The sequence below is a fragment of the Microlunatus speluncae genome, assembly GCF_009299835.1.
GTDB classification, from domain to species: domain Bacteria; phylum Actinomycetota; class Actinomycetes; order Propionibacteriales; family Propionibacteriaceae; genus Microlunatus; species Microlunatus speluncae.
Genome location: NZ_VKCZ01000001.1, coordinates 1 through 57,671 on the forward strand (window position 1 = coordinate 1; position 57,671 = coordinate 57,671).

General features: G+C 68.9%; 49 protein-coding genes and 1 tRNA gene (1 of these 50 running past the window's edge). 26 read left to right on the forward strand and 24 right to left on the reverse strand.

Annotated features, from left to right (window positions below; all coding sequences use genetic code 11):
* Nucleotides 1–192 precede the first annotated feature (192 nt).
* Nucleotides 193–645: an iron chaperone gene (locus tag FNH24_RS00005; RefSeq protein ID WP_152360090.1), complete on the reverse strand. Its 453-nt coding sequence runs from the start codon at nucleotides 643–645 to the stop codon at nucleotides 193–195.
* A 168-nt stretch (nucleotides 646–813) separates the two neighbouring features.
* Nucleotides 814–1,611: an SDR family NAD(P)-dependent oxidoreductase gene (locus FNH24_RS00010; RefSeq protein ID WP_217427967.1), complete on the reverse strand. Its 798-nt coding sequence runs from the start codon at nucleotides 1,609–1,611 to the stop codon at nucleotides 814–816.
* A 105-nt stretch (nucleotides 1,612–1,716) separates the two neighbouring features.
* On the opposite strand from FNH24_RS00010, the gene FNH24_RS00015 reads away from it, so the two are divergent.
* Complete coding sequence (locus tag FNH24_RS00015; RefSeq protein ID WP_161605935.1) at nucleotides 1,717–2,739, forward strand: LacI family DNA-binding transcriptional regulator; 1,023 nt, start codon at nucleotides 1,717–1,719, stop codon at nucleotides 2,737–2,739.
* Between the two features lie 329 nt (nucleotides 2,740–3,068).
* Here the strand turns inward: FNH24_RS00015 and FNH24_RS00020 are convergent, their stop codons facing one another.
* Nucleotides 3,069–4,034 (reverse strand): iron-siderophore ABC transporter substrate-binding protein, encoded by a 966-nt coding sequence (locus tag FNH24_RS00020; RefSeq protein WP_246186676.1) that lies wholly within the window; start codon nucleotides 4,032–4,034, stop codon nucleotides 3,069–3,071.
* Nucleotides 4,035–4,176: 142 nt separating this feature from the next.
* Nucleotides 4,177–5,112, reverse strand: coding sequence for a helix-turn-helix domain-containing protein (locus FNH24_RS00025; protein WP_152360092.1), 936 nt, complete (start codon nucleotides 5,110–5,112; stop codon nucleotides 4,177–4,179).
* A 70-nt stretch (nucleotides 5,113–5,182) separates the two neighbouring features.
* Here FNH24_RS00025 and FNH24_RS00030 point away from each other — a divergent pair, with 70 nt between their 5' ends.
* On the forward strand, nucleotides 5,183–6,088 hold the full coding sequence (locus FNH24_RS00030) for a phytanoyl-CoA dioxygenase family protein (protein WP_152360093.1): 906 nt from the start codon (nucleotides 5,183–5,185) through the stop codon (nucleotides 6,086–6,088).
* Nucleotides 6,089–6,135: 47 nt separating this feature from the next.
* Here FNH24_RS00030 and FNH24_RS00035 read toward each other — a convergent pair whose 3' ends face one another.
* From FNH24_RS00035 to FNH24_RS00090, 12 genes are all read right to left on the reverse strand, one after another.
* Nucleotides 6,136–6,684, reverse strand: a complete 549-nt coding sequence (locus tag FNH24_RS00035) for an MmyB family transcriptional regulator (RefSeq protein ID WP_152360094.1) — start codon at nucleotides 6,682–6,684, stop codon at nucleotides 6,136–6,138.
* A 140-nt stretch (nucleotides 6,685–6,824) separates the two neighbouring features.
* Nucleotides 6,825–9,065, reverse strand: coding sequence for a beta-glucosidase family protein (locus FNH24_RS00040; RefSeq protein WP_152360095.1), 2,241 nt, complete (start codon nucleotides 9,063–9,065; stop codon nucleotides 6,825–6,827).
* A gap of 74 nt (nucleotides 9,066–9,139) precedes the next feature.
* Nucleotides 9,140–9,643 carry a winged helix-turn-helix domain-containing protein gene (locus FNH24_RS00045; protein WP_217427968.1) on the reverse strand — a complete coding sequence of 168 codons (504 nt, stop codon included), beginning with the start codon at nucleotides 9,641–9,643 and terminating at the stop codon, nucleotides 9,140–9,142.
* Between the two features lie 56 nt (nucleotides 9,644–9,699).
* Nucleotides 9,700–11,418 carry an ABC transporter family substrate-binding protein gene (locus FNH24_RS00050; protein ID WP_161605936.1) on the reverse strand — a complete coding sequence of 573 codons (1,719 nt, stop codon included), beginning with the start codon at nucleotides 11,416–11,418 and terminating at the stop codon, nucleotides 9,700–9,702.
* 51 nt (nucleotides 11,419–11,469) lie between these two features.
* The gene (locus tag FNH24_RS00055) at nucleotides 11,470–13,593 is read right to left on the reverse strand and encodes an ABC transporter ATP-binding protein (RefSeq protein WP_152360097.1); all 2,124 of its coding nucleotides are present in this window, start codon (nucleotides 13,591–13,593) and stop codon (nucleotides 11,470–11,472) included.
* 151 nt (nucleotides 13,594–13,744) lie between these two features.
* Nucleotides 13,745–14,689 (reverse strand): ABC transporter permease, encoded by a 945-nt coding sequence (locus tag FNH24_RS00060; RefSeq protein WP_152360098.1) that lies wholly within the window; start codon nucleotides 14,687–14,689, stop codon nucleotides 13,745–13,747.
* A gap of 7 nt (nucleotides 14,690–14,696) precedes the next feature.
* A complete protein-coding gene (locus FNH24_RS00065; protein WP_152360099.1) occupies nucleotides 14,697–15,683 on the reverse strand; it encodes an ABC transporter permease in 987 nt (328 codons plus the stop codon).
* A 183-nt stretch (nucleotides 15,684–15,866) separates the two neighbouring features.
* A complete protein-coding gene (locus tag FNH24_RS00070; RefSeq protein ID WP_152360100.1) occupies nucleotides 15,867–17,549 on the reverse strand; it encodes an ABC transporter family substrate-binding protein in 1,683 nt (560 codons plus the stop codon).
* Between the two features lie 188 nt (nucleotides 17,550–17,737).
* Nucleotides 17,738–19,882, reverse strand: coding sequence for a dipeptide ABC transporter ATP-binding protein (locus tag FNH24_RS00075; RefSeq protein ID WP_152360101.1), 2,145 nt, complete (start codon nucleotides 19,880–19,882; stop codon nucleotides 17,738–17,740).
* Complete coding sequence (locus FNH24_RS00080) at nucleotides 19,879–20,826, reverse strand: ABC transporter permease (RefSeq protein ID WP_152360102.1); 948 nt, start codon at nucleotides 20,824–20,826, stop codon at nucleotides 19,879–19,881. Before FNH24_RS00080 ends, FNH24_RS00075 begins: the two co-directional genes overlap by 4 nt.
* Nucleotides 20,827–20,828: 2 nt before the next feature.
* Nucleotides 20,829–21,812, reverse strand: a complete 984-nt coding sequence (locus FNH24_RS00085) for an ABC transporter permease (RefSeq protein WP_152360103.1) — start codon at nucleotides 21,810–21,812, stop codon at nucleotides 20,829–20,831.
* 322 nt (nucleotides 21,813–22,134) lie between these two features.
* A complete protein-coding gene (locus tag FNH24_RS00090; protein WP_425486871.1) occupies nucleotides 22,135–23,805 on the reverse strand; it encodes a dolichyl-phosphate-mannose--protein mannosyltransferase in 1,671 nt (556 codons plus the stop codon).
* A gap of 136 nt (nucleotides 23,806–23,941) precedes the next feature.
* On the opposite strand from FNH24_RS00090, the gene rsmI reads away from it, so the two are divergent.
* The 6 genes from rsmI (at nucleotide 23,942) to FNH24_RS00120 (ending at nucleotide 28,157) form a co-directional block, all read left to right on the forward strand.
* The gene (gene rsmI, locus FNH24_RS00095) at nucleotides 23,942–24,814 is read left to right on the forward strand and encodes a 16S rRNA (cytidine(1402)-2'-O)-methyltransferase (RefSeq protein ID WP_152360524.1); all 873 of its coding nucleotides are present in this window, start codon (nucleotides 23,942–23,944) and stop codon (nucleotides 24,812–24,814) included.
* A complete protein-coding gene (locus FNH24_RS00100; RefSeq protein WP_152360105.1) occupies nucleotides 24,801–25,718 on the forward strand; it encodes a TatD family hydrolase in 918 nt (305 codons plus the stop codon). The genes rsmI and FNH24_RS00100 overlap by 14 nt, the downstream gene beginning before the upstream one ends.
* Nucleotides 25,718–26,323, forward strand: coding sequence for a nitroreductase family protein (locus FNH24_RS00105; RefSeq protein WP_152360106.1), 606 nt, complete (start codon nucleotides 25,718–25,720; stop codon nucleotides 26,321–26,323). Before FNH24_RS00100 ends, FNH24_RS00105 begins: the two co-directional genes overlap by 1 nt.
* 168 nt (nucleotides 26,324–26,491) lie before the next feature.
* Nucleotides 26,492–27,301, forward strand: coding sequence for an isocitrate lyase/PEP mutase family protein (locus tag FNH24_RS00110; protein ID WP_152360107.1), 810 nt, complete (start codon nucleotides 26,492–26,494; stop codon nucleotides 27,299–27,301).
* A gap of 248 nt (nucleotides 27,302–27,549) precedes the next feature.
* The gene (locus tag FNH24_RS00115) at nucleotides 27,550–27,792 is read left to right on the forward strand and encodes a DUF433 domain-containing protein (RefSeq protein WP_152360108.1); all 243 of its coding nucleotides are present in this window, start codon (nucleotides 27,550–27,552) and stop codon (nucleotides 27,790–27,792) included.
* Nucleotides 27,789–28,157 (forward strand): DUF5615 family PIN-like protein, encoded by a 369-nt coding sequence (locus FNH24_RS00120; RefSeq protein WP_152360109.1) that lies wholly within the window; start codon nucleotides 27,789–27,791, stop codon nucleotides 28,155–28,157. The genes FNH24_RS00115 and FNH24_RS00120 overlap by 4 nt, the downstream gene beginning before the upstream one ends.
* Before the next feature lie 79 nt (nucleotides 28,158–28,236).
* On the opposite strand, the gene FNH24_RS00125 is transcribed toward FNH24_RS00120, so the two are convergent.
* The gene (locus FNH24_RS00125; protein WP_152360110.1) at nucleotides 28,237–29,046 is read right to left on the reverse strand and encodes a Stf0 family sulfotransferase; all 810 of its coding nucleotides are present in this window, start codon (nucleotides 29,044–29,046) and stop codon (nucleotides 28,237–28,239) included.
* Nucleotides 29,047–29,133: 87 nt separating this feature from the next.
* Between FNH24_RS00125 and rsmA the strand changes: the two genes are divergently transcribed.
* The 4 genes from rsmA to FNH24_RS00145 all read left to right on the forward strand — a co-directional run bounded on the left by rsmA (nucleotide 29,134) and on the right by FNH24_RS00145 (nucleotide 34,631).
* A complete protein-coding gene (rsmA, locus tag FNH24_RS00130) occupies nucleotides 29,134–30,039 on the forward strand; it encodes a 16S rRNA (adenine(1518)-N(6)/adenine(1519)-N(6))-dimethyltransferase RsmA (RefSeq protein WP_152360111.1) in 906 nt (301 codons plus the stop codon).
* A 9-nt stretch (nucleotides 30,040–30,048) separates the two neighbouring features.
* Nucleotides 30,049–30,969, forward strand: a complete 921-nt coding sequence (locus FNH24_RS00135) for a 4-(cytidine 5'-diphospho)-2-C-methyl-D-erythritol kinase (protein ID WP_152360112.1) — start codon at nucleotides 30,049–30,051, stop codon at nucleotides 30,967–30,969.
* A gap of 99 nt (nucleotides 30,970–31,068) precedes the next feature.
* A complete protein-coding gene (locus FNH24_RS00140) occupies nucleotides 31,069–32,262 on the forward strand; it encodes a low temperature requirement protein A (RefSeq protein WP_246186677.1) in 1,194 nt (397 codons plus the stop codon).
* A gap of 89 nt (nucleotides 32,263–32,351) precedes the next feature.
* Complete coding sequence (locus tag FNH24_RS00145; RefSeq protein ID WP_152360113.1) at nucleotides 32,352–34,631, forward strand: NHL repeat-containing protein; 2,280 nt, start codon at nucleotides 32,352–32,354, stop codon at nucleotides 34,629–34,631.
* A gap of 257 nt (nucleotides 34,632–34,888) precedes the next feature.
* Here the strand turns inward: FNH24_RS00145 and FNH24_RS00150 are convergent, their stop codons facing one another.
* The 3 genes from FNH24_RS00150 to FNH24_RS00160 are packed head-to-tail and all read right to left on the reverse strand — an operon-like array spanning nucleotide 34,889 to nucleotide 37,211.
* Nucleotides 34,889–35,410, reverse strand: coding sequence for a MarR family winged helix-turn-helix transcriptional regulator (locus FNH24_RS00150; RefSeq protein WP_152360114.1), 522 nt, complete (start codon nucleotides 35,408–35,410; stop codon nucleotides 34,889–34,891).
* 17 nt (nucleotides 35,411–35,427) lie between these two features.
* Nucleotides 35,428–36,630: an MFS transporter gene (locus FNH24_RS00155; protein ID WP_152360115.1), complete on the reverse strand. Its 1,203-nt coding sequence runs from the start codon at nucleotides 36,628–36,630 to the stop codon at nucleotides 35,428–35,430.
* Nucleotides 36,627–37,211: a TetR family transcriptional regulator gene (locus FNH24_RS00160; RefSeq protein ID WP_217428003.1), complete on the reverse strand. Its 585-nt coding sequence runs from the start codon at nucleotides 37,209–37,211 to the stop codon at nucleotides 36,627–36,629. The genes FNH24_RS00155 and FNH24_RS00160 overlap by 4 nt, the downstream gene beginning before the upstream one ends.
* A gap of 290 nt (nucleotides 37,212–37,501) precedes the next feature.
* On the opposite strand from FNH24_RS00160, the gene FNH24_RS00165 reads away from it, so the two are divergent.
* The 4 genes from FNH24_RS00165 (at nucleotide 37,502) to FNH24_RS00180 (ending at nucleotide 41,933) form a co-directional block, all read left to right on the forward strand.
* Nucleotides 37,502–39,853, forward strand: a complete 2,352-nt coding sequence (locus FNH24_RS00165) for a M6 family metallopeptidase (RefSeq protein ID WP_161605938.1) — start codon at nucleotides 37,502–37,504, stop codon at nucleotides 39,851–39,853.
* 164 nt (nucleotides 39,854–40,017) lie between these two features.
* Nucleotides 40,018–40,096 (forward strand) — tRNA-Gln (locus FNH24_RS00170).
* 101 nt (nucleotides 40,097–40,197) lie between these two features.
* Nucleotides 40,198–41,181 (forward strand): phosphotransferase family protein, encoded by a 984-nt coding sequence (locus tag FNH24_RS00175; protein WP_161605939.1) that lies wholly within the window; start codon nucleotides 40,198–40,200, stop codon nucleotides 41,179–41,181.
* 56 nt (nucleotides 41,182–41,237) lie between these two features.
* Nucleotides 41,238–41,933, forward strand: coding sequence for an HAD family hydrolase (locus FNH24_RS00180; protein WP_152360119.1), 696 nt, complete (start codon nucleotides 41,238–41,240; stop codon nucleotides 41,931–41,933).
* On the opposite strand, the gene FNH24_RS00185 is transcribed toward FNH24_RS00180, so the two are convergent.
* The 3 genes from FNH24_RS00185 to FNH24_RS00195 form a co-directional block, all read right to left on the reverse strand.
* A complete protein-coding gene (locus FNH24_RS00185; protein WP_246186714.1) occupies nucleotides 41,911–42,960 on the reverse strand; it encodes a phosphotransferase family protein in 1,050 nt (349 codons plus the stop codon). The genes FNH24_RS00180 and FNH24_RS00185 overlap by 23 nt on opposite strands.
* A gap of 266 nt (nucleotides 42,961–43,226) precedes the next feature.
* Entirely contained in the window at nucleotides 43,227–43,811 is a 585-nt protein-coding gene (locus FNH24_RS00190; protein ID WP_152360121.1) for an SH3 domain-containing protein, read from the reverse strand.
* 687 nt (nucleotides 43,812–44,498) lie between these two features.
* Complete coding sequence (locus FNH24_RS00195) at nucleotides 44,499–44,843, reverse strand: hypothetical protein (protein WP_152360122.1); 345 nt, start codon at nucleotides 44,841–44,843, stop codon at nucleotides 44,499–44,501.
* A 246-nt stretch (nucleotides 44,844–45,089) separates the two neighbouring features.
* Here FNH24_RS00195 and FNH24_RS00200 point away from each other — a divergent pair, with 246 nt between their 5' ends.
* On the forward strand, nucleotides 45,090–45,884 hold the full coding sequence (locus FNH24_RS00200) for a hypothetical protein (RefSeq protein WP_152360123.1): 795 nt from the start codon (nucleotides 45,090–45,092) through the stop codon (nucleotides 45,882–45,884).
* 41 nt (nucleotides 45,885–45,925) lie between these two features.
* On the opposite strand, the gene dgoD is transcribed toward FNH24_RS00200, so the two are convergent.
* Nucleotides 45,926–47,089, reverse strand: coding sequence for a galactonate dehydratase (gene dgoD / locus FNH24_RS00205; protein ID WP_152360124.1), 1,164 nt, complete (start codon nucleotides 47,087–47,089; stop codon nucleotides 45,926–45,928).
* A gap of 102 nt (nucleotides 47,090–47,191) precedes the next feature.
* Between dgoD and FNH24_RS00210 the strand changes: the two genes are divergently transcribed.
* The 9 genes from FNH24_RS00210 to FNH24_RS00250 form a co-directional block, all read left to right on the forward strand.
* The gene (locus FNH24_RS00210) at nucleotides 47,192–47,950 is read left to right on the forward strand and encodes an IclR family transcriptional regulator (RefSeq protein ID WP_152360125.1); all 759 of its coding nucleotides are present in this window, start codon (nucleotides 47,192–47,194) and stop codon (nucleotides 47,948–47,950) included.
* Nucleotides 47,951–47,988: 38 nt separating this feature from the next.
* On the forward strand, nucleotides 47,989–49,341 hold the full coding sequence (locus FNH24_RS00215) for an aspartate aminotransferase family protein (protein ID WP_152360126.1): 1,353 nt from the start codon (nucleotides 47,989–47,991) through the stop codon (nucleotides 49,339–49,341).
* A complete protein-coding gene (locus FNH24_RS00220; protein WP_152360127.1) occupies nucleotides 49,338–50,873 on the forward strand; it encodes a hypothetical protein in 1,536 nt (511 codons plus the stop codon). Before FNH24_RS00215 ends, FNH24_RS00220 begins: the two co-directional genes overlap by 4 nt.
* Nucleotides 50,874–50,903: 30 nt before the next feature.
* Nucleotides 50,904–52,289: a hypothetical protein gene (locus FNH24_RS00225; RefSeq protein ID WP_152360128.1), complete on the forward strand. Its 1,386-nt coding sequence runs from the start codon at nucleotides 50,904–50,906 to the stop codon at nucleotides 52,287–52,289.
* 193 nt (nucleotides 52,290–52,482) lie between these two features.
* Entirely contained in the window at nucleotides 52,483–53,244 is a 762-nt protein-coding gene (locus FNH24_RS00230) for a VOC family protein (RefSeq protein WP_152360129.1), read from the forward strand.
* A 154-nt stretch (nucleotides 53,245–53,398) separates the two neighbouring features.
* Nucleotides 53,399–54,889, forward strand: coding sequence for a bifunctional UDP-N-acetylglucosamine diphosphorylase/glucosamine-1-phosphate N-acetyltransferase GlmU (gene glmU / locus FNH24_RS00235; protein ID WP_281350969.1), 1,491 nt, complete (start codon nucleotides 53,399–53,401; stop codon nucleotides 54,887–54,889).
* 32 nt (nucleotides 54,890–54,921) lie between these two features.
* A complete protein-coding gene (locus tag FNH24_RS00240) occupies nucleotides 54,922–55,863 on the forward strand; it encodes a ribose-phosphate diphosphokinase (RefSeq protein WP_246186716.1) in 942 nt (313 codons plus the stop codon).
* A 195-nt stretch (nucleotides 55,864–56,058) separates the two neighbouring features.
* Nucleotides 56,059–57,510: an L-fucose/L-arabinose isomerase family protein gene (locus FNH24_RS00245; RefSeq protein WP_175047851.1), complete on the forward strand. Its 1,452-nt coding sequence runs from the start codon at nucleotides 56,059–56,061 to the stop codon at nucleotides 57,508–57,510.
* A 31-nt stretch (nucleotides 57,511–57,541) separates the two neighbouring features.
* On the forward strand, nucleotides 57,542–57,671 hold the beginning of the coding sequence (locus tag FNH24_RS00250; protein ID WP_152360133.1) for a hypothetical protein. Its footprint extends 3,839 nt past the window's final position; 130 of the gene's 3,969 nt are visible here — the first part of the coding sequence; the start codon lies at nucleotides 57,542–57,544; its stop codon lies off the right edge, out of view.

The following is a 57,671-nucleotide window of genomic DNA, read 5'->3' on the forward strand; positions in this document are numbered from 1 at the left end:
GGGGGGTCGACGCCGACCCGGACACCGGGGCCCCGATGGACTGGGTGGCTGCGGTCCGGGCCGACAAGCCGAAGATGGTCGAGCGGATCACCGAATCCGTCCGCCAGGGCCGAGCCGTCTTCGTCGGGGCGGACAGCCTGATCGGGGAACTGCAGCAGGAAGCCGCGTGACGCGGCCGCCCGGCTGAAACCGTCAGCTCACCGCCTGCTTGATCAGCGCGCCCAGCTTCTTCTCATCGGCGGCGGTCAGCTTCGTCAGCGCGAAATGGGTCGGCCACATGGAGCCGTCGTCGAGATTGGCCGGGGCCTCGAAGCCGAAGGTCGAATAGCGGGTGCCGAACTTCGAGGCGGGCTGGAGGAAGCAGACGATCTTGCCGTCCCTGGCGTACGCCGGCATCCCGTAGTACGTCTTCGCCGTCAGCTCGGGAGCGGACGCCTTGACCAGCGCGTGCAGCCGTTCGGCGATGGCGCGCTCCGCCTCCGGGAGGCCGGCGATCTTTTCCAGCACTGCCGCCTCGCCGTCCTCCTTGGCCTTGGCCGCCTTGAGTTCCTTGGCCCGCTCCTTCATCGCCGAGCGTTCGTCGGCGCTGAACCCGTCATAGGACTCGGCGGTCTTCTTGCTGCTGGACTTCTTGGCTGCGGTCATCGGAGTTTCCTTCGGCTCGTAGGTGGAACGATCTTCATGCTAGGAGGACCTCAGCCGCCGAGACTTCTTGAAACCTGATCAATCGCCCCGTACCAAACCCCGACTTGTCAGAACTAGGGGACGCCAGGGCGTCCCCTAGTTCTGACAAGTCGGGGTGGTGGGGCAGGGTCAAGGCAGGATCGAGTCCACGTAGCCGCCGTCGACCCGGACCGCGCCGCCGGTGGTGGCCGAGGCGAGCGGTGAGGCGAGATAGACGACCAGGTTGGCGATCTCCTCGGGCTCGATCAGTCGCTGCAGCAGGGATTGCGGTCGGTGCGTGCGCATGAACTCCCGCTGCGCCTGTTCCCAGGGCAGCTCGGAGTCGACGAGCTCGTACACGAAATCCTCCACCCCGCCGGTGTGCGTCGGCCCGGCGATCACCGAGTTGACTGTGACTCCGGTGCCGGCAGCGGCCTTGGCGAAGCCGCGGGACACGGCGAGCAGCGACGTCTTGGTCATCCCGTAGTGGATCATCTCGGTCGGGATCACGACTGCGGAGTCGCTTGCGATGTTGATCATCCGGCCCCAGCCGCGATCGATCATGGTCGGCAGGTAGCCGCGGATCAGCCGGATCGCCGTGAGGACGTTGACCTCAAAGTAGCGGCGCCACTCCTCGTCGTCGATGTCCAACGCCGGCTGGGCGCCGAAGATGCCGAGATTGTTGACCAGCACGTCCGTCGTCGGCACCGACTCCAGCACGGCCCGTACGCCCTCGTCGGTGGACACGTCGCCGGCCGCGGCCACGAATCGCCCCTCCGGCACGTCGGCGGCGAGTTCTTGGATCGCCCGCTGGACGGAGTCCTCGCTGCGCCCGTTCACCGCGACGGCCGCCCCTGCCCGCGCCAATCCCGCGGCGATGGCGCGGCCGATGCCCTGGGTGGATCCGGTGACGAGCGCGGTCTTCCCGCTGAGGTCGATGCCGATCATGGCCCGACCCTATGCCTCCCAAAACCCCGAGTTGTCAGAACCAGGGGACGCTCTGGCAGCCCCTAGTTCTGACAAGTCGGGGTGGAAGGGCGACATGATGGGGCGGTGAGTGAAGAAGTCCGGCCGACACTGCGGGATGTCGCCGCCGAGTCCGACGTCACGTACTCGACGGTGTCGCGGATCCTGCGCGGGCGGACCGAGGGCTACCGGCCGGAGACTGTGCGTCGGGTCCAGGTCGCGGCGGCGGCGGTCGGTTATCGGCCCAACACGCAGGCGCGCGGGCTGCGGCTGCGGCGGCACCAGGCGATCGCGATGCTGGTGCCGGACCTGGACAACTTCGGCTTCACCGAGGTGCTGCGCGGGGTTCAGGAGACCTGCCTGCGGCACGGTTACACGGTGTTGATCGCGGAGGTACGGGCCGGGCGGGCGGATCCCGAGCCCGAGCTGCCCAACCTGGAGGGGGTGGTGGACGGGGTGCTCGCGGCGTTCGCGGTGGTCGAGGATCCGGTCGGTGAGTATCTGGAGCGACTCCGGCTGCCCACGGTCTTCGTCCAGCGCGGTGCCCCGGACGCGCCGGCGTCGGCGGTGCTGGACGAGCCGCACAACGTCGACCTGATGATCGATCACCTGGTCGGGCTGGGCCACCGGCGGATCGCGCACGTCAGCGGGTCGTTGCACAGCGACACCGGCGTCCGGCGGCACGCGGGCTTCGAGCAGTCGATGCGCCGGCACGGCCGGGTGGTCGTGCCGGAGTGGCGCCGGGACGGCGAATTCACCTTTGCCGGCGGCAAGCGTGCCGTGCTGGAGATCCTGGCCGCCGGGCAAGATCATCGACCGACGGCGATCGCGGTCGACGGCCTGGTCAGTGCCCTCGGCGTGCTCAGCGGCCTCCGCGAACGGGGCTTGCACGTCCCGGCCGACCTCAGCGTGATCACCATCGACGAGCACGTCGTCGCGGCGCAGACAACGCCGCCGCTGACCACGATCAAGGTGCCTCAACGCGCGCTCGGCCACGCCGCCGCCACGATGCTGCTCGACCTGATCTCCGGCGGCAGCGGCGAACAGATCATGATCAAGGACCGCTCCCAACTCGTCCTCCGCTCCTCCACCGCCCCACCCGCTCCCTAACCCGCCGACCCGTCACATCCGCGGCCGTTTCGGCGGCGTGTCGCAGCAGATGTGACGGGTCGACGGGGTGCGCGGCTGGTTCCTAGGGACAGGGCATCGTTCTTGAGGATTGGACGTGCCCGGACGTGATCATGATCAATGGTGAGAATGCCGATCCCGATGGCCGTGATCGCCCTGTCCGCCCCGATCCCGGTACGTGCCCACCGTGCCGCTCCGCGCGGTATCCGGGTTGGTGAAGACGACCGGGTCCGCCCTTCGTGCGGATCGAGCCGTCACCTCCGCTGCGACACGCCGTCGAAACGCCCGCGGATGTGACGGGTCGGCGGGGGTTAGAGGCGGGAGGCGAGGAGGGGGGTGACGGTGTCGAGGGCGTAGCGGATGGACAGGGGAGAGTTGAGGCTGAAGGCGAGGCGGACGGCGGAGTCGTCCAAGATCAGATAGCGGCCGTCGCGGACCGCGGGGATGGCCTGGAAGGTGCTGATCTTCATCACGTCGGCGGCGGTCTTGCCGATCGGCTGCACGATCAACAGGTCACCGTCCAGCAGGTCGAGGCGTTCGTTGGAGACCCGTACCGAGAAGCCGTCCGGCCGCTCCTTCTCGATCGCCGGATTGGGTACGAATCCCAACCGGTACAGGAACTTCGGCCGATCGGCGGCGGAGACGTAGGCACCCCAGCCCTCGGAGGTGAAGGCCGCGACGGTGATCGTCTTGTCCTTGAACTGAGGATGCGCCGCGGCGGTGTCGGCGAAGGCGCGGTCGATGTCTTGGAGCAACTGGTCGCCCTGCTCCGGTACGCCGAGCGCCGCCGCGATCATGGTCGTCTGCCGGTCGGCGCTGGTCAGGTAGTTGTCCCCACCCTCCGGTACGCCGACGGTCGGCGCGATCGCGCTCAACCGCTCGTGCCGGGCCGGGTCGCCGGAGCTCTTGACGTCCAAGATCAGATCCGGGGCCAGTTCGGCGATCTGCTCATACGACGGCTCCAGGGTGCCGATGATCACCGGCGGCGTGGTGTAGCGCCCCTTGGCCCAGGGCCCGACGCCCTCGCCGCCGAAGGCGAGCCAGTCGCTCGCGCCGACCGGCTGGACGCCCAGGGCCAGCGCGGTCTCGGCGTCGCCCCAGCCCAGGGCGACGACTCGCTGCGGCTTCGACTCGACGGTCACATCGCCGAACTTGGTCGCGATGGTGGCCGGGAAGCCGGCGGCCGCCTCGGCGTCCGGGGGAGCATCGGCCGTGCCCTGACAGGCCGCGGTCAGCAGCATGGCCAAGCCGGCGAAGATCGCGAACAGTCGGCGCACGGGATACCTTTCCGAATCGGCGAAGTCATCAGGCCTGACAACCTCGAGTTAGGCAATGCTAACTCCACACGTCGGAGGGTCGCCCCGGGATTCTCCGATCGAGACGTCACTTGTGCGCCGACACGCCGCAGAAACGCGTGCACTAGTGGCGGGTCGGGGGTGGGGTGGTGCGGCGGTAGCGGGCGGGGGTGGTGCGGGTGGCGGCCTTGAAGGCGGCGTGGAAGCGGCTGAGGGAGCCGAAGCCGGATTCCAGGGCGATCCGGGTGACGGGGGCGTCGGTGGTCACCAGCAGTCGTTGCGCCTCGGCGATCCGGCACTGCAGCAGGTAGCCGCCGATGGTGAGCCCGATCGTGCGATGGAACAGCTCCATCGCGTGCTGCGGGCTCAGATGGGCGGCCGCCGCCACGTCGGCGACCTGGATCGGCTCCCGGAACGAGCGGGACAGGAAGCCGGTCATCGCCGCGACCGGGGTGCCGGCGAACCGGGCCGGGCCGGGATGATCATGGTCGTCGCCGGCCGGGGCCAGGCGGAGAGCCAGCCGGTAGAGGGCGGCCCGGGCTTCGAGCTCGACGATCTCCGAATGGGCCGGTGAGCGGCCGATCTCCTCGGCCCAGCGCAGCATCACGGCCCGGTCGAGCTCCTCGTCCCGGACCGGACCGGGATCGGCGTCGGCCTCATGATCGGCAACGGGCCGGCCGGGCGGCCGGTGGTCATGATCATGATCATGATCTTGAGACCGAGGGCCGGCGGCGCTGACGATCTCGTTGCGGAACAGGGCCCCGAGCAGCGGGCCGGGGAGCTTCCAGGACAGGAAGGTGGTCAGCGGGATGGTCATCCAGATCAGGCTCGCGTCCGGATCGACCCCGATCAGCTGGTGCGGCGTGCTGGCCCAGAACAGCCCGAGTCGGCCGGCCGGCAGCGTTTGCACCCGGCCGCCGATCAGATAGTGCAGCGGCCCGGCCGCGGACAGGTTCAGCTCGACCTCGTCGTGGGCGTGCGCGCTCTCCATCGCCCGGGCGGAGCCGGTCCAGCAGGCGAGGCCGTACCGCTCGCGGAGCAGTGGCTGGCGCTGACTCATCCGAGAATCCAGGACTTTCTGGCGACGGACCAGGAAGACCTGGCATCGGCTCGGATCTTAGCGTGGGGTCATGAGTGCGACAACGACGCGAGAGCATCGGCTCGACGATGATCAGGTCGACTTCTACGACCGTAACGGCTACCTGATCCTGCGAAACCGGATCCCGGCCGGCCTGCTCGACGACCTGCGCCGGGCCACCGAACAGTGGATGGACCAGGGCCGGCTGCACGCCGGGCCGACGGGGCAGGAGGCGGACTTCAAGTTCGCGTCCCGGGACGGGGACGAGGTGATGTTCCGGGTCGACTACGTCCACGGCAAGGGCTCCGCGGTGTCCCTGCAGCTGCTCGGATCACCACACATCCTCGGTATCGCGGAGAGCCTGGCCGGGCCGAACTTCGTGCCCACCTACGAATCGCTGGTGTTCAAGGCCGAGGGCGACGGTGCGCCGATCGCATGGCACCAGGACGCGGTCCATCCGCGGAACCACCGGATCTTCAACATCGACATCTATCTGGACGACTCGCTCGCCGGGCAGGGCGCGCTGCGGGTGGTCCCGGGGTCGCAGCGCGGACCGGCCGACATCTGTGCCCTGACCGAGGAGTCCGACTGGGATCTCCCCGGCGCGATCGAGGTGGAGCTGCGGCCCGGCGACGTGCTGGTGCACGACACCATGATCGTCCACGGTTCGCCGGCGACCCGGGGCAACGCCTTGCGCCGCACGATCTACTACGAGTTCCGGCCGGCCGAGCAGATCCTCGCCGAGGGGCCGTGGGATGCGGCGTGGGTGGACACCCGGCTGCGTCTGTTGCCGCTCGGGCTGGCGGCCTACGCCGACCGACCCGACGCCGGCGATCTCTATCAGTGGCGGGTCGACGAGGCACTTCGGCCGGTGCCGGTGGGAGACGCCGAGGCCGAGCTCCGGGTGGTGCACACGGCGCACACGCCGGGCGCCTTCTGCAGTGCCGGCAGCGTGTGATCACCGGCTCGTGCTGATCCGCTCTTCGGTCAGTCGGGTCAGTCGGGTCAGTCGGGGCTGTCGGCCAGCCGGTCGAAGGCCTGCCGGGTGCGATCGTCGGCGGGCAGGCAGATGACCAGATATTGATCATCGACGATCGACAGATCGAGCGTCTCGTACGCGAGCCGCAGCGGCCCGGCCGTCGGATGCTGCACCGGCGCCTCACCAAAGGCGGCGCCGGTGCCGGCGATGGCCTGCAGCCGGTCGGTGAAGTCCGTGCCGCAGTCGCGGGACAGCTCCGCGATCAGGGCATTGGCCTCCGGGCTGTCACCGCTGCGCCGGAGCTGATGCAGGGTGGCGTCCGCGACCCGGCTCCAGTCCGTCATCACTCGCCGGGCCCGAGCGTCGGTGAACACGTAGCGGCTGACGTTGGGCGGGGAACCGTCCAGCAGGCCGATCGGGCCGAACAATCGTTCGCCGCCGAGGGTCCAGGCGATGATGTCGCCGACGCGGTTGATCACCAACGAGGGAGTCGGCTCGAGTCGATCGAGGACGGCTCGCACCGTCGGCCGGATCGTGCTCCCGAGTTGTGGGCGGGAGCGGGAATTGTCCGCCACGGCTCGATTCTAAGGCGCTGCCGCATGATTATGCAGCCTTGTGGCCGACTGATAACTCTGATATCAGAGGTAAACCGGTTCGGTTGCCGAATTCTGATCAAGAAACACCCGGAAACATGATCAGATCGGATCCGCGGCGGCTACGAGAGCTGGCTGAGCAGTGCCTGCAGTTGATCGTCGCTGATGGTGCTGCCGGGAAAGGCGGCGATCCGGCGGATCGGCATCGAGCCGATCATGGACACCAACGCCGGATCGTCCAGCATGGCTCCCATCGGATGGCCGTCCAACAGGTGCCGCAGCACCGCCTCGGCCTGCGGCACCGCAAGAAACTCGGCCAGGCTCGAGGTCGCGGTTAGCCGGACGCCCGGATCGTCGCCGGGCACCTCGACCATGATCATGCCGCGGAGATCGCGGCTGGAGCCGCCGACCTCGATCCGATACTGGCCGCCCTCCACCAGCCAGCGGGACAGCTGCGGCTGATAGTAGGCCAGCTCACTCCGGGGGATGATCAGCTCCACCTCGCGGGACTCGCCCGCGGCGAGGTCGACGGTGGTGAAGCCGATCAGCTGCCGCGGCGGCCGGGTGATCTGGGAGCCGGGCAGCCCGGCGTAGACCTGCACCACCTCACGGCCGGCCCGGTCGCCGCTGTTGATCACCCGGACCCGGATCCGGATCCCGTTCGGCACCGCCTCGGCCCGGGCGGCGGCGTACTCGAAGGTCGTGTACGACAGCCCGTGCCCGAACGGGAAGGCCACCGGCAGATCGCGGGCGTCGAAGTAGCGGTAGCCGACGAAGATCCCCTCGCCGTATCTGATCTTGCCGAACTCGCCGGGGAAGTCGAGGTAGGCCGGGGTGTCGGACAGCTTGACCGGGATCGTCTCGGCCAGCCGGCCGGACGGGTTCACCCGGCCGAACAGGACGTCGGCCAGCGCCCCGCCGCCGCCCTGGCCGAGCAGCCAGCCCTCGATCAGCCCGGGCACCAGGTGCTGCCAGCCGGAGACCCGGACCACACCGCCGTTGGACAGCACCACCACGACCCGCTGGTTGACCGCGAGGATCGCGTCCAGCAGCGTGGTCTGGGCCGCGGGCAGCTCGAGGTGCTGACGGTCGAATCCCTCCGACTCCTCGGCCGCCGCCAGCCCGAGGAACACCACCACGACGTCGGCGGCCGCGGCCACCGCGGTGGCCTGGGCCCGCAGCGACTCCACGTCGGACTGCTCGGCCGCGTCGAGGCGATAGCCGGGGGAGAACCGCACCCGGTCGTCGCCGGCGAAGCCGATGATCTCGTCCAACGGCAGATCCAGCCGGGTCGGATTGATCATGGAACTGCCGGCGCCCTGATAGCGCGGTGTCCGGGCCAGCTCGCCGATCACCGCGATCGACTCGTCGCTGCCGGGGTCGAGCGGCAGGATGCCGCCCTCGTTGCGCAGCAGCACCACACAGCGCCCGGCGGCCTCCCGGGCCAGGGCGTGGTGGGCGTCGCGATCGAAGGTCGGCACCGGCCGGGAGCCGGCCGTAGCCACCCGGTCCACCAGCTCCAGCACCTTGCCGGCGGCCCGGTCGACGGCGGCCTGGTCCAGCTCGCCGCGCTCGACGGCGGCGGTGATCAGGACGTCGGACCGGCCGCCGGTCGACGGCATGATCAGATCCAGCCCGGCGCCGATCGCCGCCACCGGGTCGTCGACCGCGCCCCAATCGGAGACGACCAGCCCGGTGTAACCCCATTCGTCGCGCAGCAGCTCGGTCAGCAACCACGGATCCTCGGTGGCGTAGACGCCGTTGATCTTGTTGTAGGCGGCCATCACCGTCCACGGCTGCTGCTCGGTGACGATCCGCTGGAAGGCGCGAAGATAGAGCTCCCGCAGCGGGCGGATGTCGACCTCAGAGCTGGCTCGGAAACGATCATGCTCGGCGTTGTTGGCGGCGAAATGCTTGACCGACGCGCCGACGCCCTGGCTCTGGATCCCGGCGACCAGGCCGGAGCCGAGGACGCCGGAGATCAGCGGATCCTCCGACAGATACTCGAAGTTCCGGCCGCACAGCGGTGATCGTTTGAGGTTGATGCCGGGGCCGAGCACGACGCCGACCCCCGCCGCGCGGGCCTCGAGACCGATCGCGGCACCGACCCGGCGGGCCAGCTCGGGATCCCAACTGGAGCCGAGGGCCACGGCCGGCGGAAAACAGGTGGCCGGAAGGCTGCCGCCCAGCTGCAGCGGGTCGACGTCCGGTCGGGGCCGTCGCAACCCGTGCGGACCGTCGGCGAGCACCACCGACTCCACCCCGGACCGCTCCAGATCCTGCGTGGTCCATGCGGTCGCGCCGCTGGTCAGGGCCGCCTTCTCCGCCAGCGTCAACGACGCCGGCCGATCATGATCCGCCATTGCTCCGCCTCCCTCTCCGTCCACCCGGGGCCGGACCGACCCCGATGTTGTCCGTTCCCCGATCCGGGGCCCGTTCAACCGGCCGCCGCCAAGATGATCAACAACGGGATCACCCGTTCGGCCGGGACCTCGTGCACACCGCGGGAGCCGGTCCGCAGCCAGCCGGCGGCGATCAACTGGCGCAGATGGTGATAGACCTGCCCGGTCGTCCCGAGGCCCTCGGTCCGGGACAGCTCGGCCGCGGTGGTCGCGGTGCGGCGGAGCACCAGTTGCAGGATCCGCAGCCGAACCGGGTGACCGAGCGCTGCGATCCGCGACGCCAGGTCCACCCAGTCGACATCGAGCAGCGCCACCGGGTCGTGGCCCACCTGCCAGGCGACCGGCCCGTTCGGCAGGTCGGCCAGCCCGGCGTAGATCATCGCCGAGTCACCGGCACGGCGGCGCAACTCGTCGAGCAGCCAGAACCGTTCCTGCCCGACCGACGGAGTCGCGGCGGGCGTCGCCGCGACCCCATCGTCGAGCCGCTGTTCCAACCGCTCGATCCGGGCAGCCAGTTCCGCCATGTCGTCGCGCGGCATCGCTCTCCGTTCTCCGTCCCGTCGGCTGCCCCTACCTTATTCGGGACGGGACGGCGTCACTTCAGGTAGCCGATGTTCTCCCAGGTCGTCGTACCCATGCCGAACGCGCCGTAGTTGGCCAGCGACTTCTTGGTCGCGACCAGCTCCGGCCGCTGATACAGCGGCAGCGTGCAGACGCTCTCCCACATCAGTTTGGACGCCTCGGCCGCCAACTCGATCCGCTTGGCCGGGTCGGTCTCGAACGCCGCCTCCTTGGCGATCTCGTCGACCCGCGGGATGGAAACCTTGCTGTAGTTGGAATCCGAGCCGGTGCCGAAGATCTGGCTGATCGAGCCGTACGGATACGGCGTGCCGATCCAGGAGAACGCGATGATCTCGAACTCGCCGCCGGACAGCACGCTGCCGTCCTGGAACTTCGCGATCGGGACCACCACGATCTGCACGTCGATGCCGATGTTCTTCAACTGCGACTGGGCCTGCTTGGCCTCGTTCTCCGAGACCGGGACGCCGGCCAGTTGGCTGAACTTCACGGTCAGCTTCTTGCCGTCCTTCTCCCGGATGCCGTCGCCGTCGGCGTCCTTCCAGCCGGCCGCCTCGAGGTCGGCCTTGGCCTTCTCCGGGTCGTAGTCCAGGCCGGTCTCCTGGGCGATGTCGCGGTAACCCTCCTGGTTGGCGTTGAACAGGTTGTGGTTCTTCGACTCCGCCGGCCAGTCGAGCCCGGCCAGGTCGGAGGCCGCGATCTCGGTCCGGTTCAGGCCGCGGACGATCGCCTGCCGGATCGCCTGGTCGGCCATCAGCCCGGCCTTCTGGTTGAAGGTGAAGTGCCGGTAGTCGGGTCCGCCGGCGCGCCGTACCTCGGCGTTCGGCGCGGTCTGCGCCCGCTGGTTGGCGTCCGGGTCGGGCCCGACGTCGAAGGCGTCGATCTCGTCGTTGACGAAGGCCGAGGCGGTGGCGTCGGAGGAGATCGCGCGGAAGGTGACCTCGTCCAGCATCGGCTTCTCGCCCCACCACTTCTCGTTCGGGACCTCGGTCATCACCTTCTGGGTCTTGTCATAGGACTTGATCTTGAACGGACCGGACAGCCACTCCGGCTTGGTGGAGATGTCGGCCCAGCCCTTGTTGAAGGCCGCCGGGGTGTTCATCGACTCGGCGCGATAGACCGTGCCGACCGTCTTCGCCCAGTCCGGATACGGCCCGGTGAAGCTGACGATCACCTCGTTCTGGTCGGCGCCGGCCTTGACGCTCTCCAGCAGCTCGAACCCGTCCCGGCTGGCGCAGTTGTTGCCGTTGTCCTTGTCCGGGCCGCAGGCCAGCAGGGTCGCGATCCAGTCGTCGGCGTCGATCGCCTCACCGTCGCCCCAGACCGCCTTCGGGTTCAGCTTCAACGTGACGACCGTCGGGTCCTCCTGGGTGACCTCGGCCGACTCCAGGTATTCCGGATTCGGCGTCGCCTTGCCGCTGGCGTCGTAGTCCATCGCCGAGGGGAAGATCGGGTCCCGGACGTCGGAGATGTCGGCGTTGTTGCCGTCGACGTGCTTCGGGTTCCAGTTGGTGCCGAAGTCGGAGATGGCCAGCCGGACCCGGCCGCCCTGCTGCAGAGCCGACCGGTCCTGCGGGTTGATGTTCTGGGCGTTGGCGGCGTCCTGACTCGGTCCACCGCCCGGGTCGGACGGGCCGCCCGCTCCGGGACCGCCGCAGGCCCCGACCACCAGCAACCCGGCGACCAGGGCCGCGGTGCCGGTGAGTCGGGCCAGAGAGAGCTTCCTTGTTCTCACGGTTCCTCCAATAGATCTGATCATGGTCGTTCGGATCGTGCGGGTGGGGAGTCACTGGGGGGCGCCGTCCCCCTCTCCCTCCTCCGTCGGCAGGATCGCCGACGATTCGTTGTAGTGGCAGGCCGAGCGATGATCACCGGGCAGCAGTTCCAGCACCGGATACTCGGCGTCGCAGCGGGCCCGGCGGGTCTCGTCCAGGGTGAGATAGCGCTGGCAGCGGGTCCGGAAGGTGCAGCCGGACGGGGGATTGGCCGGCGACGGAAGATCACCACGGAGCAGGATCCGCTGCCGCCGGCGCTCGACGTCCGGGTCCGGGATCGGCACCGCCGACAACAGGGCCTGGGTGTACGGATGCGCCGGCGCACCGTAGACCGAGGAGACCTCGCCGATCTCCACGATCCGGCCCAGATACATCACCGCGACCCGATCGGCGATGTGCCGGATCACCGCCAGGTCGTGCGCGACGAACAGATAGGACAGGTCGAGCCGGCTCTTCAGCTCGTCCAGCAGGTTGATCACGCCGGCCTGGATCGACACGTCGAGGGCGGACACCGGCTCGTCCAGGACCAGCAGCTTGGGTTCCAGCGCCAGCGCGCGGGCGATGCCGATCCGTTGCCGCTGGCCGCCGGAGAAGTGTTGCGGGAAGCGGTCGGCATGGGCCTGCTCCAGGCCGACCAGGTCGAGCAGTTCGTTGACCCGCGACTCGATCCGCGCCTTGGGCACGCCCTGGGCGCCGAGCGGTTCGGCGATGATGTCGAACACCGGCATGCGCGGATCGAGCGACGACATCGGGTCCTGGAACACCACCTGCAGGTCGCGGCGCAGGTGCTTGCGCCGGGCCCGGTTGAGCTCCTCGACCGGCTGGCCGAGGACCACGACGTTGCCCTCGGTCGGGGCCTTGAGGTTCAGGATTTCCAACAGGGTGGTGGTTTTGCCGCAGCCGGACTCGCCGACCAGGCCCAGGGTCTCGCCGGCCTTGATCTCCAGGTCGATCCCGTCGACGGCGTACACGGTGCCGACCCGGCGGCGGAAGATCGCGCCCTTGAGCAGCGGATAGTGCCGCTTGAACCCGGTCAGTTGCAGCACCGTGTCCCGGTCCTCCCGCCGGCTGCGTTCCAGCGTGGACGGCTCGCCGGTGCCGGTCGGGAAGATGTTCGCGTACGCCCCGCCGCGTTCCATCACCTCGGGCACGAAGTGGCAGGCGGCGACATGATCTTGGTGCTCAGTGCGTTCCAGGCCGGGCTCGGTCTCGGTGCAGAGGTCCTGCGCCATCGGGCAACGCGGTGCGAACGGGCAGCCCGGGGCCAGGCTGACCAGCGACGGCGGGTTGCCCTGGACCGTGGCCAGAGCTTCCTTGTGGGTGGCGTCCAGCCGCGGCACCGAGCCCAACAACCCGATGGTGTACGGCATCCGCGGCCGATAGAAGATCTCGTCACAGGAGCCCTGCTCGACCGGCCGGCCGGCGTACATCACGGTCACCCGGTCCGCGATCCCGGCCACGACGCCCAGGTCGTGGGTGATCATGATCAACGCGGCGCCGGTCTCGGCCTGCGCGGTCTTCAGCACCTCCAGCACCTGGGCCTGGATCGTCACGTCCAGCGCCGTGGTCGGCTCGTCGGCGATCAACAGATCGGGATCGTTCGCGATCGCCATCGCGATCATGGCCCGCTGCCGCATGCCGCCGGAGAACTCGTGCGGGAAGGCGCGGACCCGGACGTCGGGGTTGGGGATGCCGACCAGGTCGAGCAGCTCGACCGCCCGGCGCCCGGCCGCGGCCCGGCTGACCGTGGTGTGGATCCGCAGCGCCTCGATGATCTGGTCGCCGATCGAATAGACCGGGGTCAGCGCCGACAGCGGATCCTGGAAGATCATCGAGATCTTGTCGCCGCGCAGCCTGGACAGGTGCGCGTCGCTTCGGCCGAGCAGTTCCTGGCCGTGCAGCCGGACCGAGCCGGAGATCCGGGTGTGCTCCGGGTGCAGGCCCATGATCGCCATCGAGCTGGCCGACTTGCCGGAGCCGGACTCGCCGACGATGGCCAACGTCTCGCCGGCGTTGAGCTCGAAGCTCAGCCCGCGCACCGCCCGCACCGGTCCGGCCTCGCTGGGGAACGTCACCTCGAGATCGCGGACCGACAGCACCGTGCCGACCGCCGGATCGGCCTGCAGCGCGCTCATCACGACTCCCTCCGGTTCGGGCGATGTGGAGGCTTGGGTGTTCGTTCCCTGAGCTTGTCGAAGGGCCAAGGAGATCGGGCCTGCCCTTCGACAGGCTCAGGGAACGACGTCCGCAGCCCTTCGACAGGCTCAGGGAACGAACCGGCGGCGATCATGCTCGGCCGCCGGAGGTGGAGTTGGGGTCGAGGGCGTCGCGCAGGCCGTCGCCGATGGCGTTGATGCTCATCACCATCACCACCAGGATCACGGCCGGGAAGGCGAAGATCCACGGGAAGGTGGTGGCCATCCGCTGGCCCTGGCCGATCAGGGTGCCGAGCGAGGTGTCCGGCGGCTGCACCCCGAAGCCGAAGAAGGAGAGGCCGGTCTCGGCCAGGATCGCCGACCCGACCCCGAGGGTGGCGTTGATGATCAGCAGCGAGGAGATGTTGGGGATGATGTGCCGGATGATCACCCGCGGCGCGGGCAGGCCGGCGAATTTGGCGGCAAGCACGTACTCCCGTTCCTTGACCGTGAGACACAGGCTGCGGACGACGCGGGCGTCGAGGATCCAGGCGAAGGCGGCGAGCAGCACGACCAGCAGCAGCCAGGCCTGCGGGCCCTGCGGACCGCCGCGGGTGATGATCGCGATGATCAGGAACGACGGGATCACCAGCAACAGGTCGATCACCCACAGCGCGCCGCGCTCGAACCAGCCGCCGAAGTAGGCGGCGAAGGAGCCGACCGTGGCCGCGACCGCGGTCGAGATCAACGCCACCAGCAGGCCGATCATGATCGACTTCTGCAGGCCGCGCATGGTCAGTGCGAAGACGTCGTTGCCGCTCTGGGTGGTGCCGAACCAGTGGTTCGAGCTCGGCGCCTTCAGGAAGCTCAGCCGGTCGACGTCGGTGTAGTCCCAGTAGTAGAGGTGCGGGCCGATCACCGCGAAGCCGACGATGATCAGATAGACCAGCACACCGACCATCGCGGTCCGGTTGCGCAGGAACCGGCGCAGGATCAGCTGACCGCGGGTCATCCGGCGACCGGTCCGGACCGGCACCGGCTCGATGATGTCGTCGCTGACCGGCTCGATGATCGACTTCGGCGTCAGTTCCGACATGGCGGCCTCAGCCGACCCGGACGCGCGGGTCGAGGGCGGCGACCAGGATGTCGGAGAGCATGGCGCCGGTGAGCACGCAGATGCCGCTGAACGCGACCACGGCGACCGTGCCGTGCACGTCGTTGCCGAGGATCGTCTGCACCGCGTAGATCCCCATCCCGTTGAAGGTGAAGATCAACTCGAGGAACGCCGCGCCGGTGAACAGGGTCGCGACGTTGAACGCGAAGAAGGTCGCGGTCGGGATCATCGCGGTGCGCAGCGCATGGCGCATGATCGCCTTCTGCTTCGGCAGTCCCTTGGCCCGGGCGGTGCGGACGAAGTCGGCGCTGAGGGCGTCCAGCATCAGGTTGCGCTGGATCCGGCTGAACGAGGCCACGCTGAAGATGATCAAGGTCAACGACGGCAGCAGCAGATGCTGGGCCCGGTCGGCCAGCCAGGCCAGGGGATAGTCGCCGTGGTCGCCGGTCTCGCCGACGAACTCGAACACCCGCAGGCCGGTGGTCTGGTTGAACGCCGTGGCCAGGACGGACAGCACGGTCGCCACCACCAGGGTCGGCATCGAGAGGAAGAACAGCGAGGTCGCGGTCGCGGCGCGGTCGGCGGCCTTGTACTGCCGGGTCGCGGTCCAGGCGCCGAGCGCGATGCCGCCGACCATACCGACCAGCGAACCGATCGTGATCAGCCGCAGGCTGACCCACATCCGACGGCCGATCTCCTCGTTGACGAACCCGCCACGCGGCCCCGCCGCCATGCCCCAGTCGCCCTGCAGCACGCTGGTGAACCAGGTCCACCAGCGCTGGATCAGCGGGATCCGATCGCTCAGGTTCTTGGCCCGCAGCTCGTTCTCGATCGCGGTCGGATCGATCGGCGGATTGACCACCTCGTACAGGGCCCGGGGGTTGAGCGCGGTCGCGGCCAGGAAGTAGGACAGCGTGACCGCGATGAAGAGCAGGATGACGTAGTTCAACAGTCGGCGGAGCAGATATCTCCCCACAGACCGTCTCCTCCCCAGCGAGGTCCCCGACAGAACTGGGGTTGACTGTAACGGCCGCGCGAGGATTTGTGGAGGTTCCACCGGGAAGTTCAATAATCTTGAAACATTTGCACGCGGGTACGCCAAAGGGCCGGTGGTCAACGCCACCGGCCCTTCGGTTACTGCGAGATCAGTCGGTCAGAATCACTTCTGCCAGCCGATGTCCTGCGGCTTCTGGACCCCGAAGATGTCTGCGCCGTAGTTGGCGAGACCCTTCTTGGTCGCGATGATGGTCGGCCCGTTCAGCAGCGGCATGATGCCCCAGGTCTGGGCGAAGATCTCGGACTCCAGCTTGTTGCCCGCCTCGATCTGCGCCGTCGGGTCACCGATCTTGGCCACGTCGGCGATCTTCGTGTTGAGCTCCTCGGAGCCCGTGCCGGACGCGTTCAGCGAGCTCGGCAGGCAGTACACCTGGCAGAAGTACGCGAAACCGTACGGATCGGACGAGGCGAAGCCCATCGCGAACATCCCGAACTGCTTGCCGGTGAACACCTTGGAGAAGTCGCTCGACGGGTGCTGCTCGAGCTTCAGGTCGACGCCGATCTCCTTCATCATGGCGTTCAGCGCGTTGGCCCGGGCCTTGATGTTCTCGTCGTCACCCAGCAGCGGGTAGACGATGGTCAGCTTCTTGCCGTCCTTCTCCCGGATGCCGTCGGCGCCGGGCACCCAGCCGGCCTGATCGAGCAACTGCCCGGCGGCCGCCTTGTCGTACTTGTAGCCGGCCGCGCTCAGGTTGTCCTGATAGCCCTTCTGGAAGCCGTACAGGTTGAACGAGCCGCCCGGCTCCTCGGTGTAGTCGAGGCCCTGGAACGCGATGTCGGCGATGATCTTGCGATCGATGCCTTCGAAGATCGCCTTCCGGACGTTCAGGTCGCCCAGCAGCGGATCCTTGCTGTTCAGCACGACCAGCGACTGCGACGGGGTGGCGCTGCGCCGGATGTCGATGTCGGCCATGCCCTGGACCTGAGCCAGCTTGTCCTTGGTGCCGACCGCGGTCGCGTCGACCTGGCCGTTCTTGAACGCGTTGATCGCGGCCGAATCCTCGAGCGCCTTGAACACGCGGCTGTCCAGCTTGCCCGGATCGCCCCACCACTTGTCGTTCCGCTTGAAGCTGATGGTGCCGTTCTGCTGGTCGAACTTGTCGACCGTGTACGGACCGGCGCCGAGCTCCGCGTGCGGGTTGTTCACGTACCCCTTGTTGTAGAGGTCGAGGTCGACCGCCTTGGGGTGGATCAGCTGGTTGAACAGGCCGTCGACCCAGGCGTAGATGCCGTCGAAGGTGACCACGGCCTGCTTGTCGTCGGCGCCCTTGGTGACGGACTTGATCCGGGAGTAGCCGTCGGTCGAGCTGACCAGGTACTTCTCGTCCTTGCCGCTGCTCGTCTTCCAGGCCGCCTCGAAGGACTTCCAGTCGATCGGCGTGCCGTCGTTGTAGGTCGCCTTCGGGTTGATCGTGTAGGTGACGACGGTGTTGCCGTCCTTCTCCTCCTTCTTCACATCCGTCAGGTAGTCCGGATTCGCGGACCACGTGCCGTCCGGCGTGAAGAGCGCGAGCACCGGGTTGTACCAGCGCCAGAGATCAAGGGTGTAACGCGTGCCGTCGGCCTGCCATGTGTTGAACTGCGGCGAGATCTCCGTCGTGGGGGTGGTCAGCGTGCCCCCGTCCTTGACGTTGTCCCGCGGCTGCTCATTGAACTGCGCCTCGGTGGCGAGCTGGCTCGCGCCTACGGTCGGCTGGTTCGAGGGTGTGCCCCCGCCACCGCAAGCCGCTAGTGAAAGTGCGACCGCCGCGATGGCGGCGACCGCTGCCTTTCTTCCGATTCCCATGGTGATGGTCCTTCCTGTACGCGCAGGCGCGCGGACAAACTTCGCATGATCGGTCGCTGATCCGGCAGATCCAACCCCCTGGACATGCCGTCGAACAGAATAGGACCGGGTTTGTCGGCGGCTGGAGCGACGCGTCGAATCGTCACCCATCCGAGACTCCCCCGAACCCATCCGTCACTTTCTTCCCCCTACCGGTAGTGGCAGGCATTGGTGTGCTTGCCCTCCACGCCGGTCAACTCAGGTGTCTCCGACACACAGCGCAACTGCTGCTGCTCCGGCAACGTCACCCGCAGCTGGCACCGGGTGGCGAACCGGCAGCCGGGGGAGTCGTCGATCGGACTGGGCAGGTCACCGCTGAGCAGGATCCGCTCCCGGGTCCGTTCCTTCACCGGATCCGGGACCGGGATCGCCGACAACAGCGCCTGCGTGTACGGATGCTGCGGATTGTCGAACACCGCGTCGATGTCGCCGTACTCGACGAACTTGCCGAGGTACATCACGCCCACCCGGTCGGCGATGTGGCGGACCACCGACAGGTCGTGCGCGACGAAGAGATAGGACAGGCCGAGCTTGACCTTCAGCTCGTCCAGCAGGTTGATCACGCCGGCCTGGATCGACACGTCGAGGGCCGAGACCGGCTCGTCCAGCACCACGACCTTGGGATTGGTGGCCAGCGCCCGGGCGATCCCGATCCGCTGCCGCTGACCACCCGAGAAGGCCGCCGGGAACCGGTCGCTGTGCGTCGGGTCCAGCCCGACCAGCTCCATCAGCTCCCCGACCCGCTCGTTGACGTCCTTGCCGGAGTAGTTCAGCGCCTTCATCGGCTCGGCGATGATGTCGAAGACGGTGAACCGCGGATCGAGCGCGCCCATCGGGTCCTGGAACACGATCTGCAGGTCCCGGCGCAGCTTGCGGGTGTCATGGGCCGAGAGTCCGGCCACGCTGGTCCCGCCGACCCGGAGGTCGCCGTCGGGCTGCTCGGCGAGATTCATGATCTCCAGCAGCGTGGTCGTCTTGCCGCACCCGGATTCGCCGACGATGGCCATCGTCTCGCCCTCGCGGATGTCGAAGCTGATCCCGTTGACCGCGTACACGTTGCCGATCCGGCGCTTCAGCAGGGCGCCCTTGAGCAACGGGAAGGTCTTGGTCAGGTTGTCCACGGCCAGCATCGACGGCCGCTCGTCCCGCGGGGTGGCCGTCAGTTCGTTCTCGGGCAGCTCCGGGACCCCGAAGATCGGCTTGCCGTCGATCATGCCCTCACGGATCTCGGCCGACCGGATGCAGGCGGCGCGGTGCCGGCCCCACTCGCCGAGCGGCGCCTCGGAGTCGACCAGGCCGAGCGGCGGCACCTCGCCCAGCTCGGGCTCCGCGTCGCGGCAGGCGTCGATCACGGCCGGGCAGCGGGGCGCGAACGGGCAGCCCGGCGGCAGGTTGATCAACAACGGCGGGTTGCCCTTGACCGGGACCAGCGGCGTCTTCTGCTTCTCGTCCACCCGCGGGATCGCGGCCAGCAGCCCGATCGAGTACGGCATCCGGGTTTCGTAGAACAGCTCGTTGACGGGGGCCTGCTCGACCGGCTTGCCCGCATACATGACGATCACGTCGTCGGCGTTGCCGGCGATCACCCCGAGGTCGTGGGTGATCATGATCACCGCGGCGCCGGTCTCTTCCTGCGCCACCTCGAGCACGTCCAGGATCTGGGCCTGGATGGTGACGTCGAGCGCGGTGGTCGGCTCGTCGGCGATGATCAGGTTCGGATCATTGGCCATGGCGATCGCGATCACCACGCGCTGCCGCATGCCGCCGGAGAACTCGTGTGGGAAGGATCGCACCCGGGACTGCGGATTGGGGATGCCGACCAGCTTGAGCAGATCGACCGCGCGATCCCAGGCGTCCTTCTTGGACACCTGGTTGTGGGTCGTGATCGCCTCCACCAGCTGGTGCCCGACGGAATAGACCGGGGTCAGCGAGGACAGCGGATCCTGGAAGATCATCGACATCTCTTTGCCGCGGATCTTCGACATCTGGTTGTCGTTCAGGCTGAGCAGCTCACGCCCGTTGAGCTTGACCGAGCCGCCCGGCCGGGCCGAGTCGGCCAGCAGGCCCATGATCGCGAGCGAGGTGACCGACTTGCCCGAGCCGGACTCGCCCACGATGCCCAGGGTCTGACCGCGTCGCAGGTCGAACGAGACGCCGCGGACGGCGTCGACCCGGCCGGCCTCGGACGGGAAGCTGACCTTGAGATCGCGGACCGCGAGCAGCGGCGCGTTCGGATCGTGGCGGCCCGAGCCGGTCCCGCCGTCGGTGATGATGCCGGTCGACGGAGTCGTCATGCGTGGCCTCCCGCGGCTGAGGTCGGGTCGAAGGCGTCGCGGAGGCCGTCGGCCACCAGCGCCATGGACACGGTGAGCAGGGTCAGGGCCGCGGCCGGGAAGTAGAACAGCCACGGCGCGCTGGAGATCGTGTTGGCGCCGGATCCGATCAGGGCGCCGAGCGAGACGTCCGGCGCCTTGATGCCGAAGCCGAGGAACGAGAGGCTCGTCTCGGTCAGCACGGCCCCGACCACCCCGAGGGTGAACTGGATGATCAGCAGCGAGCCGATGTTGGGGATGATGTGCCGGATCACGATCCAGAAGCCGCGGACGCCCATGAAGCGGGCCGCTGAGACGTACTCCCGCTCCCGCAACGACAGGGCCAGGGTCCAGATCACCCGGGCCTGGAAGAACCAGCCGGTGAGCACCAGGATGCCCGAGACCACGAGCCAGTTGCCGCCGGAGCTGTTGGAGATCATCGCGATCAGCAGGAAGGTCGGCACCACCATCAGGAAGTGGATCACCAGCAGCGCGCCGCGCTCGTACAGCCCGCCGAAGTAGGCCGCCGAGGCGCCGACGACGGCCGAGATGACGGTCGTCCCGACCGCGACGATCAGGGCGATCAGCAGCGATCGCTGCAGGCCGTGCACGGTCTGGGCGTACAGATCGTTGCCGCCGGCGTTGGTGCCGAACCAGTGCTCGGCGTCCGGCTCGGCGGTGAGGGCGGTGAAGTCGGGCGCCAGGTAGTCGTGCTGGGCCAGGAACCCGCCGAAGATCGAGAACAGGATGATCACGATCAAGATCACGATGCCGCCGACCGCCGGCTTGTTGCGCAGGAACCGGCGGAGGTAGAGCATCCGCCGGGACAGCCGGCGCCGCGGCTGAGCCCCCTGGAGCAGCTCGGCGGTCGGATCATGATCGGGATCGCCCGACTGACCCGGAACGTTCATCACTTCGGTCGACATGATCAGCTCACCCGCACTCTCGGATCCAGGACCACGATGGTCAGGTCGGACAGGATGGCCCCGATCGCCGTCATCAGGGCACCGAAGGCGGCCGTGGCCACCACCCCGTGCACGTCGTTGGTGGCGATCGTCTTGATGAAGTAGCGGCCCATGCCTTCCCAGGCGAAGATCGTCTCGGTCAGGATGGCACCGGTGAAGAGGGCCGGGATCGAGAACGCGACCTGGGTCGCGACCGGGATCAGCGAGGTGCGCAGCGCGTGCCGGCGGACCGCCTGGGCCTTGGTCAGCCCCTTGGCCCGCGCCGTCCGGACGTAGTCGGCGCTGATGTTGTCCAGCAGCAGGGACCGTTGCAGGAAGTGGGTGCCGGCATAGGTGGTCAGCACCAGCACGATGGTCGGCAGGATCAGGTGCTGGGCCTTGTCGACGATGATCGGGCCGATGCCGGAGACGCCGTCGTTCTGGGCGCCGACCACGTAGAAGATCGTTCGGCCGACCGACTGGTTGAACTGGATCGCCAGCAGCACCACGCCGAGCGCGGCGACGACCACCGGGATGTTCAGGGTGATGATCGAGAGGCCCTGACCGACCCGGTCGGCCAGCTTGTACTGCCGGGAGGCGGTGTAGACGCCCAAGGCGATGCCCAGGGCGGTCGCGATGATCACGCCGGTGAAGACCAGCTGGGCGCTGATCCAGACCCGGAACTCGATCTGCTGGTTGACCGATTCACCGACCGGGCTCATGCCCCAGTCCCACCGGGTGACGATGCCGGTGATCCAGCCCCACCACCGCTCGACGACGTTGATCTTGTCGTTGAGGTTGTACTGGTTCAGCAGCCCGTCGACCGTGTGCTCCGGCACCGGTGGCTGCCGGCCCACGTAGTTGGATCGTGGATGCAGATAGAAGTTGGCCAGGAAATAGGTGATGTTCGTGGCGACGATGATCATCAGCAGCCAGCCCGCAAGACGCCTAACCAGATATCTGATCACCGATGAAGTCCTCCATGCTGTGCCGGTCCGGCGAACGGATTCACGTGCCAGGACCTTAGTGGGTCGCGGGCCCGGAACGCGACGGGTCGGCGCCCGGCACCGGACGACAATTTCCGGGCAGGCGTCGACGACTCGATCACGTTCAGCAAGGGTGTCCTCCCCAGGGCACCGGGAGCGTCGGCGGTCACCGCAGCTCCCACTTGCGAGACTCTAAACCCGATGCGCCGATTTCGCCGCATCTCCCCCGCGTTGTCACCTTCTCGCAACAGGACTTGTGCCCGGGACGCAGGTTGAACGTTATCGGGCCGTTATCAGGAGCGTCCTAGATCCAGCCGCGGATCCACATCCGCGCCTGCCACTGCTGATAGGTCAGCACGGCGTCGGTGAGGATCGGGTAGATGAAGGCGAAGTTGGCGCCGACCAGGGCGACGAACGCGCCGATCGCGATCGCCGCCAGCGCCCGGCGGTCCAGCGGGAGCTGACCGGCCGAGAGCACGTCGAACCGGGCCCGGGCCGGCTCACCGCGGGCGTGCGCCGGTCGTCCCCGGGCGGCCCGGGCCGGCCTCGGCGCGGCGACCGCCGGATCGGGCTCGCGCAGGTCGGAGCCGTCCCCGAGTAATCGGCCCAAAACCAGCGCCACCGCCATCACCGAGAACGGGATGATCGTGATCGCGTAGAACAGGAACTGCGGCCGGTCCGTGTACTGGAACCAGGGCAGCCAGTTGCTGAGCACCCCGACGACGGGGATGCCGAAGCGCCAGTCCCGGCCGCCGATCCAGAGGATCAGGGCGGCGACCAGGGCGATCACCGCGGCCCACCACAACGCCGGCGTGCCCAGCCCGGTGATCACCCGGTAACACTTCTCGGCGCCGACCGGGCAGCCGTCGCTGCCGCCCGGGATGTCCAGCACGGCGTCGATGCCGATCACCCGGGACAGGATCAGCCAGCCCGACGGTTTCGCGTCGTAGGGATGGGTCGCGTCGGCGATGCCGTCGCCGGTGTGGAAGTTCAGCATCGCCTGGTTGTACGCGAGCAGGGAGGCCAACGGGTCGCCGAGTAGCCGGACGGACAGCGAATCGGGGTGTTTCTGACCCCAGTCCCGCAGGTAGCCCTTGCTGCCGGCCAGCCAGCTGGCCCAGGTCGCCACGTAGATGATCACGCTCAGCACGACCAGGGAGACGAAGGCCGGGACGCCGTCCCGGATGATCGCCCAGCTGGATCGCACCCCGGCGCCGGCGACCCGGCGGGCGCCGACATCCCAGGCCAGCGACAACAGGGCGAACGCGGCCAGCGGATAGAGCGCGTTCCACTTGGTGCCGATCGCCAGCCCGAAGCAGATGCCGGCCGCGATCCGCCACGGCCTGATCCACAGGGCCGGGCCGAACTGTCCGTTCAGATCGGCCAGGCCGCGACCGACCAGATGGTCGGCCAGTCGGTTGCGGAACCAGTCCCGGTCGGCGACCAGGCAGGCGATCGCGGCCATGATGAAGACCGCCAGAAAGATGTCCAGCAAGGCGATCCGGGACATCACGAACGCCAGCCCGTCGAACGCGAGCAGCAGCCCGGCCAGCCCGCCGATCAAGGTCGACCGGGAGATCCGGCGGACCAGCCGAATGGTGATCAAGATCAACAGGCTGCCGAAGACGAGCGAGGCGAACCGCCAGCCGAACGCGTTCATCCCGAAGAGCCACTCGCCGGAGGCGATCAGCCACTTGCCGACCTGCGGGTGCACGATGAACGCCGAACAGTCCTTCGTGCAGGCGTCCATGCCCTGGATCACGGAGTGCAGGTTGCCGGCGGCGATCGAGTCGTTCGCCGAATCCGGCCAGTTGCGCTCGTACCCCCAGCGGAGCAGCGAGTATGCGTCCTTGGCGTAGTAGGTCTCGTCGAAAACGATCTTGTTCGGGTAGCCGAGATTGACCACCCGGATGACGAACGCGATCACCGTGATGATCACCGTCATCGCCCAGCCGAAGGCCCGGTCGGTGGGCATGCCGACCCGCAATCTCTCGACCACACTCACACCGCCGGCTCCGACCACCCGGACATAGTAGTGACCCTCCCTTTCAACCGAGTTGTCAGAATCTGGTTGGGTCATAGGGCAACTGAGTTCTGACAAGTCGGAGGTAATCGTGGGCCGGGTCGTGTTGGTGGGGACGCCGATCGGTGATCCCGGCGACGCGTCGCCCCGGGTGGGCGAACTGTTGGCCGCCGCCGATGTGATCGCGGCCGAGGACACCCGGCGGCTGCGCCGGTTGCTGGACCGGCTCGGGATCGAGACGTCGGCCCGGGTGCTGTCCTACTTCGACGGCAACGAGGCTGCGCGGGCCGCGGAGCTGCTGGAACTGCTGCGCGGCGGGGCCACCGTGGCCGTGGTCAGCGACGCGGGGATGCCGTCGATCTCCGATCCCGGGTTCCGGCTGGTCGCGGCCGCGGTCGAGGAGGGCATCGCGGTGACCGCGGTGCCGGGCCCGTCGGCAGTGCTGACCGCGCTGGCGCTGTCCGGGCTGCCGACCGACCGGTTCTGCTTCGAGGGCTTTCTGCCGCGGAAGGCGGGGGAGCGCTCGCGGCGGCTGGCCGAGCTGGCCGGCGAGCCCCGTACCGCCGTCTTCTTCGAGGCGCCGCACCGGACCGAGGAGACGCTGCGGGCGATGAGCGATCAGTTGGGCGCCGACCGCCGGGCCGTCGTCTGCCGCGAACTGACCAAGACCTACGAGGAGGTCCGGCGCGGCACCGTGGCCGAGCTGGCCGACTGGGCCGCCGCCGGGGTCCGGGGCGAGGTCACCCTGGTCGTCGCCGGGGCGCCGGCGAGCCGCGGCGACACCGGCGACGCGGTCGCCGCGGTGCTCGCGTTGGTGTCGGGTGGGGCCAAGCTCAAGCCGGCCGTGGCCGAGGTCGCGGCCGCGCAGGGGCTGGCCAAGAACGAGTTGTACGCGGCCGTCCTGGCGGCGAGATCGCGGCAGCCGGAAGTGACGACGAAGGAGCCGGATGGACGCGCGTGAGCGGCGGACCGAGACCACTGAGCAGGGGCAGCGGCGCAACCTGGACCGACCGGCGGTGCCGGTGCCGCTGCCGTACCCGGTGGTGGACAGTCACTGTCACCTCGACGTGGCCGACGGCAAGACCGACCTGGCGCCGGCCGAAGCCCTGGCCCTGGCCGCATCGGTCGGGGTGAGCCGGATCGTCCAGGTCGGCTGCGACGTGGCCGGGTCGCGGTGGGCGGTCGAGGCCGCCGAACGGTTCCCGTCGGTCGTGGCCGCGGTGGCGATCCATCCCAACGACGCCGCCCGGATGACCACGGCCGAGCTGGGCGCCGGGCTGGCCGAGATCGCCCGGCTGGCCGCCCACCCCCGGGTCCGGGCGGTCGGCGAGACCGGGATGGACAGCTACCGGACCCGGTCCGAGGACGGGCTGGCGATCCAGCGGGAGGCGTTCGCGGCGCACATCGCGCTGGCCAAGCAGCACACCAAGGCGCTGATGATCCACGACCGGGACGCACATCAGCCGATCCTGGACGTGCTCGACGCCGAGGGTGCGCCGGACCGGATCGTGATGCACTGCTTCTCCGGCGACGCCGCCTTCGCCCGGTCCTGCCTGGATCGCGGCGGCTATCTGTCCTTCGCCGGTACGGTCACGTTCAAGAACGCGGCCCCGCTGCGGGAGGCGCTGGCGATCACCCCGCTGGACCGGATCCTGGTCGAGACCGACGCGCCGTACCTGACCCCGGAGCCGTACCGCGGCCGGCCGAACGCCTCGTACCTGATCCCGCACACGGCCCGGACGATGGCCGAAGTGCTCGGCCGCGACCTGACCGAGGTCTGCCGGGCCCTGGCGGCCAACGCCGACACGGCGTTCGGCGGCGGCTGGGCCGAGCACGAGGACGGGACCGAGACGGGAGTGGCTTGATGGAGCTGACGGACGTGCTGCGGCGGCGCCGGATGATCCGGGACTACCGGCCGGATCCGGTGCCGGCCGAGGTGATCGACCGGCTGACCGAGGCCGGCCGGCGCTCACCCACCGCCGGCTTCACCCAGGGGGTCTCGTTCCTGGTGCTGGACCGGCCGGACGACGTGGCCGGCTTCTGGTCGGCCACCGGTGACGACGATGACTCGGCCGTCGGGTCGTCCTGGCTGGCCGGGATGCGGTCGGCGCCGGTGCTGATCCTGGTCTGGACCTCCGAGGCCGCCTATCTCGATCGCTACGCCGAGCCGGACAAGGGCTGGACCGACCGCGACCCGGCCCGCTGGTCGGCGCCGTACTGGTGGGTGGATGCCGGGATGGCCGCCCAGACCATCCTGCTCGCCGCCGTCGACGCCGGCCTCGGCGGCTGCTTCTTCGGCATCCCCCCGGAGCAGCAGGACGAGGTCCGCCGCCGCTTCGGGGTGCCGACCGACCAACTCTCCGCCGGCGTGATCACCCTCGGCTATCCGGCCTCCGCCGGCACCCCCGGCTCACCCACCCGCCGCCCCCGTCGCCCCGCCAACGACCAAATCCGCCACCACCACTGGTAACCACGCCGAGTTGTCAGAACTGAGTTGTGTCCTGGGGCTACTCAGTTCTGACAACTCGGCTCAGTCGCCGGGTACCGGTGTGGTCCTGTCACACTCTTCGGCTTGCGATCGTCCTTGTGGTGAGCGTCGGTGGTCGGCGCGTCATCGAATCCAGCTGAGAGAGTGATCATGGAATCAGAGATCAAGGATCTGGACCGCAAGTGCGAGCTGCTCAAGGCCCTGCACGTCCCGGGGGAGCCCTTGGTGCTGCCGAACGCGTGGGACGTGGCATCGGCGCGGATGGTGGTCGAGGCCGGTTATCCCGTCGTGGCGACGACCAGCATGGGGGTCGCGGCCGCCCTCGGCTTCGACGACCACGAGGGCGCGCCGAGCGCGGAGATGCTGGCGGCGGCGGGGCGGATGTGCGGTGGCGTCGAGGTGCCGGTGACCGTCGACGCGGAGGCCGGCTACGGGCTGGACGCGGCCACGTTCGTCGCGGAGTTGCGGAGCATCGGAGCCGCCGGCTGCAACCTCGAGGACACCGACCACAGCACCCGCCAGCAGCGGGATCCGAGCGACCAGGCCGCGTGGATCGCCGCGGTCCGCGCGGCGGCCGAGGCCGAGCACTATCCGCTGGTGATCAACGCCCGGATCGACAACTATGTCGGCGAGTTCGTGGCGCGGCTGCACAGCGGTCAGACCGGACCGGCGCCGCAGGAGCACCACCTGCCCGACGTCGTCGACCGCGCCCACCGCTATCTCGCCGCCGGTGCGGACTGCGTCTATCCGATCGCGCTGCACCAGCCGGACCAGATCAGCGCGCTGGCCGGGGAGACCGGCGGCATGATCAACATCTCTACGATGCCGGACGGCGCCGCGGTGGCGGACCTGGCGGCGCACGGCATCGCCCGGATCAGCTACGGCGGCCTGCTGTGGGGACAGACCATGCGCGCGTTTGCTGACTCGCTCGCGACCTTGACGGACCCTCCCGCGGCCTGACAGACACGAATCGGGGGTGCAACGGGCCGCGATCCCGGATCCTGCCGCGCGTTTCTTGCACTCCTGATTCGTGACGGTACGTGATCATGCCGCGCCACGCCGCCGGCTCAGCTCGAGCGCCCGTCGGATCGATGCCAGGACCCAGTCGGGTCTCGGTCCACTTTCGTTGGTCGCGACGAAGCTGTTCCTGCCGCTCGACCCGGTGAACCTCCGCGGCTGGCCGTCGGTGTGGGCGTATTCTGACGAGCATGACTACCAGGCGGTTCGACCGGATCACGGTTGATCCGGCGCAGTTGGGTGGCAAGCCGTGCATCCGAGGACTTCGCATCTCGGTGGGAATGATCGTCGAGATGTTCGCTGCGGGAAAGAGCACAGAGGTCATCCTCGATGAGTATCCGTACCTGGAGGGCGAGGACATTCGCCAAGCGCTGGCGTACTCGGCTGCTCTGGCCGAGAACGAATACCATCTGGATCTTCGGCCGACTGCGTGAGATTCCTCGTCGATGAGAATCTCTCGCCGCGTCTGTGCGATCACCTGACTGGGTCGGATGACACGGCTGAACACGTCCACGAGAGGCTTGCAGCGGGAGCGACGGACCAGGAGATCTTCGACCACGCCGTCGAGCACGGTTTGGTCATCGTGACTGCCGATACCGACTTCGGCGCCCTGCTGGCTGTCGACCGGACCACTAAACCATCCGTCGTCCTCGTCCGAGAATTGCTGTCCCTCTCGGTTATGGAGCAGGGAGTCCTCTTGGCGACGAACCTCGACCAGGTCCGGGATGCCCTTGCGGCTGGCGCGATCGTTGTCTTCTCTCCGAACGTGATCCGAGTCCGACCGTTGCCGTTGGCCTGAGGGACTGACCGGAATTCAGCGGTGGTTCGGGAATTTGGCGCTCAACGGGTCGGTTCGGGCAACGCGCGCCGGATTCCGGTCACTCCAGTTGGTACGTGCTCTCGGCCCGGAAGCGGTCGGCGTAGTGCTGGCTCTGGTCGTCGGCCATGATCGTGAACTCGCCCTCGGCGACGAGTTCGGCCAGATTGGCCGGCGGGATCAGGTCGACGTGGTGGAAGACGGCCTTGAGGGCGTCGGTCGGATCGTCCTTGAAGTCCTCGTAGACCAGGCGCAGCGGGGTCAGGTCGTGGTGGGCGATGAAGCGTTCGATGTGGCCCTGCTTGCGCTGGATCAGCTCGATCTGCTTCTCGATCCCGACGAAGTCGTACGGCGGCATCGGCGGTTTGCCGGACAGCTTGCCGACGGAGTGCCAGACGCCGGTCGCCTTGGCCCGGAACAGTGACACCGCCTGCGCGACGATGTCGTCCCGGCGGACGGTGATCCAGGACCACTGACGGGCGTTCTCGGGCAGCTCGCCCACCTGGGCCAGCGGCAGCAGCGCCTCGGCGGTGCCCTTGAAGCCGAACACGCCCGCCGGCGAGCTGTAGCGGCGCACGGTCTCGGTCAGATAGTCGGCCATCGACGCCGACTTGTACTTCTTCGCCCCGGTCCGCTGCCGGTAGCCGTTGAGGTGTTCCCGGATGCCGCCGAACACGCCGGAGCGGTTGAGGATGTCGACGAAGAAGGTGGTGCCGGAGCGGGAGGTGAACAGCATCCCGACCTTGCGCCGGGCCGGCGCGAAGATCGCCGCCGGATCGCCGCCTACGCCGCGCAGCCGAGCGGGGCTGGCTTCGAGCAGCCGGCCCGCGTCGGCGGGGGTCAGGCCCAACTGGAGGATGCGATCGGTCAACGATTCGCCGAACAATGCGTCGTCACCTTCCTGTTCCCACGGATTTACCCGCGGCACCTTACCGGTCGGTTCGCGTTATCCTCACCCGTGGCCTCCGAGCATGATCAGCGACAGCGGGACGATCAGCCGCTGCTCGACCCGACCGCGATCCGCGGTCTCGTCGCCGAGCTCGGGCTGCGGCCGACCAAGCAGCGCGGCCAGAATTTCGTCACCGACGCCAACACGGTCCGGCGGATCGTCGGCCTGGCCGAGGTGACGCCGGACGATGTCGTGGTCGAGGTCGGGCCGGGCCTGGGGTCGCTGACCCTCGGCCTGCTGCACCGGGCCCGGCGGGTGATCGCGATCGAGATCGACCCGCTGCTGGCCGGCGCGCTGCCGGCGACGGTGGCCCGGTTGGCCCCGGCCCGCGCCGAGGCGCTGACCGTGATCACCGCCGACGCGCTGCGGGTCGACGAGCTGCCCGAGCCGCCGACCAAGGTGGTCGCCAACCTGCCGTACAACGTCAGCGTGCCGGTGCTGTTGCATCTGCTGGCGACGTTCGACAGCTGGCAGCACGGGCTGGTGATGGTGCAGGCCGAGGTGGCGGATCGGCTGGTGGCCGGCCCCGGCAGCAAGACCTACGGCATCCCGTCGCTGAAGCTGGCCTGGTACGCGTCCTCGCGGCGGGTCGGCAGCGTGGCGCCGAGCGTCTTCTGGCCGGTGCCCAACGTCGACTCCGGCCTGGTCGCGCTGGCCCGACGGCCGCCGGTCGAGACGACAGCCAACCGGGCCGCGGTGTTCGCCGTGATCGACACCGCGTTCGCGCAGCGGCGCAAGATGTTGCGCTCGGCGCTGGCCGGATTGGTCGGCTCCTCCGCCGCGGCGAGCGTCGTCCTGGAGGACGCCGGGATCGACCCGCAGGTGCGGGGCGAGCAGTTGGAGATCGCCGACTTCGCTCGGATCGCGGAGGCGTTGGCCCGGGTCGACCGTTCGGGTGATTCGGCCGGGCACTAGCCTCGAAGCGTGGTTGCCGCTCTGCCTCCGACCGGTGTACGCGTCCGCGTGCCGGCCAAGATCAATCTTGCGCTGAAGGTCGGCCCGCCGCGACCGGACGGATTCCACCCGTTGGCCACCGTCTTTCACGCGATCTCGCTGTACGACGACCTGGTCGCCGAGCCGGCGCCGGCCGGCGAATTCACCGTCACGGTCTCCGGCGAGGACGCCGAGCTGGTGCCGACCGACGACTCCAACCTGGCGATCCGGGCGGCGCGCCGGCTGGCCGAGGCCTACGCGCCGGCCGAGGGCGTCCGATTGTCGATCAAGAAGGCGATCCCGGTGGCCGGCGGGCTGGCCGGCGGTTCGGCCGACGGCGCCGCGGCGCTGGTCGCCTGCGCCGCCCTGTGGGCGCTGGACCTGGAGCAGGAGGAGTTGCTCGCGATCGCGGCGGAGCTCGGCAGCGATGTCCCGTTCGCCCTGGTCGGTGGCACCGCGATCGGCAGCGGCCGCGGCGAGCAGTTGGTGCCGGCGCTGGCCCGCGGCTGCTACCACTGGGTGCTCGCGTTCGGCACCGAGGGGCTGTCCACGCCGAAGGTGTACGGGCTGTACGACGAGCTCGGCGGCCGGACCGCGCCGCCGCCGACCGTGGCCGACGAGTTGATGAACGCCCTCCGGGCCGGCGACGCGGCGGCGCTGGGCGAGTCGCTGGACAACGATCTGCAGCCGGCCGCGCTGACCCTGCGGCCGGTGCTCCGCCGGGTGCTCGACGCGGGGCTCGACTTCGGCGCGTTGGGCGCGGTGGTCTCCGGCTCCGGCCCGACCGTCGCCTTCCTCGCCGGCTCCGAGTCGGCCGCCATCGAGCTGTCCGTCGCGCTCAGCGCCGAAGGGATCTGCCGCTCCGTCCGCCGAGCCGTCGGCCCCGTCCACGGCGCCCGCGTCGTGACCTGACCCACCAACCCCGCTGACCCGTCAGATCCGCGGGCGTTTTGGCGGCGTGTCGACGCGGATGTGACGGGTCGGCGCCCCGGTGGGGGACGATGACTTGCTGTGGAGAACGTACGCGGAACCCTGCCGATCATCCGAGCCCTGCGGCCGCGGGATCCGGCCGAATCACACCGGGCGGCCTCGCCGCTGGAGCTGCTGACCGACCTCTGCTTCGTGGTGGCGATCGCGCAGGCCGCCGCCGAGTTCCATCACCACATCTCCGATCACCATGCGGTCGAGGGTCTGACCGGGTTCATGCTGGCGTTCTTCGCGATCTTCCTGACCTGGCTCAACTTCACCTGGTTCGGCTCCGCGTACGACAACGACGACGTGGTCTACCGGCTGCTGACCATCCTGCAGATCGTCGGCTCGCTGGTGATCGCCGCCGGGATCCCGGACATGTTCGAGGGCAAGCTGCTGCTCGGCGTGACCGGCTACGTGATCATGCGGATCGCCCTGGTGGCGCAGTGGCTCCGAGCGGCCTACCACGATCCGGAGCGACGACGGACCTGCCTGCGTTACGCCGTCGGTATCGTGATCGTCCAGCTCTGCTGGATCGCCTTGATCCCGATCTCGGCCGCAGCCCCGGCGGCGTTGGTGCCGTTGTTCGTCCTCTTCGTGATCTTCGAGTTGATCGTGCCGTGGTTCGCGGAGCGGGCCGGGCAGACTCCCTGGCATCCGCACCACATCGCCGAGCGGTACGGGCTGTTCTTCATCATCGTGCTCGGCGAGACGGTTTTGTCCACCACCCTGGCGATCCAGGGCGCCCTGGTCGATGATCAACTCTGGACCTCGGCCGTGATGATCGTGGTCGGCTCCGGGGTCTTGATCGTTTTCAGCGTCTGGTGGCTCTACTTCTCCCGCTCGGCCGCGCCCACCCTGCGCCGCGAGGGCCGGGCCGACCAGAACTTCGAGATGGTGTGGGGATTCGGCCACTACTTCATCTTCGGCGCCGCGGCCGCGGTCGGTGCCGGGCTGGCGGCCCGGGTCGACTACTGGTCCGGTTCCGAGCACCACGGCAGCGCGCTGACCACCGGGCTCGCGGTGACGGTGCCGGTGGCGGTGTTGTTGATCATGATCTGGCTGATCCACCTCCGCCATCACGACGCGTCGGTGCGCACGTGGGGCCCGTTCTTCGGCGCCTCGGCGCTGATCCTCGCCGGCACCGCGACCCCGATGCCGGAGCTGGTCGCGGGGATCGTCCTGGCCGTGCTGGTCGCGGTCGAGATCAGGGTCGCGCGGCTCTATCCGGCCTGACTCTCGCCACGACGGGAGTTATCGCTTACGCTTAATCCGAATTTAGGCGTTCCGGAAATGAGGCAATGATGCGCGCTCGGGGTCGGACCTTGCTCACCGTTCTGCTGCTCTCGCTGGTGGTCGTGATCGCCGGCCAGGTGCCGGCGGTCGGTACGCCGGAGTCGAAGGCGGCATCGACCCCGCCGCCACCCGCGGGCGAACTGCGCGATCTCGGGGCGACGATCAGCTCGCTGACCGTGGTCGAGGGTGCGTACGGGAAGCTGCCGGACGGCACCTTCGTCGCGTACGCGCCGGTGATGGGCGAGAACGCCGAACTCAACGTGACCACCTCGGTCAACGGCACCAACACGGTGCTCGGCCACTACCCGATGCCGGGGGCGTCGGGCGGACCGACCATCGCCGTCGGGCCGGACGGCGTGGTCTACGTCGGCACCTACTACCAGGGCCATCTCTACGCCTGGAATCCGGCGACGAAGGAGATGTCCGACCTGGGCCAGCCGGTCGCCGGCGAGACGTACCTGTTCGGGCTGTCGGTCGCCCCGGACGGCACCGTCTTCGGTGGTACGTATCCCAACGCGCACGTGTTCTCCTACCACCCGGACCGCGGCTTCACCGACTATGGCAAGCCGGTCGACAACGACGAGATCAAATACCTGAAGTCGACCGTCTACGACCCGGATCAGAACGCCCTGTTCGTCGGCACCCAGCCGATCCCGAAGTTGTTCAAGCTCGACCTGGCCAGCAAGACCTTCACCGAATCCCAGGTGTCGGCGCCGTTCCCCGGCGCCTCGGTGATCGATCTCGACTACGCCCAGGGCCGGGTGCTGGCCAACGTCAACAACACGCTGCGGGTCTTCGACTCGGTGGCCAACCGGGAGGTCGACGTCACCGACGCCTCGACCGGACAGGTCGCGGTCGGGTTGCCGATGGTGGCTCGCGGTGTCTCCGAGCCGCGCGACGGCAAGGTCTACTTCAGCCGGCTGGTCGGCACCGTTTCGCACCTCAGCTACTACGACCTGGCGACCGACACCGTCACCACGACCAGACATCCGTCGTCCCGCGGGGCCTTGATCGGCTACGGCTGGACCACCGAAGGTGATCATGAGGTGCTGTATTCGCTGGCCGGCAACTATTCCGGCGGCGGCTTCCGCTACGACCCGGTCAGCGACACCGCGGGCACGCTGCAGTATCCGTTCCGGCCGGCACCGGCCGGGCTACAGCACGTGTTGCCGAACGCCGACGGGTCGGAGATCTTCTTCGACGCCTTCCTCAACGGCAGCACGTCCAAGCTCGACGTCGAATCCGGGGTGCTGACCCCGGTGACCCGGCTCGGCCAGGCCGAGGACTGGACGCTGGGGCCGGAGGAGGAGACGACGATCTATGCCGGGGTGTATCCGAACGGCACCTTGATCAGGTACCGGCCGGATCAGCCCGCCGGACCGGACAATCCGAAGACCTTCGCGACGCTGAAGACGAGTGACGCGCAGATCAGGCCGCTCGACGTGCAGGTGCACGACGGGGTGCTCTACGCCGCGACCGCGCCGGACTACGGCCTGCGCGGCGGCGCGATCGCCGCCGTCGACCTGACCAGCAACGAGGTCAAGGTCACCCGCAACGTCGTCCAAGATCACACGATGGCCTCGCTCGCCTTCCTGGGCGACAAGATCTTTGCCGGCAGCAGCACCGAGGGCGGCACCGGCACCGACCCGATCGAGGGCACCGCGAAGCTGGTCGAATGGGATCCGGCGACCCGACAGGTGGTGCGGACCGCCGAGCCGGTGGCCGACGCGGAGAGCATCAACGCGCTCACCGTGCACAACGGTCGGTTGTACGGGCTCGCCGACTCGACCGTGTTCGAATTCGATCCCGTTGCCTGGAAGGTGATCCGGAAGGTCGCGCTGGACGGAGTCGGCGCCGTCCGGGCCGCCTCCCGGGGCGAGTTGATCTTCCACCCGAACGGTTACCTGTACGCCAGCGTCGGTGAATCCAACTTCGCCCTCGATCCGTTCACCCTGACCGGGGAGCGGCAGACCGAGAAGACGTACCGGCTGGAGCTGTCGGCCGATCGTGACCTGCTGATGCTGGTCTGGCCGGAAGGTTTCGAGAACCCGATCCACTACGGCCGGTTCACCCCGGCAGCGACTCCGTGCGAGACCCCGGACACCCGGGACAAGCTGACGATCGGCGGCGTACAGACCCCGCTGAGGAACCGCTTCGTGATCACCGGCTGCACCCTGCAGGATGTCGTGGACAAGATCATCGACGGGGGCAGCAGTGGTTCGGCCGCTGCCCGCGAACTCGACCGCTACGTCGCCGCCGGGACCTTGACCGCCCGCGAACGCGGCGACATCCTCCGCGCCCTCCGTTGATCACCGTCCCTTGAGCCACAACTCCACAGCGTTCCCTGAGCTCCAGCTCCATAGCGTTCCCTGAGCTCAACTCCCCCTAGTTCCCTGAGCCTGTCGAAGGGCAAGGCCGGTGATTCAACGGCCACAGCGTCATCGGTCTTGCCCTTCGACAGGCTCAGGGACCAAGAGGAGTTGTGGGCTCAGGGAACGACCCAACCCGCCGAGTTGTCAGAACTGAGTTGTGCCATAGGGCATCTCAGTTCTGACAAGTCGGCGTTCTAGGTGCGGTAGGGGGCGAGCAGGGAGCGGAGGGAGCGGGCGAGTTGATCATGCTGGTCGTCCGACAGGGTGGCCAGGATGGTGCGCTCGGCGGCGAGGAGGTCGGCCAGGGCGGCGTCGACGTCGTCCTTGCCGGCGGCGGTCAGGGTGACCAGGACGCCGCGGCGGTCACCGGGATGGCTCTCCCGGCCGACCAGACCGCGGGTGACCAGCCGGTCGACCCGGTTGGTCATCGTGCCGGAGGTGACCATCGTCTCCCGGAGCAGCTGACCGGGGGAGAGCCGATACGGATCACCGGCCCGGCGCAGCGCGGCCAGCACGTCGAATTCCCAGGACTCCAGACCGTGTGCGGCGAAGGCCGAGCGGCGCAGCCGATCCAGGTGCCGGGCGAGCCGGGTGACCCGGGACAGCACCTCCATCGGAGCCGTGTCCAGGTCGGGCCGCTCCCGCTGCCAGGCCTGGACCACCGCGTCGACCTCGTCGCGCGGCTCGTCCGCGTCGACGGATAGCGGTTGGCTCATGACCAAGAGTGTAGATGTCAAGACTCTTGACGCGGATGAATGCCCTCGTCGGTCTTCGGCAGCACGGCGGCCAGCCCGATGATGATCAGGCAGAGGGCGCCCGGCAGGACCATGGCGTGCTGGATGCCGAGGTGGGCGACCAGGAAGCCGGTGATCGCCGGCCCCATCAGGAACGTGGCGTAGCCGAAGGTGACGACCAGGGCCAGCACCCGGCCGCCGCCGAGGTGACCGGCGACCGCGTACACCTGCGGCGCGATCATGCCGACGCCGAAGCCGACCAGGGACCAGCCGATCACCAGCAGCGGCAGCGGGGTCGCGATGATCACGATCAGATAGCCGGCCGCGGCGCAGACGCCGCCGAAGCGGACCACGGCCCGGCGGCCGAACCGCAGCACCAGCCGGTCGCCGAGCAACCTGATCAGGGTCATGAACGCGCTCACCGCGATCAACCCGATCGCCCCGACGGCCGGGTCGACCCGGGCCACGTCGGTGACGTGGATCGACGCCCAGTCGACGGCGGTGCCCTCGGCGAGGCCGTACCCGATCGCCATCAGGCCGAGCAGCCAGGCGATCGCGGGGATCTTGTTCCGGACGCCGTCGACGGTGTGGTGCACCGGCATCGCCCGCGGGGTGAGCCGGACCAAGATCGGCACCGACACCACGGCGATCACCGCCATCGTGATCATCAACGGCAGCACGACGGTGCCGCCGCCGAGGCCGAACACGCCGGAGATCGCCAGGATCAGGCCGGCGCCGACGAAGTTGCCGATCGAGAAGAACGCGTGGAACCGGCTCATGATCGGCTGTCGCCGGGCCCGTTCGACCTGGACGCCGAGCGCGTTCATGGCCACGTCCATCGCGCCGTTGCCGAAGCCGATCACGATCGCCCCGGCGACGGCCAGACCGTAGACCGGCGCGAACCCGACCAGCAGGCAGCCGACGATGATGATCGGCAACGCGAACAGCGCCACCGGCCGGGCGCTGAACCGGTCGGCCAGCCGGCCGCCCAACTGCATGGTGATGATCGCGGCGCCACCGGCGACGAAGAGCATGATCGCGATCCCGGCCGCGTCCAGCTCGAGCCGGCTGCGCAGTGCGGGCAACGAGCCGCCGTAGCCGCCGAGCAGCATCCCGTTGATCGCGAACAGTCCGGCGACCGCGATCACCGCGGCCCGGGTGTCCAACCGGCTGCCGGCCGGTTCGCTGATGATCTTGGTCATCGCCGCCTCTCCAGAGTGGGTCGGGCCTCCAGGCCGTGCAGCCCGTTCCAGGCCAGGTTGACCAGTTGCGCGGCCACCTCGGCCCGGCGCCCCTGTCGGTTGTCCAGCCACCACTGGCCGGTCATCGCGACCATCCCGACCAGCGCCTGGGCATAGACCTGGGCCGTCTTCGGGTCGAAGCCGCGGCGCGCGAACTCGGCCCGGAGCACCACGTCGACCCGGCTCGCCACATCGCCGAGCAGGGTCGCGTACTCTCCGGCCGCCGACCCGCGGGCCAGGATCCGGAAGCCCTCGGTGTGCTCCTCGATGTAGTCGAGGAAGGCGAGCGTCGCCTGCTCCAGCAGTTCCCGCGGCCGGCCCTCCGTCAACGCCCCGCCGATCCCGTCCAGCAGCGTCGTCACCTCGCGGTCGACGACCACCGCGTAGAGGGCGTCCTTGCCGCCGAAGTGTTCGTACAGCACCGGCTTGCTGACCTCCGCCGCGGCCGCGATCTCCTCGACCGAGGTGCCGTCGATGCCCTTGTCGGCGAACAGGCCGCGGGCGACGGTGATCAGCTGTTCGCGGCGCTCGGCCCCGGTCATCCGAACGCGGCGCGCCCGGCGCGGGGCGGCTCGGGAAGACATTGCTCTAGTCTCCCCAAACCCCACCGATTGGAGAAATCCATTCCAACCCCTGGGAGCCGGGGATCGCGGCCGGAAATCCTGCGCTGATAGCGGTTCACCAGGCCCGGTCGACCGCAGGTTCTGTCCATAGCGGGGCTAAGCACCGCAGATTCTTCGATCTTCGGCGAATCGCCTGCCGACTTCGCGTCGGGGCTGAATGCTTGACCGGGAATCCACCCCCCAGGAGGTACGCAGTCATGGTGTCACCGATGCATCGTGGGCGAGCTCGAAGGGCGGCAGCGGTCACCACCGCGTTCGCCGTCACCCTCACCGGCCTGATCGGCCTGTCCACGACGACCGCGGGCGCGGATCCCGCTGCGGGATCGTCCCAGCGACTGGCCCGGGACACCCGAGAGGTCCCGGCCGAGGTCCACAAGAATTCCAAGATCGATCTCAGCCGGGCCGAGCAGGAGGCGTTCGAGGACAGCGCGCCGGCGGCGAAGCGCCGGGCCGCGCCGGCTCCGGACGACGGCGCCACCGGGACTCCGGTCGGCGGCAGCAAGAACTGGCTGGTGCTCGGTCTGAACAACAGCTACAGCCCGGCCGGCTACACGCTGCGCGGGATCGGCGACAAGATCGAGATCTGGGTCCAGAGCGACATCAATTATCCGGCCGGCGACTGCCGTAACGACGGCGTCCGCAACGTGATCACCGACGCCCAGGTGCAGTCCATGATCACCGAGTTCGACGGCAACATCCTGCCGAAGGAGTCCGAGGTCTTCTCGGTCGCGCCGGAGCGGGACGGCACCCAGTCGATCGACGTCGGCTTCGGCGCTCCGCTGTGGCAGCTGATCGGCGGCGGCGACCCGAACTACTTCAAGGGCGACGGCGACAAGACCGTCGTGCTGGTCAGCAACGTGCGGGACGAGAACTTCTACGAGCCGACCAGCCCGGCCGGCTCGACCTACATCGCGGGCTTCTTCTCGCCGCTGTTCAACGAGGGTTTCGATCGCAACGTGATGACGATCGACTCATACGACTGGCTGCACCGCACCGGCGCCAACCCGCCGGACGAGACGCCGGGCGGACTGTGCAGCCCGAAGCAGGCCGCGCGACCGCACGACTACGAGGGCACCTTCGCCCACGAATATCAGCATCTGCTGGAGTACTACGCCGGTCCCGGCGAGCACACCTGGCTGAACGAGGGCCTGTCGGACTACGCCCAGACCGTCGTCGGCTACGCCGATACCACGCTGCCGTACGGGGCGGTCGGGGCCGACAGCCACCTCACTTGCTTCCAGGGCTTCCTGGGGTCGGACTCGTTCCCGTACTGCGGGGCGGAGAACTCGCTGACCCGCTGGGATGATCAACCGAACGAGGGCCTGGCCGACTACGGCGCCGCGTACAGCTTCGTCACCTACCTCGCCGACCAGTTCGGCGAGGGCGTGATCACCTATCTGCACAACGCCGACGCTCCCGGGCTGCGGTCGCTGCAGGACTATCTGGACGACAACGCGCCGGGCCTGAAGACGGCCCACGTGGTGCACGACTGGGCCGCGCAGATGGCCGTCGACCGGCTGGCCGACCAGGGCGCCCGGGGGCTGAGCCGAGACGAGAAGAATCGGTTCACGTCCAAGCAGCTCAACTCGGCGATCGACTGGGCCTGGACCGGCTCCTTCGATTCGCCGGGCGCGCCGGCCAACGGGTCGGACTATGTGCTGGCGATCGCCGACCGTCCGGTGACCGGACTTTCCGCCCGGTCGCTCGACTTCACCGGCGCGAAGCGTTACGCGCCGGATCCGCTGGAGTGGGTGATCAACGACGACGCACTCTGGGCCGGCGAGGGCGATGATCTTGATCGGTCCATCGTTTATCCCGTCTCGGTGCCGGCCGGCGGTGGGGAACTGACCCTCTCCAGCCGGTACGACATCGAAGCCAACTGGGACTTCGGTCTGGTCCAGGTGTCGACCGACGGCGGCAAGACGTACACCACCATCGGCAACGACAACACGACCTCCGAGCACGCCGACGGCGCCGACCCGGCGATCGTCGCCCAGCTGCCCGGCCTGACCGGCCTGAGCGACGGCTACCAGCCGCAGAGCTACGACCTGTCCGACTACGCCGGCCAGGAGGTGCTGGTCTCGTTCCGCTACATGACCGACGGCGCGGCCAACGGCAACGGCAGCGGCGAACCCTCCGGCTGGTGGATCCGCGATGTCACGCTGGACGGCACGGTGATCACCGACGGCAGCAGCCTGGAGGGCGGCCGGTCCGCCAGCCAGGTCAACCCGATGCTGGTCGCCGACTGGCGGCTGCAGCTGGTCGGCTGGACGCTGGACGGCAAGACCGTCCGGTATGCCGATGTGCCGCTGAGCAAGGCGCACAAGGCGAGCCTGAACCAGAGCGAGCTCCGCCGGCTGCTCGGCCGGGTCGACCGGATCGGGGTGATCGTGACCGTCGACGATCCGCAGGAGTTGGCCAACAAGAACGCCAACTACAAGCTCAAGGTCAACGGGGTGCTGCAACCCGGCGGCCAGGGCAACACCGCCCCGCTCGCCGACGGGGCCCTGGCAGCGGGGAAGGCGCCGGTGTCGCACCGGCTGAAGGTCACCATCGGCTGACCCTTGGCCGAGGGGTGATGTCGCAGATCTGACAATGGTTCGCCGAAACGGCTCGATCAGGGCCCGATTCGCGAACGAGCGTCAGATCTGCGACATCACCCCGGAACCGAGATGCGCCGGCCTGGGTGCTTGCGTATTCTGTCCCTGGCCGAGCGATCGGTCGTTCCCCGGTTGGTCTGCCGGCAGGGCCCGCCTGACTTTGAATCAGGATCAGCGACGAAGGTTCGACTCCTTCCCGGGGAGCTGGAAAGTTCAGTCGACCTGCCGGAGTCGGCGCTTGTGCTTGAATCCGACTCCGCTGAAAAGCCGTCGCTTGTGTCATGCGCCTGTCCTACGGTCGGGGGATGTCGGAGCGCGAAGTCAGGGCACCATCCGATGTCGACCGCCGTCAGCATCTCGCCGCGCTGCACAGCGCGTGGGCGACGCCGCTGGACGTCGTGGCGGCGGTGGTCGGGGAGGTGACGAAGGCGCCGGTCGTGGAGTGCCGCCGCGTCGTCGACGGCGAGGTGAACGAGGTCTACGACGTCACTGTGGAGCGGGGCCCGTCCCTGATCGTGCGCATCTCGCACAACGGATCCGAGGATCACGACCGGGAGGCGTGGGTCCTCGGCGAATGCGCGTCGCGGGGCATTCGGGCACCTCTGGTGCACGCTCTTCGTCGCGTCGAGGTCGGTAGCGAGCTCCGGTCCGTCATGGTGATGGAGAAGCTGCCCGGGGAGCGACTCGCCGACCTCGATCCCGGCGAGGTCGACGTTCGCCGCGCGCTCGAAGAGGTCGGGGCCTGGCTGAAGCAGCTCCACGCCATCCCGGTGAACGGCCTCGGGAGGCTCAACGGCTCCGGCGTCGGCACGTTCGAGACCTTGGAGGAGTGGCTGGCCAACGTGATCACGGAGGCGAACACGTTCGAGGACGCCGGCCGTTCGGCCGGATTCGAGCCGGCGACGGTCCGCGGTTGGCTCGGCGAGATCGTCGACGCGTTCCGCGCAGCCCCGCCTCGGATGATCATGAGCCATAACGATCTCCTGTCCGTTCACGTCCTGGTGCACGACGGGAGGTTGTCGGGGATCATCGACTTCGGCGTGGCCGCCGCCGAACCCGCGGCGAACGACTTCGCCCTGTGGGACTTCCGAGAAGGGAGGCGCTTCCCGGTCGAGTGGATCCAGGTCGGTTACGGTGACCCCTCGTTGTTCGAACCGCCGAACGATCGCACCTACCGTGCGCTCTGGCTCCTCCACGGGCTCTGGTATCTGCGCCACTACCACGTGACGGGATTCCCTCCCGGCGTCGTAGCCGGCCGGGACCGACTGCTGAGGGGACCAGAGCGCTAGCCTGAACGATTCGACGGTGCTGCCGACCACCGGAGACTGCGAACCGGGAAGGACGAATGACGAAACCAGCCGACGCCCGAGGTCAGGGTGTGTTCCCGATCTTCGTGTTCTTCGACTGGCACAACACCCTGTCCACCACCCCGTTCTGGGACTCGATCCTCGGCAACGAACGGCATCCCCTCGCCAGGCGCTTGAACGTCGCGGTGGAGGACTTGTTCCGCGGGCGCAAGGAATTCGTCTGCGCCTGGATGCGCGGCCAGGTCACCGACGAACAGGTCATCGAAACCCTGAATGTCCGGCTGCCCCGTGGATACAAGGACGACTACCTCCTGCGAGAACTCCTGCGAGGCTGCCGCAACACGAAGATCGATCCGGCGATGGCCGACATCGTCCGCGCCGTGCGCGACCGCGCGTTCGTCGCCGTCGCCAGCGACAACATGCCATGCTTCGTCGACGCCCCGCCCCGCGTGCTCACCGGCGACCTGCGGATGGACGAGTTGATCATCTCCTCGTCGGTCGGGGTGTTGAAGAAGGAGTCGCCGGACCGGTTCTTCGGGCCGACCCTGGAGCGCTTTGGCCTCACCCCGGCCGACGCTGTCCTGATCGACGACTGCGCCGACACCTGCCGGATCTTCCGCGCTTGGGGCGGATCCGCCTACCACTACACGGAACCGGGGCGACTGCGCGCCGATCTTGCGCAGCTGTTGCCCGAACTCGCCGGTGTTTCGATCAAGGCGATGCCGTCTGTTTGACCGACTCGATGATCGGGCCGATCTTGTCCAGAAACGAGTCACCGTCCTCGAACCAGACGCGATGTCGTTTGCCGTAACCCCAGATGATCAGCCAGTCGGCTAGGGCGTAGATCGCCAACCGCTGGGCGGCGCCCGGTCGTAGCGGATGGTGAGCGGTGTAGGCGTCGAGGAAGGCCCGGCGCTGCTCACCCGTCCGGACCGTCCGCAGCATCCGGACGAGGTCCTCCTCGCCGTCACCGAAATAGGCCTCGAACAGGTCGAAGACGCCCGTGACGACGAAATGATCATCGGCCGGTTCGAGATTGAGGTTGCCCGGCCTGAAGTCGTGATGGACGAGGACGGGCTCGAACGGCTCGGCCAATGGCGCGACGCATTCCTCGAGCACGTTGTCGATGAACAGCTCGTCCTCGGCCAGCAGAGCATTGACGTCGCGGCACCCGGCCCGGCACCGCGCGAGGCGTTGCAGCACCCAATCCGGGTAGTCGGGCAGCGCCGTGAACGCGTCCAGTTCTGCGTCGTACGGTCCGAAGAACGGTGACCGCGTCTCGTGCAGCCGTGCCAGGGCTTCCCCGCAGGCGGCCGCGATGGCGGTCTGCTGGTCGCCATCGGTCGAGTCCCACACGGTGGAGCCGTTCGAACCCGGAAGCCTGGGCATGACGGCATACGTCCACCCGAACAGCTCGATGTCCTCGCTGATCTTGTACGGCCACGGGGCGGCCAGCGACGACTGATCATGAATCAGCCGCGCCACGCAGCGTTCCTTGGTGAGCTGGCCGTGACCGTGCGGGTGCCCGCGCATCGCATATTCGCCGGCCGTCGTCGTGAGGAGCACGATCTGGCCGAACAGGCCCGTGGGCGCCGGCTCGGCGGCGAGGACCCGGCCGAGCCCGAACTCGTCGGCGACGGCCTGGAGCTGAGCGCCGTTGATCACGCCGAGTCTCTCGGAGTACTGGCGAGGCTTGATCATTTTCGACGGCTCGCTCTGTCGGCGGTGCTCGGGATCGGTGAAGTCGGGATCGAGGGGCATGGTGATCACGTGTTCCTTCCGCGTACGACCTGCGCGGAAGTGAACCGGACCCCGGAAACAGAAGAACCCGGAGCACGTCACCACCACGCGGCTCGCTGAGAGTCGCTGTGGTCGAGTGCTCCGGGGGAGTGCCCCGGATCTGACCTTGGACCTGCAACCTAACAAGGTCCGGCCGCCGGTCAGCAAGTGAATTTCCGCAAGACCGGCCCTGCCTGAGCCCGTGGATGCTCAGGAGGGCCGGTCCGGGCCGATCGTCGGAGAGCGTGCTACTCGGTGCACTCACTCCAGTTGCTGGGCACCGCCGGCAGCCGGGTCACGTGCGCTCCGTGGACCCAGTAGCCGTTGTTCAGCAGATACCAGGTTCGGGACCCGTAGACACTCTGGCTGGACTCGTGGCACACGACGGTGAGTTTGGCGCCCTTGCCGGCGACCCCGTACAGCCGGTCCTTGGTGGACGGTCCGTGCCGGAGGTTGAGGGCGGTGTCGGCCCGGCCGATCCCGAACTCGGTGTCGAACTCCGGGCAGCGTTTCGGTGCGGCGCCGAGATTGTCGACGTAGCGGGCCGAAACCCAGCCCTTGTTGCCGCTGAGCGCATACCACAGCCGGTTGCCGTCGACCCGGGTCGACGGCACCTTGCATTCGATGGTGATCGTCCGGCCTTCGGCGATCGTTCCGGTGCTGCCGGCGTGGGTCGTCGGCGCGCTCCGGACGGCGAGGCCGCCGTTGGCGATGACCTTTCCCCGATAGGTCGTCGCAGCCTCGGCCGGGACGGCCGTGGCGAAGGCCGTGATCGCGATTCCGGCGGCGGCCGTCAGTGCCGCGAGCCGGCGAATCCCTGGTGCAACCCGCATGTCTCCTCCTTGGGACGTGGATCCTGATCGATTCGGATTCCCTGTGCCCGCTATACGCCGAAGGGCCTCCGGAGGGTTGCGTCCCGGGTCAGGATGTCGGCCCAGATCGGGGCGGCGTTGCGCATCTGCTCCTGGATCAGTCAGCCAGAAAGATCATCTGACCAGGTCTCATGCTGCTTCTCGCGGCGCAGCTCCGCCCGGTGCCCAGGGCTGCTGATGCGGCCCTGGCGGCCGCACGACCCGAGCACCGGGCGGAGGCTGGGGCTAAGAGCTGTACAGGATCCCGCCGTCCAGGGCGGTCGATTGTGCCGGGCACTTCGACCACGAGTACGAGTCCACGCTGGGCGTGGACCACCCTCCTGCTGACGTGTGAAAGACGGGGCCACCGTCCCAGGGCTTACAGATGGCCGTCGACTTGTACTTGCCGGACCCTGACTTACACGATGAGTACCAGCCGTTCTTCACCACGTATCCGTGGCAGTCGGTCGGGTATCCGCTCTGCGGCTCGGCGGGGACGGGTGCCGCGGCAGCGCTTGTCGCGGAGGTCACTCCCATGATCGCGGCGGCCGCGACGCCGGCCGCGACCATCAGCGCACGGCGGGCACCGGCGCTCTTTCGCTTATCTGCTGGGGTTACTGACATAGCGGTCTCCTTGTCGGTTCGTGGTCTGACGCCTGATCCCACTGATCACCAGGTCCGGGTTTCAATGGCGGCACCGTCGTCGGCCCGAACCTTCTCTTCCCCCCAGCAGTAGGCGTTGGACTGTCCGCCCTGCCTCCAGCCGCCGTACCGGTGGAAGGTTCCCATCGGGCCTTCACAGATGGCGATCGCGCGGTACGAGCCCCCGTTCGCCTCCACGCATTGGGCGCTCGTGTAGTCGCGGAACTCGTCGATGGCGGTGTGGCAAGAGCCCGGCCACCCCATGGCGCCCGCGCCGCCGCCGGCCGATGCGGGTGCAGCCTGCGCGGGCGCGGAGACCGCGACCATCGCAACGGCGGCGACACCTGCCGCGAATGCCCCGACCCGGGCCATTCGGAATCCATTCCTTCGTCCCACAGTTCCTCCTCAATCGGTGGGGCTCCGTGACTCCAGTGGTCCCGAGCCCTGCTCCCACCATCACGATCGGACGACAGCCGAACAACGCTTTGAACGAACTTTGAAATCGTTCTCGCGACGAGAAAATGTGTCGCACCCTTGGTGGGCATCGGGAAGGATGCGCGGGGAAGCTCATCGAGGGCTGGCTGCCTTGATGATCGACTTCAGGCGAGGGGAGCGGGCATGGGGGCACGCAAGGTGCTCGACATCGCGGTCAGTGACGACCTGGTGGAGCGCTGGCGTGGCTGGTTCGCGCCACCTCGCCAGCCGTTCCCGTTGGATCCGCTGGATCCGGCGATTGCCGCGTCGGTGCCGGTCGTCGAGGGGAATCCGACCGATGAGGTGACGGATACGTTCTCCGTGTACCGCGGGACGTGGACCTGGTTGGACGAGGCCGAGTTCGATGCGTTGCCGTACCGCAGCCGTCGGGCCCTGTTGGCCGCTCGGCGCCGAGCGGCCAGGCCCAAGTTCATGCCCGCCTGGCCGTCGGAGCTCGCCCGCGAGGGAGACGAGCTGCTGCTGCGATGGGTTGCGTCGCACCGCAGACCCAGCCAGCACGCTTCCGTACCCGAATCGGTCTGGCGGCGGGCCAACCGGCTGCTGCCCGAGGCGAAGCGGCTCGCCGGGACCTTCCCGGCCAGCGGGTCCGGGCCGAACTGCTTCGGCAATGTGCTGGCCGCCGCAGGGGTGCCGGACACCGAGACCGTCAAGGTGTTCCCGGACCAGTTCCAGACCTGGCTGGACCGGCAGACCGAACCGGTCCGCGGGACCGGTCATGATCATGAACCGGGCACCGTCCTGTACTGGACCGAGCACGGGCAGCTGGCCCACGCTGCGCTGACGGTCGGGGACGGGTGGGTGCTGAACAAGCCGTCCCAGGCTTGGTCGTGTCCCCGGTTGGTCTGGACCGTGCGTGATCTCATCAACGGCTGGAAATACCCCACGACCCGCCTCTATCGGCGCCGGATCACCGGCTGAGTGGGGTGATCCCTCTCGACCCGCTGCCGGCCGTGGGGCGACTACCAGTCGCAGACGGTGCCGTCCGGCAGCCGGGTGGACAGCTGAACCTCGGTCTCGGTGCCGGGGTGGGCGGCGGCGACGGCCTCGTCGATCGCGGTGCCGAGGCCCGGGCCGGAGGGCGGCAGGGCGTGGCCGTCGGCGAACTCCAGGGGTTGGGTCAGGATGTCGGCCCAGATCGGGGCGGCGTTGCGCATCTGCTCCTGGATCAGCCAGTTGGAGGTGGCCATCGCGAAGTGCAGGTTGTGCGCGGTGGCGATCGGGCCGAGCGGATTGTGCGGGGCCAGGGTGACGCCGAAGGCCTCGGCCAGGCCGGCGATCCGGCGCAGCTCGGAGTGCCCGCCGGCGTGGCAGATATCCGGCTGCAGCACGGCGACGGCGCCGGTCCGCAGCACCCGGAGGAACTCGCCGCGGCCGACCAGTCGCTCGCCCAGGGCGATCGGGATCCCTGCCCCGGCAGCGATCGCGGGCAGTTCCTCGACCAGTTCCGGCTGCACCGGCTCCTCGAGGAACCACGGCCGGTACGGCCTCATCACGCCGGCGAACGCGATCGCCGCGGCCGGCGTGCAGCGGCCGTGCAGATCGATCATGATCTCCACTTCGTCGCCCACCGCATCCCGGACGGCGGCCAGCACCCGGTCGGTGGCTCGTAGCGCGGCGCCGGACGGCAGCCCGCCGCCCATCGGCACGGCCAGCACCTTGACCGCGTCGAAGCCGTCCTCGACGCTGCGCCGCGCGCTGTCGGCGAAGGCTTCGGCGGACAGGTCGCCGTAGACCGCCTCCGGGTCGCCGCCGCCGAGGTGGTCGTACAACCTGATCTTGTCCCGGACCCGGCCGCCCAGCAGCTCGTAGAGCGGCACCCCGAGCGCCTGCGCCTTGAGATCGTGCAGCGCCTGATCGATGCCGGACAGGGCGCTCATGGTGATCAGGCCGCCCTTCCAGAACTGCTGCCGGACCAGCTTCTGCCACAGGTGTTCGATCCGGTACGGGTCCTCGCCGATCAACAACGGCACGAAGTCGCGGACGGCGCCGACGATCGAATGGGTCCGCCACTCGGTGCTCGCCTCGCCCCAGCCGACCAGGCCCTCGTCAGTTCGGATCCGCACGAAGACCCAGTTCCGCAGCCGGGCGTCGCAGACGATCGTGTCCACCGCGGTGATCTTCATCTCAGCTGCCTCCCGGGACCGATGTCGACCGTTGACAGTACGCCATCCGGTCGGGATAACGTAGGAGTGAAAGCTACTGTCAGTCAGTGAAAGAAGATCACCATGGCCGTTCCGGACGGATTGCAGAGCGTCGACCGGCTGACCAGCCTGCTCGACGCCGTTGCCGCCGAGCCGGGCCCGCTGGCCGTGATCGCCGCCCGGGCCGGGCTGAGTGAGCCGACCGCCCTGCGCTATCTGAACAGCGTCGTCCGCAACGGTTGGGTCGAACGCGACCCACGATCGCGGCACTACCGGATCGGGATGCGGCTGTTCGCCCTGAGCCGGTCCGCGCTCGGCCGGCAGGGCCTGATGGGCCTGGCCGGCACGGCGATGGCGACGATCGTCGACACCTGCGAGGAGACCGCCACCCTCGGCGTCCGGACCGGTGATCAACTGGTGATCGCCCACGCGGTCGAGAGCCGGCAACCGATCCGCAAGGGGGCCACGATCGGCGAGACCGACGCCTGGCACTCGACCGGACTCGGCAAGGCGATCCTGTCGACGCTGCCTGAGGCCGAGGTGCGGGAAACCCTGCGCCAGTACGATTTCGAGGCCACCACCCGCCGCACGATCACCTCGGTCAAGGCATTGTTGTCCGATCTGGCCACGGTGCGCGGCCGCGGCTACGCGATCGACGACGAGGAGTCGGTGATCGGCTTGCGCTGCGTCGCGGTGCCGGTCCGTGATCACAGCGGGACCGCGCGGTATGCGCTCAGTGTCAGTGGACCGAGTGATCGGGTGCCGAGCTCGCGACTGGGCGAGCTGGCCGGTCTGCTGCGCAAGCAGGTCGATCATCTCGAGCTCTTCCTCGGCTTCGAATAGGCCGGAACCTTGATCATCAATCGACGAAGGGAACGACTGTGAGTGCAGACGGGGGCGGCGGATCGCTCGCGGAACGAGCCCGGGCCGCGATCCCGGGCGGCGTGAACAGCGGGCAGCGCAGCGTGCCAGGGATCACCGACCTGGTGATCACCCGGGCCGAGGGATCCCGGTTCTACGACGCCGACGGCAAGGCCTACACCGACTACCACGCGGCGTTCGGGCCGCAACTGCTCGGCCACAACGATCCCGACGTGAGCGCGGCCGTCGCGGCCGTCACCCGTGAGGTCGACCTGTGCGGGGTCGGCGTGACCGAAGGTGAGATCCGGTTGGCCGAGTGGCTGATCGAGCTGGTGCCGAGCTTCGAGCAGGTGTTGCTGACCAGCACCGGCAGCGAGGCGACCTTCCATGCGCTGCGGCTGTCCCGTGCGGTGACCGGGCGGCGGCTGGTGGTGAAGTTCCAGGGTTGCTACCACGGCTGGCACGACGCGGTCAGCCTCAACGTGATCTCCGCCGCCGAGGCCCTCGGCCGACCGGATCCGATCTCGGCCGGCATCCTGCCCGAGGTGCTCGAGGCGACGGTGGTGCTGCCGTTCAACGATGCGCAGGCGGTCCGCGAGTTGTTCGCCGAGCACGGTGATCAGATCGCCGCGGTGATCGTCGAGCCGGTGCCGCACAACATCGGATGCGTGCTGCCGACCGACGAGTTCTTGATCACGCTGCGGGAGCAGACGAACCGCAGCGGCGCGATCCTGATCTTCGACGAGGTGATCACCGGCTTCCGGCACGCGCTCGGCGGCTGGCAGGAGATCAGCGGCGTCACGCCCGATCTGACCACACTGGGCAAGGCGTTCGCCAACGGCTTCCCGCTGGGCGCGATCGGTGGTCGGGCCGATCTGATGCAGCAGTTCAGCTCTCGGCCCGGCGGCTCGGCCTTCTTCGCCGGGACCTACAACGGCGCCCCGGTCGTCGTCGCGGCGGCGCTGGCCACCCTGACCAAGTTGACCGAGGAGCCGGTGCACGCGCACACCTTCCGGCTCGGCGAGCTGGCCCGGACCGGACTGCGCGAGGTGTTCGCCGAGCTCGACGTGCCCGCGGTGGTGACCGGCTACGGTTCGATCTTCGTCAGCTACTTCATGCCCGGCGACGCGCCGCGGAGCTATGCCGATCTGCTCGCCAATCGGGTCGAGCTGTTCGTCGGCTACCGGCGCCGGCTGATCGAGCGCGGCATCTTCGAGCTGCCGCTCAACCTGAAGCGGAGCCATGTCTCCTACGCCCACACGGAATCCGACATCGAGCAGCTGGTCGAGGCCACCGAGCTGGCTGTCCGGGAGACGCTCGCGGAGCGGCCGGAGCTGGCCGCGGGTGCCTCCACCATGGGCGGGATCCGGTGACGTTCATCGATCCGGAGCGGGTGATCACCTTCTGGGGGCCGACCGCCGCCTCGCCCCGGTTCGTCGAGGCGCCGGTGTTGCGCTGGCAGCCGACGGCGCCGGCAACCCGCTACGAGGTGGCGGTCGCCGATCCGGAGCGGGTGGTCTGGCGGACCTCGACCACTGCGGCCGAAGTCGATCTTGTCCAGGCCTGGCCGGCGCTGCCGCTGGGTGCGGTGGATGTGCTGGTCCGCGGCTTCGATGATGATGATCATGAAGTGAGCGTCCGCGGCCACCGCCGGTTCTGGCGGGTGCCGGGCTTCGACGGGGCGCTGCCGCCGGCGGCCGACTGGGAGGGTGCTGTCCACCGGGCGATCGACTACCTGCTCGGCCCGGCCCGGGATCGGGTGTACGACTACGAGGCGGAGGCGCCGCGGAGCGTCTGGTCCTCCTTCGAGGACAGTGCCACCGGGCTCCGCGGGCAGCTCGGCTTCCCGTCGCTGCACAACCCCAGCTTCGTGCTCGCCCTGCTGGCGTACGCCGATCGGTTCCCGACCGCGCCGGCGGCGCCGATCGCGGAGCGGCAGGCGCTGGCGTACGGTCGCTGGCTTGTTGATCATGTGCTGCCGGACGGCTGGCGGTGCGCCGGGCTGTCGCCGTCCACCGTCGAACGGGGCCGGGTCGGCGGGCTGGTCGAGGGCGGCAACATCACGCTGTTCCGCTCGGCCCGGGTCGGCGAGGCCATGCTCCGGCTGTTCGCCCACACCGGCGACGATGTCTACCTGCGGCGGGCTCGGCGGATCGCGGCCGTGCTGCTCGAACTCCAACAGGACAACGGATCCTGGCCGTATCGGGTCGATCCCAAGACCGGTGCGATCGCCGATGCGTACACCTCGGCGGCGATCACGCCGATCCGGCTGTTCGCGATGCTGGAACCGCTTGGCGACGACGCCGACCGGCTGCGCGCGGCCCGGCAGCGGGCCGAGACCTGGCTGCTGAACGGGCCGATCAGCGACGGTCGCTGGGAGGGGATGTACGAGGACGTGCCGGCGGTCGAGCCGTGGACGAACCTGCAGAACTGGGACACCAACGAGACCATCCGCTATCTGCTCGGGCCCGACTGCGAGCTGCCGGACCGGGTCGCTCACGCCGAAGCGCTGAATGCCTACATCGAAGATCAGTTCGTGGTCTGGAGGCCGGAGGAGTCGCCGGTCCAGGTGCGCTGTCCGACCCCGGCAGTGATCGAGCAGTATCGCTGCTACCACCCGATGGAGGTGCACACCGGCAACTGGCTGGCATCGCTGCTGGCGTTGCACCGGGCCACCGGGGACGACCGCTACCGCGCGAAGGGCGTCGCCGCGGCCAACGCCATCGTCGCCGGGCAGCATGATCACGGCGCCCTGTCCACCTGGGGCTTCGACACCCGCTTCGGGACGCCGCTGCAGCCCCGCAACTGGCCCGGCTGCAACGCGGTCGCGGTCAGCGCCCTGCTGCACTGGTCGGCCTATCAGGCCGACCCGGTCGGGTATCGGCCGAGCGCCTGGGCGGTCTGAGCAGGTCATGATCAGGAGAGGATGTTGATCATGGAACCACCGACGTGGGAGCCGCTCGCCGCCGCCGGCCGGGCCGGGGTCGCGACCGCCGACATCACCCCACCGGAAGGGATCCTGGCCCGCAACTGGGGTGCCGCCGACCGCGACACGGCCGCCGGCGTGCATCGCCCGCTGCGGGCGACCGCGCTGGCGATCGGTCCGGCCGAGGGAGCCGACGAGCGGGGCCCGTACCGCTATCTGGTGTCGGCCGATCTCGGCTGGTGGCGGAGCGCCGCGGACGAGCGGCGGGTCCGGTCGGCGGTGATCACCGCGCTCGGCTGCGACCCGGCCGACCTGCTGATCCACCTGGTGCACACCCATTCCGGTCCGACCCTGTCCGCCGCCTCGCCCGAGTTGACCGGTGCCGACCTGGTGCCGCCGTATCTCGAGCTGCTCGCCGACCGGATCGCCGACGTCTGCCGCCGGGCCGCCGCCGCGGCGGTGCCGGCGACAGCGACCTTCGGCACGGCACGCTGTGATGTCGCCGTCGACCGGGCGCTGGTGGTCGACGGCCGGGACGTGGTCGCCTTCAACCCCGGGGCGGCCGCAGACGACACGATGCTGCTCGGCCGGATCACCGCCCGGACCGGCGAATCAGTCGCGACCATGATCAACTACGCCTGCCACCCGACCACCCTCGGCTGGCAGCCGCCACTGATCAGCCCGGACTGGATCGGCGCCGCCCGGGAACTGGTCGAGGACGAGACCGGCGCCCCGTGCCTGATCCTGCAGGGCGCCTCGGGCGAGCTGAGCCCCCGCGAGCAGTACGGCGACACCGAGCTGACCGATCGGGTCGGCCGCGCCATCGGCCACAGCGCCCTGTCCGGCCTGACCGCGATGCCGCCGCCCGGCAGCCGGCTCGCCCTGGACGAGGTGATCGAATCCGGCACGGCCCTCGGCCTCTGGAGCCCGCAGCCCGCCGCCCCGCCCCGAACCCTGCGCTCGACCCGGCGCACCGTCGGCCTCCAGGCCCGACCCGAACCGTCGCCGGAGGAGCTGCAACACCGCCATGCCGGCATCAACCCCACCGCCGCCGCCGAACGCCTCCGCCGCGCCGCCCTGGTCCGCACCGGCTATGTCACCGGCGACGTGGCCGAGCATCCGCTCTGGCTCTGGCAGTGGGGCGACGCGATCATCGTCGCGCAGCCGGGGGAGCCCTACTCCTGGCTGCAGACCGAGCTCCGCCGCCGCCACCCCGGCCGCGCGATCTTCGTCCTCAACTGCACCAACAGCCCCGGCTTCGTCTACCTGCCCCCGGCCGACGTGTACGAGCGCGATGTCTACCAGGTCTGGCAATCCGAGGTCCTGGCCGGCAGCCTGGAACGCCTTGCCGACGCCGCGGACGACGTGATCAGGTCTTGGGCCCAGCCGAGTTGATCGGCGCGAGATAGCGGTCAACTTGGCCGGGTAGTCGCGGCCAAGTTGACCTGCATCATCTCCGGAACCCCAGCACCCGAGCGCTGAGACCCCGCGCCTGCCCTTCGACAGGCTCAGGGAACGAATTCGCTCAGTCGGGAGTCCCCACCGCGGGGTTCAACAATGGAGAGGCGCTGGCCGTTAGGTTGGGCCGATGGAGCCGCCCAAGCTGGAGTGTCTTTGCATCGATGCGCGGGATCCGGCGCGGCTGGGGCGGTTCTGGGCCGGGTTGCTCGAGACCACGGTGGAGGAGTCGGCGGCGGGGACCCGGTTGGCGTACCCCGGGCTGGACGGGTTCTACCTCGACTTTCTCCCGGTTCCGGACCGGGAGGAGCGACCGCACCGGCTGCATCTGGACCTGGCCGGCGGTGATGGTCGGGACGCGATGGTGCAGCGGGCGCTCGGGCTCGGGGCCGAGCACGTCGACATCGGGCAAGGGACCGAGACGCCGTGGACGGTGCTGGTCGATCCCGAGGACTACGCGTTCTGTGTGATGCCGGACCGCAGGCTGCGCGGCAGCGACGAGCCGATGTATCCCGATTCCGGGCCGATCGGCGGCATCCCGATCGACGCCGACGACATCGACGCCGCGGCGACGTTCTGGCAGGCGGCGTCGGACTGGCAGCCGTGGCCGCCGCTGCCGGCGACCTTCCGACATCCGTCCGGCGTCGGACCGCTGATCGGCTTCACCGAACCGGTGGAACCCAAGCGCGGCAAGAACCCGATGCACCTCGATCTCCGGGTCAGCGCCGGCGGCGACTTCGACGCCGAGCTGACCCGGTTGCTCGACCTCGGCGCCCGGCGGCTCGATCATGACTGGGGCGACCTGCCCTGGACGGTGCTGCTCGACCCCGGCAACAACGAGTTCTGCCTGCTCCGGCCGCGAACGGGACCGGAGTCGCCGGAGCTCGGGTGAGACCCACCGGCTCGGGAGACCTGGTCGGAGGTGGGCGCCACCTCCGCGGTCGGGACGTTCGGCTCCTCCGCTACGCTCGCCCGAACAACTTTGCGGGGACCCCGGTAATGTGACCCGGCGGAGGACACTCCCGACAAGAGCCCAAGGAGCCCGTGTGAATTCAGCCACCGATGCGCCCTCGGCGGCCACCTTGGCGGCCGTGATCATCCTCGCCGCAGGTGAGGGCAAGCGGATGAAGTCGGCCCGCCCGAAGTTCCTGCATGCGGTGGGCGGCCGGTCCATTCTGCAACGCGTGCTGGACGCGGCGACGGCCCTGGAGCCGGAGCATGTCGCGGTCGTGGTGGGGCACGGCCGGGAGCAGGTCGAGGCCCACCTGGACGAGGTCGCACCGCACGCGGTGCGGGTGGCCCAGGGCGACGAGGCGTACGGCACCGGCTACGCGGCGCAGTGCGCGATGGCCGGTCTGCCGGAACTGCACGGCGACGTGGTGATCACGGTCGGCGACGCCCCGCTGCAATCGGATGAGGCGCTGGCGGCCCTGATCAGCACCCACCGCGCGGCGGGCGCCGTCGCCACGGTGCTGACCGCGACCGCTCCCGATCCCACCGGCTACGGCCGGATCGTGCGCGCCGCCGACGGATCGGTGACCGCGATCGTCGAGCACAAGGACGCGACGGACGAGCAGCGCGCGATCGACGAGATCAATTCCGGCATCTTCGTGTTCGAGGCCGAGACCCTGCGCGACGGCCTGTCCAAGATCAGCACCGACAACGCCCAGGGCGAGCTGATGCTGACCGACGTGATCAAGATCGCCACCGATAATCATCAGCCGGTCGCCGCGCACCGGGTGGACGACTTCTGGCTGACCGAGGGCGTCAACGACCGGGTCCAGCTCGGCCGGCTCAACACCGAGCAGAACCGGCGCATCTGTGACCAATGGATGCGGGCCGGCGTGACGATCATCGACCCGGCGACGACCTGGATCCACGAGTCTGTTGATCTTGCCCCCGACGTCACGCTGCTGCCCGGCACGGTGCTGGAGGGCGCGACCTCGGTCGGTGCCGGCGCGACGATCGGACCGGACACCACGCTCACCGACGTCGAGGTCGGCGCCGGTGCCACCGTGATCCGGACCCACGGCTCGCTCGCGGTGATCGGCGCCGAGGCGACCGTCGGCCCGTACGCCTATCTGCGGCCCGGCACCGAGCTCGGCAGCAAGGGCAAGATCGGCACCTTCGTCGAGACCAAGAACGCGATCATCGGCGCCGGCGCCAAGGTGCCGCACCTCACCTATGCGGGCGACACGACGATCGGTGAGGGGGCCAACATCGGCGCCGGGACGATCTTCGCCAACTACGACGGCGTCGACAAGACCAGGAGCACGGTCGGCCGGCACTCCTTCGTCGGCAGCGGCACGGTGCTGGTGCATCCGCTGGAGATCGCCGACGGCACCTACGTGGCGGCCGGTTCGACGATCACCGCCGATGTCGAGCCCGGCGAGCTGGCGGTGGCTCGCGGCCGGCAGCGCAACATCCCCGGCTGGGTCGCCCGCAAGCGGGCCGGGACCAAGACCGCGGCGGCCGCGGAGCAGGCGCAGGGCCGAGCCGGCGATTCGGTACCAGAGCAGGGAAAGGACGGGCTGTGACGGGGGTCAAGAAGCCCAACGAGAAGCACCTGATGCTGTTCTCCGGGCGCGCGTATCCGGAGCTGGCCGACGAGATCGCGCAGCTGATGCACGTCGACATCGTGCCGACCAGGGCACTGAACTACGCCAACTCCGAGATCTATGTCCGGTTCGAGGAATCGGTCCGCGGCTGCGATGCGTACGTGATCCAGAGCCACGCCGCCCCGGTCAACGAGTGGGTGATGGAGCAGTTGATCATGGTCGACGCGCTGAAGCGGGCGTCTGCCAAGCGGATCACGGTGGTCGCGCCGTTCTATCCGTACGCCCGCCAGGACAAGAAGCACGCCGGCCGGGAGCCGATCTCGGCCCGGCTGATCGCCGACCTGTACAAGACCGCGGGCGCCGATCGGCTGATGTCGGTCGACCTGCACGCCGCGCAGATCCAGGGGTTCTTCGACGGCCCGGTTGATCACCTGTGGGCGTTGCCGGTGCTGTCGGACTACGTCCAGTCGAAGTACGACACCGCCGAGATGACCGTGGTGTCGCCGGATGCCGGCCGGGTCCGGCTGGCCGACATGTGGACCGACAAGCTCAACTGTGCGCTGGCGATCATCCACAAGCGGCGCGACCCCAACCTGGCCAACACCGTCGCCGTGCACGAGGTGGTCGGCGAGGTCGAGGGCCGGGTCTGCCTGCTGGTCGACGACATGATCGACACCGCCGGCACGATCTGCCAAGCGGCCGAAGCGCTGATGGAGCGCGGCGCGAAGTCGGTGATCGCCGCCGCGACCCATCCGGTGCTCTCCGGCCCGGCCGTGGACCGGTTGATCGGCTCCGCCTTCGAGGAGGTGATCGTCACCAACACGCTGCCGATCCCGCCCGAGCGCCACTTCGACCGCCTGAAGGTCCTCTCCATCGCCCCTCTGATCTCCCGCGCGATCACCGAAGTCTTCGAGGACGGCTCGGTGACCTCCCTCTTCAACGGCCAGTCCTGACCCACCCGTAGCCCAACAAACGCGGCAGTTCCACTCATCCGCGGCAGTTGCAACTGCCGCGGATAGCTGGAACTGCCGCGTTTGCGCTCGGGGCCATGAGGGGCGGCGGGCCGGGGAGCAGGGAGTGGGGTTGACTTCTGGGCGGGCCTGTAAAACGATTCAATTTCTTGGATGGGCTCGGTGTGGAGGTACGGGATGGCGGACGTGACGGATCGGGAGACCTCGGAGCTGCTGCCGCCGCACCGGCGGCGGCAGACCAGGATCGGGCTGGTCTCCGGCGGGCTGGGCGCCTACTGGCCCCAGTTCCCCGGGCTGCTGGAGCAGCTGCAGGACTCGGCCCGCTACGTCACCGAACGGTTCCAGGGGATGGACGCCGAGGTGATCGACGCCGGCTTCGTGTCGGACGCGACCGACGCCGGCAAGGCGGGCGAGAAGCTCCGGCTCGCCGACTGCGACCTGGTGGTGATCTTCGTCGCCACCTACCTGACCTCGTCGATGGTGCTGCCGATCGCGCAGAAGGCGGGCGCGCCGGTGTTGATCATCGATCTGCAGCCGAGCGAGAAGATGGATCACGGCACGTTCGACACCGGCCAGTGGCTGGCGTACTGCGGCCAGTGCCCGATCCCGGAGATCGCCAACGTGTTCCGCCGGGCCGGGATCGGCTTCCGCTCGGTGTCCGGCCACCTGCGGCAGGAGAGTGCCTGGACCCGGATCGGCCGTTGGATCGCCGCCGCCGGCGTCCGGGCCCGGCTGCGGGAGGCCCGGCACGGCCTGATGGGCCACCTCTATCCGGGCATGCTCGACGTCTCCACCGATCCGACCACGGTGTCGACCACGTTCGGCTCGCACATCGAGGTGCTGGAGTTCGATGATCTTCGCGAGCGCGTCGCCGAGGTCACCGACGCCGAGGTCTCCGAGCGCGTTTCCCTGGCCCGCAAGCTGTTCCAGCTGGACGCCAGCGTCGAGTCCGATGATCTTGACTGGGCCGCGAAGGTGTCGGTCGGTCTGGATCGGCTGGTCGCCGACTTCGACCTGGACTCGGTCGCCTACTACCACCGCGGCCTGGCCGGCGAGCTGCACGAGCGGCTGGGCGCGGCGATGATCTTGGGCTCGTCGCTGCTCACCGCTCGTGGCATCCCGATGGCCGGCGAGTACGAGCTCCGTACCTCGATCGCGATGTTGATCTCCCAGTCCCTCGGCGCCGGCGGCTCGTTCACCGAGATCCAGGCCATGAACTTCGACGACAACGTCGTCGAGATGGGTCACGACGGTCCGGCGCACCTGGCGATCAGCGCCGGCGATCCGCTGCTCCGCGGACTCGGCGTCTACCACGGCAAGCGCGGCTGGGGGGTGTCGGTGGAGTTCGACGTCAAGCACGGGCCGGTGACCACGATCGGGCTGGGGCAGGATCCGGACGGCAGCTACGTCCTGGTCACCTCCGAGGGCACGGTCGTCGACGGGCCGCTGCTGCAGATCGGCAACACCACGTCGCGGGTCGACTTCGGCGGCGACCCGGGTGAGTGGGTGGACGCCTGGAGCCAGACCGGCATCGGCCACCACTGGGCCCTCGCCGTCGGGCACCGGGCGGCCGAGATCAAGGCCACGGCCGACCTGCTCGGTCTGCCGCACCGCTCCGTCGCCCTGTGAACCCGGCTCGGGGGTTTGAAAGGATCACCCCATGATCGCTGCCGAGCTGGGACGACTGTTCGACGATCCGCCGCGTGACTTCGGGCCGACACCGCTGTGGTGGTGGAGCGGCGGCAAGGTCACCCGGGAGCGGCTGGAGTGGCAGCTGCGCCGGTTCGCCG

Coding starts and splice junctions, on each gene's coding strand:
- FNH24_RS00180 (WP_152360119.1), top strand. CDS start 41,238: ATGACGAAACCAGCCGACGCCCGAGGTCAGGGTGTGTTCCCGATCTTC.
- FNH24_RS00045 (WP_217427968.1), bottom strand. CDS start 9,643: ATGCCGCGCGACGACATGGCGGAACTGGCTGCCCGGATCGAGCGGTTG.
- FNH24_RS00190 (WP_152360121.1), bottom strand. CDS start 43,811: ATGCGGGTTGCACCAGGGATTCGCCGGCTCGCGGCACTGACGGCCGCC.
- FNH24_RS00110 (WP_152360107.1), top strand. CDS start 26,492: ATGGAATCAGAGATCAAGGATCTGGACCGCAAGTGCGAGCTGCTCAAG.
- FNH24_RS00200 (WP_152360123.1), top strand. CDS start 45,090: ATGGGGGCACGCAAGGTGCTCGACATCGCGGTCAGTGACGACCTGGTG.
- FNH24_RS00100 (WP_152360105.1), top strand. CDS start 24,801: ATGGACGCGCGTGAGCGGCGGACCGAGACCACTGAGCAGGGGCAGCGG.
- FNH24_RS00155 (WP_152360115.1), bottom strand. CDS start 36,630: ATGACCAAGATCATCAGCGAACCGGCCGGCAGCCGGTTGGACACCCGG.
- FNH24_RS00115 (WP_152360108.1), top strand. CDS start 27,550: ATGACTACCAGGCGGTTCGACCGGATCACGGTTGATCCGGCGCAGTTG.
- FNH24_RS00165 (WP_161605938.1), top strand. CDS start 37,502: ATGCATCGTGGGCGAGCTCGAAGGGCGGCAGCGGTCACCACCGCGTTC.
- FNH24_RS00150 (WP_152360114.1), bottom strand. CDS start 35,410: ATGAGCCAACCGCTATCCGTCGACGCGGACGAGCCGCGCGACGAGGTC.
- FNH24_RS00030 (WP_152360093.1), top strand. CDS start 5,183: ATGAGTGCGACAACGACGCGAGAGCATCGGCTCGACGATGATCAGGTC.
- FNH24_RS00060 (WP_152360098.1), bottom strand. CDS start 14,689: ATGTCGGAACTGACGCCGAAGTCGATCATCGAGCCGGTCAGCGACGAC.
- FNH24_RS00090 (WP_425486871.1), bottom strand. CDS start 23,805: ATGCCCACCGACCGGGCCTTCGGCTGGGCGATGACGGTGATCATCACG.
- FNH24_RS00240 (WP_246186716.1), top strand. CDS start 54,922: ATGCTGTTCTCCGGGCGCGCGTATCCGGAGCTGGCCGACGAGATCGCG.
- FNH24_RS00225 (WP_152360128.1), top strand. CDS start 50,904: ATGGAACCACCGACGTGGGAGCCGCTCGCCGCCGCCGGCCGGGCCGGG.
- FNH24_RS00230 (WP_152360129.1), top strand. CDS start 52,483: ATGGAGCCGCCCAAGCTGGAGTGTCTTTGCATCGATGCGCGGGATCCG.
- FNH24_RS00070 (WP_152360100.1), bottom strand. CDS start 17,549: ATGGGAATCGGAAGAAAGGCAGCGGTCGCCGCCATCGCGGCGGTCGCA.
- FNH24_RS00105 (WP_152360106.1), top strand. CDS start 25,718: ATGGAGCTGACGGACGTGCTGCGGCGGCGCCGGATGATCCGGGACTAC.
- FNH24_RS00175 (WP_161605939.1), top strand. CDS start 40,198: ATGTCGGAGCGCGAAGTCAGGGCACCATCCGATGTCGACCGCCGTCAG.
- FNH24_RS00010 (WP_217427967.1), bottom strand. CDS start 1,611: ATGATCGGCATCGACCTCAGCGGGAAGACCGCGCTCGTCACCGGATCC.
- dgoD (WP_152360124.1), bottom strand. CDS start 47,089: ATGAAGATCACCGCGGTGGACACGATCGTCTGCGACGCCCGGCTGCGG.
- FNH24_RS00040 (WP_152360095.1), bottom strand. CDS start 9,065: ATGGCGGATCATGATCGGCCGGCGTCGTTGACGCTGGCGGAGAAGGCG.
- FNH24_RS00210 (WP_152360125.1), top strand. CDS start 47,192: ATGGCCGTTCCGGACGGATTGCAGAGCGTCGACCGGCTGACCAGCCTG.
- FNH24_RS00025 (WP_152360092.1), bottom strand. CDS start 5,112: ATGAGTCAGCGCCAGCCACTGCTCCGCGAGCGGTACGGCCTCGCCTGC.
- FNH24_RS00245 (WP_175047851.1), top strand. CDS start 56,059: ATGGCGGACGTGACGGATCGGGAGACCTCGGAGCTGCTGCCGCCGCAC.
- FNH24_RS00195 (WP_152360122.1), bottom strand. CDS start 44,843: ATGGCCCGGGTCGGGGCATTCGCGGCAGGTGTCGCCGCCGTTGCGATG.
- FNH24_RS00005 (WP_152360090.1), bottom strand. CDS start 645: ATGACCGCAGCCAAGAAGTCCAGCAGCAAGAAGACCGCCGAGTCCTAT.
- FNH24_RS00185 (WP_246186714.1), bottom strand. CDS start 42,960: ATGCCCCTCGATCCCGACTTCACCGATCCCGAGCACCGCCGACAGAGC.
- FNH24_RS00075 (WP_152360101.1), bottom strand. CDS start 19,882: ATGACGACTCCGTCGACCGGCATCATCACCGACGGCGGGACCGGCTCG.
- FNH24_RS00080 (WP_152360102.1), bottom strand. CDS start 20,826: ATGTCGACCGAAGTGATGAACGTTCCGGGTCAGTCGGGCGATCCCGAT.
- FNH24_RS00160 (WP_217428003.1), bottom strand. CDS start 37,211: ATGACCGGGGCCGAGCGCCGCGAACAGCTGATCACCGTCGCCCGCGGC.
- FNH24_RS00055 (WP_152360097.1), bottom strand. CDS start 13,593: ATGAGCGCGCTGCAGGCCGATCCGGCGGTCGGCACGGTGCTGTCGGTC.